Source organism: Halochromatium glycolicum, assembly GCF_016584085.1.
Taxonomy (GTDB): Bacteria; Pseudomonadota; Gammaproteobacteria; order Chromatiales; family Chromatiaceae; genus Lamprobacter; species Lamprobacter glycolicus.
Map to the genome: position 1 here is coordinate 172,269 of NZ_NRSJ01000003.1, position 42,701 is coordinate 214,969.

At 66.1% G+C, this 42,701-nt stretch carries 25 protein-coding genes and 2 pseudogenes (1 of these 27 only partly in view); 15 read left to right on the forward strand and 12 right to left on the reverse strand.

All coding sequences use genetic code 11. The annotated features are described in order from the left end of the window. On the reverse strand, positions 1-159 hold the start of the coding sequence (locus CKO40_RS03035) for a complex I subunit 5 family protein (protein ID WP_200344592.1). The gene continues 1,494 nt to the left of window position 1, outside the view; 159 of the gene's 1,653 nt are visible here — the first part of the coding sequence; its start codon is at positions 157-159; its stop codon lies off the left edge, out of view. Next, positions 156-893, reverse strand: coding sequence for a hydrogenase subunit MbhD domain-containing protein (locus CKO40_RS03040; protein WP_200344593.1), 738 nt, complete (start codon positions 891-893; stop codon positions 156-158). The genes CKO40_RS03035 and CKO40_RS03040 overlap by 4 nt, the downstream gene beginning before the upstream one ends. Positions 894-1,119: 226 nt before the next feature. On the opposite strand from CKO40_RS03040, the gene CKO40_RS03045 reads away from it, so the two are divergent. From CKO40_RS03045 to CKO40_RS03055, 3 genes are all read left to right on the forward strand, one after another. Beyond that, positions 1,120-2,754 (forward strand): tetratricopeptide repeat protein, encoded by a 1,635-nt coding sequence (locus tag CKO40_RS03045; RefSeq protein WP_200344594.1) that lies wholly within the window; start codon positions 1,120-1,122, stop codon positions 2,752-2,754. A 61-nt stretch (positions 2,755-2,815) separates the two neighbouring features. Then, positions 2,816-3,043 (forward strand): type II toxin-antitoxin system Phd/YefM family antitoxin, encoded by a 228-nt coding sequence (locus CKO40_RS03050; RefSeq protein ID WP_200344596.1) that lies wholly within the window; start codon positions 2,816-2,818, stop codon positions 3,041-3,043. Further along, complete coding sequence (locus CKO40_RS03055) at positions 3,033-3,473, forward strand: type II toxin-antitoxin system VapC family toxin (protein WP_200344598.1); 441 nt, start codon at positions 3,033-3,035, stop codon at positions 3,471-3,473. The genes CKO40_RS03050 and CKO40_RS03055 overlap by 11 nt, the downstream gene beginning before the upstream one ends. A 144-nt stretch (positions 3,474-3,617) precedes the next feature. Here the strand turns inward: CKO40_RS03055 and rlmKL are convergent, their stop codons facing one another. Both rlmKL and CKO40_RS03070 read right to left on the reverse strand, forming a co-directional pair. Next, positions 3,618-6,062 carry a bifunctional 23S rRNA (guanine(2069)-N(7))-methyltransferase RlmK/23S rRNA (guanine(2445)-N(2))-methyltransferase RlmL gene (rlmKL, locus tag CKO40_RS24065; RefSeq protein WP_242476755.1) on the reverse strand — a complete coding sequence of 815 codons (2,445 nt, stop codon included), beginning with the start codon at positions 6,060-6,062 and terminating at the stop codon, positions 3,618-3,620. Next, entirely contained in the window at positions 6,059-7,315 is a 1,257-nt protein-coding gene (locus CKO40_RS03070) for a LysR substrate-binding domain-containing protein (protein WP_200344599.1), read from the reverse strand. The genes rlmKL and CKO40_RS03070 overlap by 4 nt, the downstream gene beginning before the upstream one ends. A 452-nt stretch (positions 7,316-7,767) precedes the next feature. Between CKO40_RS03070 and CKO40_RS03075 the strand changes: the two genes are divergently transcribed. From CKO40_RS03075 to ileS, 5 genes and pseudogenes are all read left to right on the forward strand, one after another. After that, positions 7,768-9,567, forward strand: coding sequence for an ATP-binding protein (locus CKO40_RS03075; protein ID WP_242476756.1), 1,800 nt, complete (start codon positions 7,768-7,770; stop codon positions 9,565-9,567). Positions 9,568-9,844: 277 nt separating this feature from the next. Continuing rightward, a complete protein-coding gene (locus tag CKO40_RS03080) occupies positions 9,845-11,623 on the forward strand; it encodes an ATP-binding protein (protein ID WP_242476757.1) in 1,779 nt (592 codons plus the stop codon). 166 nt (positions 11,624-11,789) lie between these two features. Beyond that, positions 11,790-13,562 carry an ATP-binding protein gene (locus CKO40_RS03085; protein ID WP_242476759.1) on the forward strand — a complete coding sequence of 591 codons (1,773 nt, stop codon included), beginning with the start codon at positions 11,790-11,792 and terminating at the stop codon, positions 13,560-13,562. Between the two features lie 108 nt (positions 13,563-13,670). Next, a pseudogene (cas2e, locus tag CKO40_RS03090) lies at positions 13,671-13,856 on the forward strand (type I-E CRISPR-associated endoribonuclease Cas2e); the annotation flags it as partial. Positions 13,857-14,238: 382 nt separating this feature from the next. Continuing rightward, entirely contained in the window at positions 14,239-17,100 is a 2,862-nt protein-coding gene (gene ileS / locus CKO40_RS03095; protein ID WP_200344601.1) for an isoleucine--tRNA ligase, read from the forward strand. 128 nt (positions 17,101-17,228) lie between these two features. Here ileS and CKO40_RS03100 read toward each other — a convergent pair whose 3' ends face one another. The 5 genes from CKO40_RS03100 to CKO40_RS03115 form a co-directional block, all read right to left on the reverse strand. Next, positions 17,229-19,511 carry an EAL domain-containing protein gene (locus CKO40_RS03100; protein ID WP_200344603.1) on the reverse strand — a complete coding sequence of 761 codons (2,283 nt, stop codon included), beginning with the start codon at positions 19,509-19,511 and terminating at the stop codon, positions 17,229-17,231. A gap of 15 nt (positions 19,512-19,526) precedes the next feature. Continuing rightward, positions 19,527-20,753 (reverse strand): FIST signal transduction protein, encoded by a 1,227-nt coding sequence (locus CKO40_RS03105; protein ID WP_200344605.1) that lies wholly within the window; start codon positions 20,751-20,753, stop codon positions 19,527-19,529. Positions 20,754-21,137: 384 nt separating this feature from the next. After that, on the reverse strand, positions 21,138-22,499 hold the full coding sequence (locus CKO40_RS03110; protein ID WP_242476777.1) for a DEAD/DEAH box helicase: 1,362 nt from the start codon (positions 22,497-22,499) through the stop codon (positions 21,138-21,140). Beyond that, positions 22,381-23,841, reverse strand: a complete 1,461-nt coding sequence (locus CKO40_RS24070; protein ID WP_242476764.1) for a glycosyltransferase 87 family protein — start codon at positions 23,839-23,841, stop codon at positions 22,381-22,383. Before CKO40_RS24070 ends, CKO40_RS03110 begins: the two co-directional genes overlap by 119 nt. A 23-nt stretch (positions 23,842-23,864) precedes the next feature. Then, a complete protein-coding gene (locus tag CKO40_RS03115) occupies positions 23,865-28,889 on the reverse strand; it encodes an nSTAND1 domain-containing NTPase (protein WP_200344609.1) in 5,025 nt (1,674 codons plus the stop codon). A 126-nt stretch (positions 28,890-29,015) separates the two neighbouring features. On the opposite strand from CKO40_RS03115, the gene CKO40_RS03120 reads away from it, so the two are divergent. The 4 genes from CKO40_RS03120 (at position 29,016) to CKO40_RS03135 (ending at position 36,350) form a co-directional block, all read left to right on the forward strand. Continuing rightward, positions 29,016-30,950 carry an SEC-C metal-binding domain-containing protein gene (locus CKO40_RS03120; RefSeq protein WP_338074106.1) on the forward strand — a complete coding sequence of 645 codons (1,935 nt, stop codon included), beginning with the start codon at positions 29,016-29,018 and terminating at the stop codon, positions 30,948-30,950. Positions 30,951-30,963: 13 nt separating this feature from the next. Next, positions 30,964-32,175 carry a BPSS1780 family membrane protein gene (locus CKO40_RS03125; RefSeq protein WP_200344614.1) on the forward strand — a complete coding sequence of 404 codons (1,212 nt, stop codon included), beginning with the start codon at positions 30,964-30,966 and terminating at the stop codon, positions 32,173-32,175. Between the two features lie 83 nt (positions 32,176-32,258). Continuing rightward, positions 32,259-33,551, forward strand: a complete 1,293-nt coding sequence (locus CKO40_RS03130; RefSeq protein ID WP_200344616.1) for a cytochrome c — start codon at positions 32,259-32,261, stop codon at positions 33,549-33,551. Between the two features lie 153 nt (positions 33,552-33,704). After that, positions 33,705-36,350, forward strand: a complete 2,646-nt coding sequence (locus tag CKO40_RS03135; protein WP_200344618.1) for a penicillin acylase family protein — start codon at positions 33,705-33,707, stop codon at positions 36,348-36,350. On the opposite strand, the gene CKO40_RS03140 is transcribed toward CKO40_RS03135, so the two are convergent. From CKO40_RS03140 to CKO40_RS03150, 3 genes are all read right to left on the reverse strand, one after another. After that, positions 36,275-36,586, reverse strand: coding sequence for a FeoC-like transcriptional regulator (locus tag CKO40_RS03140; protein WP_200344620.1), 312 nt, complete (start codon positions 36,584-36,586; stop codon positions 36,275-36,277). The two genes, CKO40_RS03135 and CKO40_RS03140, sit on opposite strands and share 76 nt — an antisense overlap. Beyond that, complete coding sequence (gene feoB / locus CKO40_RS03145; protein WP_200344622.1) at positions 36,586-38,946, reverse strand: Fe(2+) transporter permease subunit FeoB; 2,361 nt, start codon at positions 38,944-38,946, stop codon at positions 36,586-36,588. The genes CKO40_RS03140 and feoB overlap by 1 nt, the downstream gene beginning before the upstream one ends. 447 nt (positions 38,947-39,393) lie before the next feature. Continuing rightward, positions 39,394-39,660 (reverse strand): FeoA family protein, encoded by a 267-nt coding sequence (locus tag CKO40_RS03150; protein ID WP_200344624.1) that lies wholly within the window; start codon positions 39,658-39,660, stop codon positions 39,394-39,396. A 930-nt stretch (positions 39,661-40,590) separates the two neighbouring features. Here CKO40_RS03150 and CKO40_RS24075 point away from each other — a divergent pair. The 3 genes and pseudogenes from CKO40_RS24075 to CKO40_RS24085 form a co-directional block, all read left to right on the forward strand. Then, positions 40,591-40,926 (forward strand): annotated as a pseudogene (locus CKO40_RS24075) (group II intron reverse transcriptase/maturase); the annotation flags it as partial. A gap of 29 nt (positions 40,927-40,955) precedes the next feature. Then, positions 40,956-41,621 carry a reverse transcriptase domain-containing protein gene (locus CKO40_RS24080; protein ID WP_242476778.1) on the forward strand — a complete coding sequence of 222 codons (666 nt, stop codon included), beginning with the start codon at positions 40,956-40,958 and terminating at the stop codon, positions 41,619-41,621. Positions 41,622-41,627: 6 nt separating this feature from the next. Further along, positions 41,628-41,759: a maturase gene (locus tag CKO40_RS24085; RefSeq protein ID WP_242476765.1), complete on the forward strand. Its 132-nt coding sequence runs from the start codon at positions 41,628-41,630 to the stop codon at positions 41,757-41,759. Positions 41,760-42,701 lie beyond the last annotated feature (942 nt).

The following is a 42,701-nucleotide window of genomic DNA, read 5'->3' on the forward strand; positions in this document are numbered from 1 at the left end:
CTTCTCGAGCCCGAGCAGCAGCCAGACGGCTACCAGCGGCAACGGCAGGCCGACCAGCAGCACCAAGCCGCTGTGCCGCGGCGGGCGCACCCAGGCCAGCAGCCCGAGCGCCAGCGGCGCGCCCAGCAGCCAGAGCAGGTGGAACGGTGTCGCGCTCATCGGGTTGAGATCATGCCTGAGCCCGGGGCCATGCCTGAGCCTGAACCGGCGTTCGAGCGAGCCTTGAAGAGGGGGTTCAGGGTGACCTGGCCCGCCTGCGCATGCAGGCGCAACAAGAGCGCTGCACCGAGCACCGAGCCGAGCAGCGCGATCATCAGGCCGATGAGGATCAATGCTCGGACCTCCGCGGTGGCAGCGGCAGCCGGCGCGGCGAGCCCGCCCAGCAGCAGGAACACCCCGGAACCGAGCAGGTTGAAGGCCAATAGTCGGCGCAGCAGATGGCGCTGGGCGGCGAAGGCCCAAAGCCCCAGGCCCATGATCGGCACGCCGGTCGCGGCCAACAGCGTGGAGGTCGAGCGCGGCGGTGTCAGCGCCTCGGGGCCGAGCAACCAGACCAGCGCGAGACCGGTCAGTCCCAGCCAGCCCAGGATCAGCAGCCAGCGCAGCGGTGCGCTGAAACGCGCGCGCCGCGCCGTCTCATCGACGGGCGCCAGGCGCGGCAGCGCCCCGCGTCCGCGCAGTGTCCACAGCAGGGAGCCGCCGGTCAGCAGCGCCCCGAGCAGCGTCTCAGCCAGCGCCAGCCAGGGCGCCCCGAGCAGCAGCCAGGCCAGCGCCATCAGCAGCGCGAAGGCGACGAAGGCCTCACAGGCGCGCCAAAGGTCGCGCTGGAACAGCGAGAGACCGGCCAGCAGGAGCAATAGGCCCGCCAGCCCCCACGCGGCTGCCAGCGCCATTAGCGAGCAACGCCGGGCATCATCGGGGAGGCGCCGAAGCCGGTCGAGCGAGAGCTGTCATCGAGGCTCATGGGAGGCGGTCGAGCTCCTGTGTAGAGAATGATGCCGGCGCTGCGTCGCGCGCTCGCCGAGCGACAGGTCTTGCGTCTCGCTGCTGCCGATTGACGCCTTGCGCGATAACGCAACAGAATCATGCCAGGGTCAACGCCAGAACAGGGGAGCCCTCATGGCGCAGCGTACCCCGTCGCGCGGCTCATCGCGTAATGGAGACAAGGCGCTCGCGGAGGCCGCGGGCCTCCATCGTGCCGGCAAGCTGGAAAAGGCCGAGAAGGCCTATCGCCGCATCCTGCGTCGGCGCCCGAGCGATGCGCGCGCGCTCTACTATCTGGGCATCGCCGTTCATCAGCGTCGCCGGCCCCGAGAGGCCGTGCGCCATTTCCGCGCCGCGCTCAAGGGCGATGCGGACAACCCGGATATCCATCGCCATCTGGGCTTGGCGCTCAAGGACCTGGGCCAGCCTGCCGCGGCCGAGCAAGCCTATCGGGACGCGCTCGCCGTGGCCCCGGACAGTCCTCAGATCCTCGCCAACCTGGCCACCGTGCTCAAGGCGCAGGGGCGTGACGACGAGGCCCTGCCGGCCTTGGAGCGCGCCGCCAGTCTGGCCCCGAGCTCGCCCGCGGTGCTCAGCGCCTGTGGCCATGCACTGCGCGAGGCCGGCCGTCTCGACGAGGCCGAGGCGCTGCACCGTCGCGCATTGGCCCAGCGCCCCGACCACGCCCCCTCGCTGACCGGTCTCTCCGCGGCACTGTGGCGCAAGGGGCGCGATGATGAAGCGGCCCAAGCGGCACGTGAGGCCATCGCGCAGGCGCCGCAACTGGCGCAGGCGCATCTGATGCTCGGCAACGCATTGCGGCGGCTGCAGCAGCCGCAGGAGGCGATCGCGGCCTTCCGCGCGGCCACCGAGGTCGCCCCCGAAGACCCAACCCCGCGCATCGGGCTGGCCGAGGCCGCCCAGGATGCCGGCGCGCTCGAGACCGCGCTGCACGCCGGTCAGCAGGCGCTGAGGCTCCAGCCCGACGCCGAGTCCGTCCACACGGTGCATGGCCAGACCCTCTATGCGCTGCGTGCCGCCGGCCACACCGAGCGGGCGCAACAAGAGGCGGCCGCCTGGCTGCGCAACCATCCCGAGAGCGCGACGGCGCAGCATTTGGCACCGCCGTTGATGGATGCCCCGCCACCTGAACGGGCCAGCGGGCCCTATGTGCGGGCGACCTTCGATGCCTTCGCTGAGAGCTTCGATGAGCGGCTCGGTGCGCTCGACTACAGCGGCCCGCAGCTCGTCACCGAGCGCTTGCGAGCGGTCCGCCCCGGGGGCGCCGGGAGCCTGCTCGACATCGGCTGCGGCACCGGGCTGGTCGGACCGATGGTGCGCCCGCTCGTTGAGCGGCTCGAGGGGCTGGACCTGTCGCCGGCGATGCTCGCGCGCGCCGCCGAGCGCAATGTCTATGATGCCTTGCATGAGGTCGATGCCCAGACCTTCCTGGACGCGAGCGAGGCGCGCTGGGACGTCGTGATTGCGGCCGATGTGCTGATCTATCTCGGCGCCCTCGAGCCGCTCGCCGCGGCGCTGGCGGGTGCGCTGCGGGCCGATGGCCTATTCATCGCGACGACCGAGGAGACCGATGACGAGACCTGGGAATTGCAGCCCTCCGGCCGCTATCGTCACAACCGGCACTATCTGACCGCCGTGCTCAGCAAGGCCGGGCTGGTCGTCGAGGAGCTCGATCAGGTCGTGCTGCGGCGGGAAGGCGATCGGCCTGTGGAGGCATTGGTTGCGGTCGCCCGGCATGCGTCAGGGTGACAGCTGCGCTGTCCAAGATGTGCTACATTTTCATTATTTGTAGCACAAATCAGGTCAAGCGATGAAAGCGCTCAACATCCGAGAGATGCGGGCCAATTTGGGCCGTTTGGATGAGCTGGTTGACGAGGCGGGTGAGCTGATCATTCATCGTCACGGTCAGCCGATTGCGCGGGTGTTGCCGGTGTCGCGGGATCGGCAACGCCCGAATCACGCGGATCTGCGCCAACGCACGGCACGGATAGCGACGCCTTCAGTCGATCTGATTCGCTCGGAGCGCGATGAGCGTTGAGCGCCGCGCCTATTTGGATACCAGTGCGCTCGCGAAGTGGTATCTGAATGAGCTCGGTTCCGACGCCTTTGTCGACTTTCTGCAGGCCTTGGATGTCGCGGTCATCAGCAGCCTCACGCGAACGGAAATGCGCTCGTTGTTCAGCCGCCGTCGCCGCATGGGCGAGTTGACGGCCGAGCTGGAATCCTTGGTCTTTGCGGCCTTTCTCGAGGACATCGATCGTGGCTGGCTGCAGCTCTACGCCTTGGATGATGCCCGTTTTGCCGAGGCGACGCATCTCATCAGCCGCTATCCGGAGCACCCGCTGCGCACACTCGATGCGTTGCACCTAGCACAGGCGAGGTACGCCGGTATTGGGATGCTCGCCACCGCGGATGCGGTGATGGCCGATGCGGGGGTGGCCATGGGCCTTGAGGTCGTGCGGTTCTAAGAGGTGCGATCAAAACGGCTGCTGGAATCGCACAAGCAACTGATTTAAAAGTCTGAAGGAGCGATTCTGTTAGTGCTCCCAAGCACGGGATGCGTTGCATCCGAGGGGGTCAGCACCCCTGACAGGATCTGTGGGGCGCCCTCGTCATCGCCAACGGATGCGCCAGCAGCGGTGGATATGCGGGTTGCGGCTGAAGTCCTTCGGGAGGGTCTGCGCGCTGATGTCGTCGATGACGAGCGTCGGATCGGCGTCACCGAGGGCCTGCTCATCGAACCGGAAGCGGCGCTTGTTGGTCGAGAAGACCAGCTCGCCGTCGGGTGCGAGCAGCGCGAGTGCGGCGCGGATCAACTCGACCTGGTCGCGCTCGACATCGAAGCTCTGGCGCATCCGCTTCGACGTCGAGAAGGTCGGCGGGTCGAGGAAGATCAGCCCAAAGTAGCCCTGGTACGCCCGTGCCTTGGCGAGCCAGTCGAGGCAGTCGGCCTGGATCATCTGATGCCGCTTGCCGCCAAAGCCGTTCAGCGACAGGTTGCGCTGCGCCCAGTCGAGATAGGTCTTCGAGAGATCGATGGTCGTGGTCGAGCGGGCGCCGCCGCTGGCCGCATAACAACTTGCGGTGCCGGTGTAGCCGAATAGGTTGAGCATGTGGCGGCCTTCGGCGAGCTGGCCGATCAGCCGGCGGGTGTCCCGATGATCGAGGAACAGGCCGGTGTCGAGGTAGTCCTCGAGGTTGACCCAGAAGCGCAGGCCGCCTTCGGCGACTGGGTGAAACTGGCCGCGCTGGCCGAGGCGCTCGTACTGTGCGTGGCCGCGCTGCGGTCGGCGTACCTTGAAGAACAGATCCGACTCGGGCACCGCCAGCTGCTCGGCGATCACGCCGGTCGCCTCGCGCAGCCGGCGGCGAGCGGCCTTGGGATCGATCCCGGCCGGGGCGGCGTATTCCTGGATCAGCACGAAGCGTCGCTCGAGTGTCGCCGGATCGGCGCTCTGATAGACATCGACCGCGACCGCATACTCGGGCAGATCGGCATCATAGAGCCGATAACAGCTGATGCCCTCGCGCTCGAGCCAGCGCCGCAGCTGCTTCTGATTCTTGCGCAGTCGGTTGGCGAGCATCTCGGCGCCTGGGCCGCGCTCGGCCGACGGCAACGGCCGTGGGCGATCCGAGACATGCGTCTCGGGCGCGACCCGGAAGTGCAGCAGCCGGCATTCGATCGGGCCGTTGTAGAGGGTATGGAAGCGTTCGGCGCGCAGCCCCATGCGCTTGCCGAGGTCCGGGTTGCCGGTCAGCACCGCGGCACGCCAGCCATCGAACTGCTCGCGCAGCAGGGCGCCGAGGTCCTGGTAGAGACCGGCGAGATCCTCGGCGCCGATGCGCTCGCCGTAGGGTGGGTTGGTGATCAGCAAGCCCGGTGGCGGGGGTGCCAAGTGCGGCTCGGCGGCTTCGCGGGCGCTGGGGCTGGGTGCCGCGGCGCGGCCGGGGCCTAGGTTCGGCGCTCGGCTGCTGCCGGCGTCCGCATCCGACATTGAGATGCTGCTGGCGCTGAGACCGCTCTCTTTGTCGGTCGCGGTATTGGCCGAGGCAGTGGTCGCTGATTTGGCACTGGCTTCTGTGCTGATGTTAGCCGTCGCAGTGGCCGTTGAGTTTGCCGATGACTGTTGAGGGACGCGCATCGGCCGACAGCTGTGCAACGGCTGGCGCTCGAAGCGGACATGCCCGGCGAGCCCCGCCTGCGCGGCGTTGGCCGTCGCGGCCTTGATCGCGGCCGGGTCGAGGTCACTGCCGCGCAGTCTGATCCCGCCGCGGGCGAGGCGGTGCAGGCCGTTGGCCCGGCGCTCCTTGGCCTCGGTCAGCAGGCTACCCCAGGCCGATGGGGCATGACCGCGCCAGCCGCTGAACCCCCAGTATTCGCGCTGCAGACCGGGCGCGATGTCAGCGGCGATGAGCGCGCCTTCGATCACCAGGGTGCCAATCCCGCACAGGGGGTCGAGCAGCTCGCCGCCGTTGGCTGCGATCTCGGGCCAACCGGCGCGCAGCAGCAGCGCCGCGGCCAGGGTCTCCTTCAGTGGCGCCGCACCGCCCTGGACGCGCCAGCCGCGCCGGTGCAGGGGCTCGCCGGAGAGGTCGAGGAAGAGGCGGGCCTGATCGCGGAACAGCCGGCAGCGAAGGGCGATATCGGGCCGGACCGGGCTGACGCTGGGCCGGCGGCCGGCGCGCTCGCGCCACTGATCGACGATCGCATCCTTGATCCGCTGGGCAGCGAATTGGCTGTGCTCGACGCGGGAGCGGGCACTGTCGACCTGCACCGCCAGCGTCTGCTCCGGCCCGAGGTGGGCCGACCAATCGAGCGCGCGCACGCCGGCGTAGAGCGCGTCCGGATCGGGCGCCTGGAACTCGGCGAGCGGCAGCAGCACCCGTCCCGCGACCCGCGACCAGAGGCAGACGCGGTAGGCATCGGCCAGGCTGCCGGAGAACTCGGCGCCGGCGCGGGTCTCCTTGGCGCTGGCGATGCCGAGCCCGCGCAGCTCCTCGGCGAGCAGGCCCTCGAGGTGGCGCGCGGCGCTGGCGAAGAAGCGCAATTCGCTCATCGGCGCGGCGTAGTGGCGGAGTCCCGGCCTGGCGCCGCCGTGCCGGATGGCTCGGGTGCGTCCGCTGGGTCGGGGGTGGCCGCTGGGTCGGGTGCCGCTGATGGGGCAGGTGCCGCCGCTGGATCAGGTGCCGCTGCTGGATCAGGTGCCGCCGCAGGTGCGGCACCACCAGTCCCGGCCGCGGCGGTCGGGGGCGGCGCAGCGGTGGTTGCCTGCCTGGCCGCTGCCGTGGAGTCCGCTGCTGACGGAGGGTCGGCCGCTGCCGGAGAGTCGGCGATGGCCGCGGGGTCGGCAGCATCTGCAGATTCGGTCGTTGCCGTAGGCCCGCTCACCGCTACAGTCACCGGTCGCACCGACGCCGGCAGCTGCGAGACCAGCACCTCGGCGAAGGCATCGAGCGCCTGCTGGCGTGGGAAGCTGCGGCGCGAGACCAGCGAGATCCGGCGGTAGGCGTCGGCCAGATGCAGGGGGCGTCGAACGATCGGGCTGTCGGCCGGGGTCTCGCCGTCGCAGGCGAGCGCCGGCAGCAGCGTGCAGCCGAAGCCGGCGCCGACCAGTTGCAGCAGGGTCTCGAGGCTGGAGGCGCGCAGATCGGCCATCTCCCCGCCGCGCGGGCGCTCGGCCATCCGGCACACCTCCATCACCTGATGGGTCAGGCAATGGCCGTCGCTCAGCAGCAGTAGCTCGGTCTCCTCCAGGTCCGCGTAGGTGATCGCGTCCTTGTTACCGAGCGGATGATTGCGCGGGTGGGCGAGCCAAAACGGCTCCTCGAACAGCGGCCGGGCGATCAGCTCCGGCTCGGCGACCGGGGTGGCCAGCAGCGCGGCGTCGACCTCATGATGCTCGAGCCGCTTGAGCAGGGTATCGGTGATCTCCTCGATCAGCACCAGCTTGATCTGCGGCAGCCGCTCGCGCAGCGGCAGCAGGATCAGCGGCAGCAGGTAGGGACTCAGCGTCGGGATGGCGCCGATGCGCAAGGGTCCAGCGAGCGGGTCCTGATGGGCGCGCGCGACCTGTTCGATCGCATCGGCCTGCTCCATCAGCAAGCGCGCATGCTGCAGGATCAACTGCCCGGTCGGCGTGATCTCGACCGAGCGGTTGGTGCGCTCGAAGATGGTCACGCCGAGCTGGTGCTCGAGCTTGCGGATCTGGCCGCTCAATGTCGGCTGGCTGACGAACGAGCGCTCGGCCGCGCGGCCGAAGTGCCGGGTCTCGGCGAGGGCGAGGATGTATTTGATGTCGCGGAGATTCATGAGCGGTTGATGCGCGCTGCCGCTGGGCGGCAGGCCAGGTTGGATCGAAATTGGATCGAGGTTGGGCGAGCCCCAAGCGCATCGCGTCGCGTGGTGGGTCGCAGGCGATGACCTAAGGCGATTTCTGTCAAAGCTCATACCGCCTTGCTGGTCTTTTCGCTCGCCTTCTTCGTCGCGCCGCCGGTCACATAGCCCGGCTATGCTCCCGGCGACGCTCCTCGAAGGCAAACGAACATCCTGCGCAATTCGGTACGAGCTTTTCCGGCAATTGCCTAAAGTCGTAAGCATACCCCGATGTTGCCAACAACCGTTCTTCCCGTTCTTCCTGACCGGGGTCTGACGCGCAACGACTGCGTGCGGCGCTGAACGAGAGGATCGCCCGCAGATCGACAGCAAGGCTGAGCGCATGCTATGACCCGCGCAATCAGCACGCGGTCATCACGCCAAGACTCATGTCTCAGCAAAAGCTCCCGATCGGCATCCAGACCTTCCGCAAGATTCGCGAAGGCGGCTTTACCTATGTCGACAAGACCGTCGAGGCCGAGAGGCTGGCAACACAAGCCGGGGTCTACTTCCTCTCGCGCCCGCGGCGCTTCGGCAAGAGCTTGTTCGTCGATACGCTAAAGGAGCTGTTCGAGGGCAACGAGGCGTTGTTTCGCGGCCTGCACATCCATGACCAATGGGATTGGAGCCAGCGCCATCCGGTGATCCTGCTCGACTTCGCTGCCGGGGTCGTACAGAACCGCGCGGAGCTGGACCGGCGCATCCGTCTGCTCATCGACAGCAACGGCCAACGACTCGGCATCGAGTGCGACTGGCAGGATCAGGACATCCCCGGTTGCTTCAGCGAGCTGATCCAGCGCGCGCACGAACGGCACGGCCAACGTGCCGTGGTGCTGATCGATGAATATGACAAGCCGATCCTCGACAACATCGAACATCCCGAACGCGCCGCCGCGCTGCGTGATGGGTTGAAGAACCTCTACTCGGTGCTCAAGGCCGAAGATGCCCATCTGCGCTTCGTGTTCCTGACCGGAGTCAGCAAATTCAGCCGCGTGAGCCTGTTCTCGGGACTCAATCAACTGCGCGACATCACGCTCAGCGCCCCCTTTGCGACCATCTGCGGCTACACCCAGCAGGATCTCGAGACCATCTTCGCCGAGCATCTGGCCGGGGTCGATTGGGACGAGCTACGCCGCTGGTACAACGGCTACGGTTTTCTCGGTGAGCCAGTCTATAACCCCTACGACATCCTGCTGTTCATCAGCGATGGCCACAGCTTCCGCAACTACTGGTTCGAGACCGGCAGCCCGAGCTTCCTGATCAAACTGTTCCAGCAGCGACGCTACTTCCTGCCCGATCTCGAACAGCTCGAGGTCGGCGAAGAGATCCTGGATTCGTTCGACATCGAGCGCATCAATCCCGTGACGCTGCTGTTTCAGGCGGGGTATTTGACCGTGGCCTCGACCACGCAGCAGTGGGGTGAGCTGACCTTTCGGTTGCGCATCCCGAACAACGAGGTGCGGCGCGCGCTGAACAACCAATTCATTGATGCCTATGCGGGCATTAGCGACACGCGCCTGAGCTATAAGCGTGGGCTCATCGAGGCCTTGACGCAGGCCGACCTGCCGGCCCTCGTCGCCACCATCAAGCGCCTGTTCGCCGGCATCCCCTGGCGTAACTTCACCGGCAACGACCTGCCCGAGGCTGAGGGCTACTACGCCAGCGTGCTCTATGCCTTCTTCGCCAGCCTGGATGCCGAGATCATTCCGGAAGACCTGACCAATCACGGTCAGGTCGATCTGACCCTCAAGCTCGGTGGCTACATCTACGTCATCGAGATCAAGTTGCTGCGTGATGCGCGCGGCAAGGATGATCGGGATCTAGAGCCGAACGCCATCACCGCAGCGTCAGTCCCAGCTCCGGCAACAGCCCCAACAACAGTTCCGGCAACAGCTCCGACAACTGTTGCCACCGCAACAAGCGAGGACTCGCCTGCTTTGCTTGGCAATCCGACCAGCGCGGCCCCAGCCTTCGGCGCTGGCGCTGGCGCTGGCGCTGGCACTGGCTCTGAGCTAGCGGCTAACGCTCCAGCAGCGCCTGCCATCAACCCAGCCCTGGCGCAGATCCAAGCGCGCGGTTACAGCCAGAAATACCGGCAAGCACCAGGCCAGGGTCTCTTTGAGGTCGGCCTCGTCTTCAGCAGTGCCGCGCGCAATTTGATCCAGGCCGATTGGCGGCGGCTGCACTGAGTCTACCGAGGGATCGCGACCTGCTAAGTGGCTGTCCATTTTTCTACTTCCCGATGATCGCCCAGCGCTGGCCCGTAAATCGGGAAGAAGTTGATGGACAGCTTCTAAGCGCTCAAGCAAGTGCCACTGTCGAACAACGGCTACGCGCAGCGCAGCAGGTCCTCGGTGGTGTCGTCAGTGCGATCGAGGTAGCAGCGCTCCTCGGTCTGGGTCGACATCCAGAGCGCTCTCATGCTATGACCCGCACAGTCAGCAAGCGGTCATCACGCCAAGACTCATGTCTCAGCAAAAGCTCCCGATCGGCATCCAGACCTTCCGCAAGATTCGCGAAGGCGGCTTTACCTATGTCGACAAGACCGTCGAGGCCGAGAGGCTGGCAACACAAGCCGGGGTCTACTTCCTCTCGCGCCCGCGGCGCTTCGGCAAGAGCCTGTTCGTCGATACGCTGAAGGAGCTGTTCGAGGGCAACGAGGCATTGTTTCGCGGCCTACACATCCATGACCAATGGGATTGGAGCCAGCGCCATCCGGTGATCCTGCTCGACTTCGCTGCCGGCGTGGTTCAGAGCCGCGCCGAGCTGGACCGGCGCATCCGTCTGCTCATCGACAGCAACGGCCAACGACTCGGCATCGAGTGCGACTGGCAGGATCAGGACATCCCCGGTTGCTTCAGCGAGCTGATCCAGCGCGCGCACGAACGGCACGGCCAGCGTGCCGTGGTGCTGATCGATGAATATGACAAACCGATCCTCGACAACATCGAACATCCCGAACGCGCCGCCGCGCTGCGTGATGGGCTGAAGAATCTCTACTCGGTGCTCAAGGCCGAAGACGCCCATCTGCGCTTCGTCTTTCTGACCGGAGTGAGCAAATTCAGCCGCGTGAGCCTATTCTCGGGACTCAATCAACTGCGCGACATCACGCTCAGCGCCCCCTTTGCGACCATCTGCGGCTACACCCAGCAGGATCTCGAGACCACCTTCGCCGAGCATCTTGCCGGTGTCGATTGGGCCGAGCTGCGCCGCTGGTACAACGGTTACGGCTTCTTGGGCGAGCAGGTCTACAACCCCTACGACATCCTGCTGTTCATCAGCGATGGCCACAGCTATCGCAACTACTGGTTCGAGACCGGCAGCCCGAGCTTCCTGATCAAGCTGTTTCAGCAACGACGCTACTTCCTGCCCGATCTCGAGCAGCTCGAGGTCAGCGAAGAGATCCTGGATTCGTTCGATATCGAGCGCATCAATCCGGTGACCCTGCTGTTCCAGGCGGGGTATTTGACCGTGGCCAGCACAGAGGTCCGTCGCGGTCGCCTGATGTTTAGACTCAAGGTGCCTAACCAAGAGGTCCGCCTCGCGCTCAACGATCAGTTCATCAGCGGCTACACCGGCCTCGAAGAGACGCGCATACGGCTGCAGGATGGCCTCTATGACAGCCTGGTCGCCGGCGATCTGCCGGCGCTGATCACCACCATCAAGCGCCTGTTCGCCGGCATCCCCTGGCGCAACTTCACCGGCAACGACCTGCCCGAGGCTGAGGGCTACTACGCCAGTGTGCTCTATGCCTTCTTCGCCAGCCTGGATGCCGAGATCATCCCCGAAGACCTGACCAATCACGGCCAGGTCGATCTGACCCTCAAGCTTGAAGGGTACATCTACGTCATCGAGATCAAGCTGGTGCGCGACGGGCGACGCCGCGACGATCGCGACGTCGGTGTGCCGGGAATCGCGCCCGCCTGGGCACCCGATTCGGCTGCGAGCGTGGCGTCCGCGCCTGCACGTCCAAAGGGCGAGGAGGTGTCGGCCTCGTTCGACCCGCCTGAGCGCGCGAATCCACCCCCTGATGCAGAGGCCGATGCGAGGCCTGACGCAGGCGCTGAACGCCCCGCTGACGCTTCAGCAATACCCGCCCACAACCCGGCCTTGGCCCAGATCCAGGCGAGCGGCTACAGCGAGAAATACCGCGCTGTGCCGGGCAAGGGGCTCTTCGAGGTCGGCCTCGTGTTCAGCAGCGCTGCGCGCAATCTCATCGAGGCCGATTGGCGGCGATTGCACTGAGTCTGCAGAGGTTTCGCTACCGACCGTCGGTGCGCTTGAGCAAGTGCCACCGACGCGCAACGACGGCTTGCGGCGCTAGACGACAGGGATCGCCTGCAGATCGACAGCAAGGCTGTGCCCATGCTATGACCCGCGCAGTCAGCAACAGGTCATCGTTCCAACCCTCATGTCCTGCCAACGGCTCCCCATCGGCATCCAGACCTTCCGCGAGATCCGCGAGGGTGATTATTGCTACGTCGACAAGACCGCCGCGGCCCAGGCACTGGCGGAGCAGGGCAAGGCCTACTTCCTCTCGCGCCCGCGGCGCTTCGGCAAGAGCCTGTTCGTCGACACCCTGAAGGAGCTGTTCGAGGGCAACGCGGCGCTGTTTCGCGGGCTGCATATCCATCCGCACTGGGACTGGGGGCAACGCCATCCGGTGATTTTGCTCGACTTCGCTGCCGGCGTGGTGCAGAGCCGCGCCGAGCTCGATGAGGCGATTCACGAACGCCTGCGCGCCAATCAACAGCGATTGGACGTCCGCTGCGAGAACCGCAGCATCGCTGGCGGCTTCAGCGAGCTGATCCAGCGCGCGCACGACCATCACGGCCAGCGCGTGGTGGTACTGATCGACGAATACGACAAGCCGATCCTCGACAACATCGAGCATCCCGAGCGCGCCGCCGCGCTGCGCGACGGGCTGAAGAATCTCTACTCAGTGCTCAAGGCCGAAGATGCCCACCTGCGCTTCGTCTTCCTGACCGGGGTCTCCAAGTTCAGTCGAGTCAGCCTGTTCTCGGGGCTCAATCAGCTCAACGACATCACCTTACACCCGCAGTACGCGACCGTTTGCGGCTACACCCAGCGCGATCTCGAGACCACCTTCGCCGCGCACCTCGCCGACGTCGACTGGGACCAACTGCGCCAGTGGTACAACGGCTACGGTTTTCTCGGTGAGCCAGTCTACAACCCCTACGACATCCTGCTGTTCATTGACACGGGCCACAGCTTCCGCAACTACTGGTTCGAGACCGGCAGCCCGAGCTTCCTGATCAAGCTGTTCCAGCAGCGCCGCTATTTTCTGCCCGATCTCGAGCGGCTCGAGGTCAGCGAGGAGATCCTGGATTCGTTTGACATCGAACGCATCAACCCTGTGACCCTGCTGTTCCAGGCCGGGTACCTGACCGTGGCCGGGACCACGCAGCAGTGGGGCGAGCTGACCTTCCAGCTGCGCGTGCCGAACAACGAGGTCCGCCGCGCGCTCAACAATCAGTTCATCGATGCCTATGCCGGCATCAGCGACACGCGCCTGAGCTACAAGCGCGGCCTTGGCGAGGCCTTGACGCAAGCCGACCTACCGGCGCTGATTGCCACCATCAAACGCCTGTTCGCCGGCATCCCCTGGCGCAACTTCACCGGCAACGACCTGCCCGAGGCTGAGGGCTACTACGCCAGTGTGCTCTATGCCTTCTTCGCCAGCCTGGATGCCGAGATCATCCCCGAAGACCTGACCAATCACGGCCAGGTCGATCTGACCCTCAAGCTTGAAGGGTACATCTACGTCATCGAGATCAAGCTGGTGCGCGACGGGCGACGCCGCGACGATCGCGACGTCGGTGTGCCGGGAATCGCGCCCGCCTGGGCACCCGATTCGGCGCCGAGCGTGGCGTCAGCTCCAGCAGACCCAACGGATGCGGATGCGCCGGCCTCACTCGACACGGCTGTGCGCGCGAATCCGCCCCCTGATGCGGAGGCGGATGCGAGGACTGATGCCGGCACTGAATGCCCCGCAGACGCTTCAGCAATACCCGCCCACAACCCGGCCTTGGCCCAGATCCAGGCGCGCGGCTACAGCGAGAAATACCGCGCCGCGCCGGGCAAGGGGCTCTTCGAGGTCGGCCTCGTCTTTAGCAGCACAGCGCGCAATCTCATCGAGGCCGATTGGCGGTGTCTCCGCTGAGGTGCGAGGCGGTGCGAGCCCTGCTCTGCGGCCGCTCAAGTTGGATCGGCGCGAGCCGAACGACCATATCGGGGTAGCGGCACGCCGGAAACTCAACGACCACTCGCTACAAGCTGGTGGCAGCAGATCGAAGAAGGGATCGAGTACGGCAACGTCGTCATGACCTGGAACAGCAACGCTGACTCCGGCTATGATTTCGTCACGCTCGGCAAGAATCGCCGCGTTCCCATCGACTTTGACGGCCTCAGACTTGTCAATTTCCTGCCACCCGATGAGCCACAACAATCTCCTTAACAATTCGGATCATGCGCCTTGCTCCAAGTACCGGATAAATTGTTAGATTCTGGGCGGTCGTTTTTGTTGAGGTAAAACAATAGCTTACTTGAAGGATGTTCCCCGCGCCTGCGGGGATGAACCGTTCAACTTCACCTTGCAGGGTGTTTGGCCACAATGTTCCCCGCGCCCGCGGGGATGAACCGCTATCGCAGTGATCGAGGATTGAATGGGCCAGGAAGGCGAGCGGAATCAGGGTCGCGAGCCGAGCCGCCAGATGCAGTTCGCCATGACCCTCGGTAGCAAGCGCCAGGGGATGGGCGAGTCTGGTAGTCTCTGCAGGAAATGACTCAGATCGGGTGCTCACCGGAAGCGCCCGCATGGACAACGGGTTTTTCCAGCAGTGACCGATTACAAGCACACCCTGAACCTGCCGAAGACCGGCTTCCCGATGAAGGCGAATCTGGCCCAGCGCGAGCCGGAGATGCTCAAGCGCTGGCAGGCGCTCGATGTCTATGGCCAGGTGCGCGCCGCGCGCGCCGAGGCGCGCTCGCGCGGCGAGACCTTCATCCTGCACGATGGCCCGCCGTACGCGAACGGCGAGATCCATATCGGCCATGCGGTCAACAAGGTGCTCAAGGACATCATCGTCAAGTCGCGCACATTGGACGGGCTGGATGCGCCCTATGTGCCCGGCTGGGACTGCCACGGGCTGCCGATCGAGCTGCAGGTCGAGCGCAAGCAGGGCAAGCCGGGGCAGAAGATCAGCGTCACCCAGTTCCGCCATGCGTGCCGCGACTATGCGTCGCGCCAGGTCGATGGCCAGCGCGCGGACTTCGAGCGCCTCGGCGTGCTCGGCGACTGGGCGCATCCCTATCTGACCATGGCGCCGCGCTTCGAGGCCGACATCGTCCGTTCCCTCGGGCGCATCATCGCCAATGGCCATCTGCACAAGGGCTCGAAGCCGGTGCACTGGTGCATCGACTGCGGCTCGGCGCTGGCCGAGGCCGAGGTCGAGTATGCCGACAAGGCGTCGAGCGCGATCGACGTGCGCTTCGCGGTCAGCGACCCCGACGCGCTGCTCGGCCGCTGCCATTCGGTGCCTGAAGGCCAGGGCCAGGGGCCGATGTCGGTCGTGATCTGGACCACCACGCCCTGGACCCTGCCGGCCAACCAGGCGGTCGCGCTGAACCCGGAGCTCGAGTACGCGCTGGTGCAGGTCGCCGCCGATGGGCCGCAGGGCGAGGAGCGGCTACTGGTCGCCGAAGGGCTGCTCAAGGACACGATGGACCGCTGGGGCGTCCCACACTATCGGGTCATCGCCTATGGCCGCGGCGATGCGTTCGAGGGCCTGGCGCTGCAGCATCCGTTCTACGACCGCCGCGTGCCGCTCATCCTCGGCGAGCATGTCACGCTCGAGGCCGGCACCGGCGCCGTGCACACCGCACCCGGGCACGGTCTCGACGACTATCTGGTCGGCAGCCGCTACCAGCTCGTGGTCGACAACCCGGTCGGCGGCGACGGCCGCTTTGTCGAGGGCACGCCGCTGTTCGCGGGCAAGAACGTCTTCGATGCCAACCAACAGGTCATCGAGACGCTGCAGGCGAACGGCGCGCTGGTGCGCGAGGAGCGCTTCACCCACAGCTACCCGCACTGCTGGCGCCACAAGACCCCGATCATCTTCCGCGCCACGCCGCAGTGGTTCATCAGCATGGACCAGCAGGGCCTGCGCGCGGCGGCCTTGCGCGAGATCGAGGCGGTGCGCTGGATGCCGGACTGGGGCCAGTCGCGCATCGACGGGATGGTGCGCAACCGCCCGGACTGGTGCATCTCGCGTCAGCGCACCTGGGGCGTGCCGATCCCGCTGTTCGTCGACAAGGACAGCGGCGCCCTGCACCCGCGCACCGAGTCGCTGATCGAGGAGGTCGCCGCGCGTATCGAGGCGAAGGGCATCGACGCCTGGTTTGAGCTGCGCGCCGAGGATCTGCTCGGCGCCGACGAGGGCGCGCGCTACGAGAAGGTGCACGACACCCTCGACGTCTGGTTCGACTCGGGCGTCACCCATGCCTGCGTGCTCGATCGCGGCGCGGGCGACTGGGCCGGCCTGCGCCGCCCGGCCGACCTCTACCTAGAAGGCTCGGACCAGCACCGCGGCTGGTTCCAGTCGTCGCTGCTGACCTCGGTCGCGATGGTCGGCGCCGCGCCGTACAAGCAGGTGCTGACGCACGGTTTCACCGTCGATCAGCACGGGCGCAAGATGTCCAAGTCGCTCGGCAACGTGGTCCAGCCGCAGCAGGTGATGAAGACCCTGGGCGCCGACATCATCCGGCTCTGGGTCGCGGCCACCGACTACCGCGCCGAGATGGCGGTCTCCGACGAGATCCTGAAGCGCACCGCCGATGCCTACCGGCGCATCCGCAACACCGCCCGCTTCCTGCTCTCGAACCTGAATGGCTTCGACCCGGCGCGGCATCAGGTGCCGGCGGCCGAGATGATCGAGCTCGACCGCTGGGCGGTCGACCGTGCGCTGCAGCTGCAAGAGGAGATCGTCGCCGCCTACCGCGACTACCAGTTCCACCTGATCTACCACCGACTGCACAATTTCTGTGTGGTCGACATGGGCGGCTTCTATCTGGACGTGATCAAGGACCGCCAGTACACCACCGGCGCCGACAGCCTGCCGCGGCGCTCGTGCCAGACCGCGATGTACCACATCATCGAGGCGATGAGCCGCTGGCTGGCGCCGATCCTGAGCTTCACCGCCGACGAGATCTGGCAGCACCTGCCCGGCGAGCGCGACGAGACCGTGTTCACGGCCGTCTGGTATCCGGGCCTGTTCGCGCTCGACGCCGGTGACCTCTACGACCGTGATTTTTGGAGCCAGGTGCTGGCGGTGCGCACCGCGGTCGGCCGCCGGCTCGAGGCCGCCCGGAGCCAGGGCCTGATCCGCGCCGGGCTCGATGCCGAGGTCGATCTCTATTGCGCGCCCGATCTCGAGGGCCTGCTGCGCCGGCTCGGCGACGAATTGCGCTTCGTGCTGATCACCTCCGAGGCCAGTGTCTACCCGCTCGCCGAACGCGAGGCCGAGGCCGAGGACACCGATCTGGACGGCTTAGCAGTGCGAATTCGGCCGAGCGAGCACACCAAATGCGTGCGCTGCTGGCACCATCGCAGTGATGTCGGGAGCCATGATGCCCACCCCGAGCTCTGCGGCCGCTGCGTGGTGAACGTCGATGGTGAGGGCGAGCGGCGGCGTTACGCATGACGGTTGACGCTGCCAGGGAGCTTGCGCCGGGCGAAGCCGCAAAGGGCCGTCAACGCCGGACGCAGGCGAACTCTGCTTCGGGTGGCGAGCGCTCCGAGCCAAACCACGCGGATGCGTTGACCAGCCCGCTACCAGGGCGACTTGGTCAACATCTCCTCGGCGGTTGACGCGTCGACCGGGCGCGAGAACAGATAGCCCTGGCCGTAGGTGCAGCCGAGCTGCTGGAGCACCGTCAGATGCTCAGGCGTCTCGATACCCTCGGCGACGACCTTCTTATTGAGGATCTCGGCGAGCCGGATGATCGCGGTGACGATCGCTGCGGTGCGCGGCTCTCGAACCAGCGGTTCGACAAAGGAGCGGTCGATCTTGATGTTGTCGAACGGGAATTGGTGCAGGTAGCTGAGTGATGAGTAGCCGGTCCCGAAGTCGTCCATGCTCAATTCGAAGCCCTGGGCGTGCAGCTTCTCGAGTCCTGCGAGCGCCTGGTCGGTGTCGGTCAGGATGGCGCTCTCGGTGATCTCAAGGTTGATCAGCGAGGTTGGGCACGCGAACTGGCGTACCAATTCGCTGGTGTCCTCGGCCATGCGGCTGTTGACGAACTGCCGGCCCGATAGATTCACGTTGATCTTGGGCGGGTTCGGAAAACGCTCGGCCCATTTGATGGCCTGGCTGCAGGCCTCGCCCATGACGAAGCGGCCGATCTCGAGGATCAGCATGGTGTCTTCGGCCAGCGGGATGAAGTGGTCCGGAGGAACCAGGCCGCGCTCCGGATGCTGCCAGCGAACCAGCGCCTCGAAGCCGGTGATGCGCGCATCGGCCAACGAGACGATGGGCTGGTAGTAGAGCAGGAACTCATTGCGCTCGAGTGCGCGCCGCAGGTCCCGCTCGAGCTCCATCTCAGCGAGGGCGCGAGCATGCATCGCCGGGTCGAAGACAGCGAAACGGCGTTCGCGGCTCGGTTGGCGCTTGGCCTGATACATTGCGATATCGGCGTCGCGCAGCATTGCCTCCGGGTGGTTGTAACGGCCGTTCCCGAGCACGATGCCGATGCTGGCGCTGGTGAAGATCTCGTGTCCGTTGACGGTGATCGGGGTACTGAGGGCCTCCTCCAAACGCTGCGCCATCGCTTGCGCCGCCCTCGGCCGGGCGAGCCGGTCGAGTAGGATCAGGAATTCGTCACCGCCGAGCCGGGCGATGCTATCGTCCTTGCCGAGGCAGCCCAGCAGACGCTGGCCGATAGCGACCAAGAGCCGATCGCCGAGGCTATGGCCGAGGCTGTCGTTGACGGTCTTGAAGCGGTCGAGGTCCAGGAACAACAGCGCGAACCATTGCGTCGGGTCCTTTCGCTGCCGCTCGAGCGCGTGCTCGATGCGCTGATACATCAATGCACGATTCGGCAGCTGCGTCAGCTCGTCACGAAACGCGTAATGGCGCAGCCGTTCCTCGACGCGTTTGCGCTTACTGATGTCGCGGCCCACGAGCAGTACGCGGCCACGGCTTTGGTCACCGATGCGGATCAGCCTGAGCTCAACCCAGAAGATCTCCCCGTGCGCATTCCGGAGTCGGCATTCGTGCTGTTCCATCCGCCCGGCCAGCGCGCGCCGCCAGCGCCTGCGCCACTTCGGCGGGTCCGGCTCCGCGAGCCAGCCGAGCAGCGGTCGCTGCTCGAGCATCTCTAGATCGGCACCGAGCAGCTCTTGCGCCTGACGGTTGGCGTCGACCAGACGCAGATTCTCCCCGTCGATGACCACGAAGGCATCTTGGGCGCTCTCAAAGAGTGTCCGGTAATCGATCTTCGCCCGTTGCAGAGCATTCTGCGCGGCGCGCTGTTCCTGCAACGCGAGATAGAAGCCGAGTACGGTCTCGGCGACGTCTTGGTCCGCCGGCTCGAAGGTCAGCTCTGAGCCGATCGGGCGTTCGTGGCGGTGCCCAAGCAGCAACAGGGTGTCCTGATCTGACGAGCTTGCCCATAACCAACGCCGCAGGCCCTCGGCTTGCAATGCTGCGACGAGTGGGGCCGGGGCCTGCTCGGCGGCGGAGTCGATCCCCCTCGCGGGCAAGGCCTCGAGCGCCGGCAACAGCTGGAAGTCGATATGGATGCCCAGGCCGTGCTCGATGCTCAAGCTTCCAAGGCTTCTTTGGGTCAGCAAGGCGGCACAGTCGATCTGAAGGGCCTCCACCAGCAGTGCGACCAGATGGTCGCCGAGCCGGGCATCTGCGCTCGACCCCGGTGCCTCTTGGCCGGCGATCATGTACAAGCGCCGAACGATCCGCGCGATGACCCGCTGACGTTGGGCGTCGCGTCGCGCCGCGCGCAGCGCATGCTGGGTCTGCAGCAGACGCGCGCCGATGGCGTCGTATTGCTCGCGGTAGTAGTCGATCGCCTGTTGTGCTTTCAGGGAATCATCCACCACGATAGTCCGTGATTAGTCGTCGGCGGCGGTGAAGACAGCCAGGACTCCGGTCCAATCGAGGGGCCGCGGATGATTGGCGACCGGTGCGATCTCGACCCCGGAGAAGAACCCGAGCAATGGACAGCGCTCACCGATAAGACGGCGTACCGGTGCGGACTCGTCCTCTTCGGTCCCGCTGTATGCCATCGAGCGTCCGGCGCAGTCGATATAGAGGGCGAACAGCGGCTCCCGGCCCCCGAGGCTGGCAAGCAGTCGCTCCGTCTGTTCCTGTGCCGAGTCGATCATGCGCTGGGGCTCGATACCCATCAGCTGCACCCGCGCACCGACCGCGAAATCGGCTTCGGTCAGGATCAGTGCGCCGGCGTCTGGGTCGGCAGCGACGACAAGCCGGTTGTTGTAGTTGAGGTCTGAGAAGGGCGCGAAGAGGTCACCCTGCTTCTCGCCGAGGGTCAGCGGCAAGGTGGCAGGGTTGACCGCCGCCAGCTCCTCGTCCGAGAGGCCAAGGTGCTCCGCCGCCACCGCCAGCGCCGGCTGTCCGTCGAGCTCTAAGACCCGGGCGCCCTCGATCGCAGTGATGGTCATGAAATCACTCGCGGGGAAGCAGCCGTGCGTGATGCCAACATGGCATTGAAGGGTCGACGGCATCGCGACAGCGACCGCGGAATGCTGGCAGGCCTCGTGCCCGTTGAAGACGGTGCTGTGCTGCATTGCCATATCGCCGAGCGTCCCGCACCCGATCAACTGTCGAGCGTCCCCATCGAGGCCGGCGAGCAAGCCATCGACCAGATGACTGCCGGTGTGCAGCTCGACTGGCTCGCTCGAGTGGATCGAGTCATATAGGAGCAGCACCGTCGAGCCGCTGGCGCTGATCGTCTGCAGGCTTCGGCCGAGCCGTTCACCCGTCACGAACGCGTCCTCGAGACCGCCTTCGGTTGCGATACCCTCGAGCAGGAACGGCTCGGCGAACAGCAAGACACCGCACTCAAACCCGGTCAAGGTTGTGCCATCGCGGGTGATCAGCCCGACGGCGCTGCCGCCGATGATCGGGATGTCCCCCAGCTCCTCGCGCAAGCCGGCAAGCAACGACTCGGGCTCATGCCGGCCGCCGCCAAAGGCCAGCGCCCAAATCGGGGCGCCGGCAAGCTGCTGCTTGGCTTGCCGGGCGGCGTCACGGGCCGCGAGTGCGGCCTCGTTGTGTCGCGCGATACCTAGCGCGGGATTTCTGGTCTTGCCTTTCAATTGCGGCTCCTTGCGAACTGAATCGGGTGGCCCTGCACTGCCGTCCGCTCCGGGCATCTAGCCCCTAATCTTAGTCGGCCTGGGTTTGCTCGCCTCGTCCGCTTGAGGCTATCAACCCGAGCGCAGCTCGGGGGTGCCGAGCTGCGAGGGGCTACGGTCCCATCTTTTCAAGGCGCTAGCAACCCCTGCCGCCTGCTGCGTTCATGGCCGGGTGGTCTGTTACGACGACTGCTTGACCGGCGACCACGGCCTGTTGCTCATCCCCATGCAAGGTGAGCCTTGGAGGCCCTAGCAGAATGTCCCTTGCGGCTCTTGTGCTAGCCGCTGCAGCTGGCCCAAGGCAGGATCACGGCACCCTTGTCGACGCCGCGTTAGGGATTCCGCTCAATGGCCTCGATGGCGTCGGCGCGGGGGTGTGAAGCCCGCCTCGATGGTCTCGGTGTCCTGGTTGTTGGTTTGGTTGTTGGTCTGGTTGCTTGACTGGTTGCTGGACTGGCGCCGTTTGCCGATGTTCTTGCGGTCACGCTCACGCTGTTTGGGGCGTTGCTTTGCCTTCGCCTTGGCATCCTGAGCGGGCGGGCGTTGGCCATTCGATTTGCTGGATGCCTTCTTCGCTCGGCGCGCGGATCGGTTCGGCCCCTGGAAACGGGCCTCAAGCCCTGCGATCTGTCGGAGCTCCGGCGTGATGTCCAGCCAGCGCAGAATTGCGTCCATCTTATTCCATTCCGGGCCACTGACAAGGGTGATCGCGACGCCGGCTCGGCCTGCCCGGCCGGTGCGGCCGCTGCGGTGGAGATAGTCTGTACCGCTCCGCGGGACGTCGAGGTTGATCACGCGCTCGACCCCGATGAGATCGAGTCCGCGTGCGGCGACGTCGGAGGCAACGAGCACCCGGATCGCATCGCGCTCGAAGAGGCCGGTCACCCGCCGGCGCTCGCGTTGATCGAACTCGCCGTGCAGCGCTGCCGCGCGCACCTGAGCGGCGCTGAGTCCGTCTGCGACGGCCTCAGCGCGGGCGCGGGTGTTCGTGAACACCAGCGCCTTCTCGTAGTCCTCCTGCTCGAGCAGCCAGCGCAGTTGTGTCTGTTTGTGTGGCAGGTCGTCGCTGAGGATGAGCTGATGCCGGATATCGGGGTGCGGCGCGCGAATCGGGTCGACCTCGATGACCTGCGGCGCATTGAGCAGGCGGTCGGTAATCGGTCGCAGCCCACCGTGCCTGAGGCTGGCCGAGAGTAGCAGCGATTGGCGCCCAGGATTGCTGGCGCCGATGATCGCGAGCACGTCGACGGCGAAGCCGAGGTCGAGCATGCGGTCGGCCTCGTCCAGCACCAGGTAACCGAGCTCGGAGAGGTCGGCCTCGCCGGTCTCGAGATGCTCGCGCAGCCGTCCGGGCGTGGCGATGACCAGGTCTGGATTCTTGCGCAGTGCCGAGACCTGCCGTCCGCGGCCCTCGCCGCCGATGATGACCGCGGCGGTCAGCCGGGTGCGCCGGCCCAGCGCCAGGAACTCGGCCTGGGACTGATGGGCGAGCTCGCGGGTCGGCACCAGGACCAGGGCGCGGATGCCGCCGTCCGGGGCCGGCTCCTCGCTGAGGCGCTGCAGGATCGGTAGCAGGAAAGCGCCGGTCTTACCGGAGCCGGTCGCGGCCGAGACGAGTAGGTCCCGTCCCTCGAGCGCGGCCGGAATCACCCGTTGCTGGACCGGTGTCGGTTGCTGCCAGCCGGCATGGGCGATGGCGCGCTGCAGTGGCTCGTCGAGATCGAAGGCGGCGAAGGATGCGGTCATGGCGGTGATGGGCGTTCGGGGTAAGGCGGGTGCTGCGGCGCCAGAGCCGCTCGGTCAGGAGCAGCCAGAGCGCGAGGACACCGACGGTCATCAGTGTCATCAGCGGCAGCGAGACGGTGCGCAGCTCGCGCGGGATCAGGTCGTCCAGCGTCAGGGCGAGCACGGCAAGGACCAGTCCAGCCGTCAGTCGGCTGCTCAGCGGGACCCCGAAGGCCAGCACGCGTTCGCGCAGCAGCACCAGCGCGGCCGGGAGCAGCATCACCAGATGATGCGTCCAGCTTGCCGGCGCGATCAAGAAGACCGTGATCGCGATGATGGAGAGCTCGAGGTCCCGGTCGACCGGGCCGCGTGCCTGATACTGAGACGCTGTTGGCCTGAGGCTGCGGCGCATCGAGCGCCAGAGGACCGCTGCGCTGATGGCAAGAACGAGCAGGATCGCGAGGCTGCTCAGGTGTGCCGCCAGGGCCGGGTCGTCGGCGAGGATGCGGCTGAACTGATTCGGGACCAGGAAACGCGCCACGGCGCCGGCGAGGCTGCGGTTCCAGGGCGCGGCGATCGAGCTGTGGCCTGGCGGCAGCTCGGTCAGGCTGGTGGTGGCGACGATCTCCCGCCACCAGGACAGCCAGCTCCCGCTCGGCGCGACCCAAAGGCTCAGCGCGAGCAGGAGTCCGCCGCCGAGCAGTCCGCCCGCGATCAGGCGCAGGCCGGGGCGTGGACCGGCGCCGAGCGCGAGCAGCGCATAGTGCGGCTTGGCGATGCAGCCGAGCGCGAGCAGGGCGCCCGCAGCGGGTGACTGCCGATCCTCGCGCAGGCGCCGCCAGTAGCCCCAGAGCAACAGCAGTAGCAACAGATTGATCTGCCCGAACTGCAGATTGAGATAGAGGCCGCCGAACGTAGCGATGTAGAGCGGCCCCCAGAACAGCAGACGGCGGGTCGGATCGTCGCGCGCGAGATCGCCGACGACGATCACCATCACGGCCAGCGTCAGCAGCAGGTTCAGCGCTCGCATGACCTCGCCGAGCTGCGGCGCGCTCAAGGCTGCGATCGGCCACAGCAGCGGCAGTGCGGTCGGCGGGTAGGTGAACGGCAGTACGTTCCCGTCACGCCGCGGATAGGGGTCTTCCCCGCCGGTGAACACCCGCTCGGCCGCCTTCGCATAGACCGCGATATCGGTCTCCCGGAGCGGGACTTGACTGACGATCACCGCGAACAGCGCCAAGGCGATGACGAGGCCGAGCAGGCGCGCGCCGTCGCTGCCCGCGCTCGTCCAGCTGGTATCGGTTGGTCCCTGCGCCGGTCTCATGGCGGCTCGATCGCGGTGATCGCTCATTCTCTCGGGTGTAGCCTGTTCTGGTCTTGGTCCGGCACGGCATTGTCCTGGGCGAACCGATACGCCTCTTGGACAAGGGCCAGGTGCGAGCGGTCGCCGCCCCAGTCCGCGCGCTCGCGATCGGGCAGGTCCGCCTCTTCGGCCCAGAGCCGCCAGAGGATGGCCGCGTCCTCCCAATAGGCGCCGGCCACATAGTGCCCGTCGGGACTGAACACGGCGTTGGCGACGCCGCCGGCATCGGCCTCCAACGGCAGGAAGGTCGAGATCACCTGGACCTTGGCGCCGGCCGTGCGCGCTCGTCTCCAGATGCGGATGCTGCGATCGCGTGAGCCGGTCAGGACCCAGTCACCGTCGGGGCTGAACTCGGCACGGTAGATGCGATCCTGATGGCCTTCGAGGATCGCGACCGGCTCACCCTCGCGGCTCCAGAGCCGGGCGGTCTTGTCGAGCGAGGCGGTGACGAGCTGTTGGGCGTCGGGCGCGAATGCAATGCTGTAGAGGCGCCCGCTATGGCCGCGCAACTCGGTGATCGGGCCGCAGCCCGTTTTCGCGTTCTCGAGGAGGGGCGGTGCGGTCTCGCGTTGCGGCTTGGTAGGCGCGGGCTGATCCAAGCGGATCAGGGCGGCATGATCCGCCTCGCCGGCGATGGCGAGCTGACGCCCGTCCGGGCTCAACGCGAGGTCGCCGATGGCGCCGACCCCGGCCTCGGCGCGGCAGCGCTGATGCCAGCGGCCGTCGGCACTGCGCTCGATGAGCCGGATGATGCCGGCCTGATCGCCGGTGGCGATCAGCGTGCGATCATCCAGCCCGAGGACGGTCGCGGCCTCGACGGTGCCGTCTTCGTGGTGCAGCGCCTGGCCGGTGGCAAGCCGTGCACAGGTCGCCGTCGAGAACAGGCGTACCGGCTCCGAGGGGTCATCAGAGGTGGTCAGGACCCAGTCACCATCGGGCCCGAAGAGGGCGTTGTAGACCTCGCCCTTACTGGATTCGCTCGCCTCGAGGACGCAGTCGGTGCGTTTGTCGATCAGGTCGAACAGGCGGGCGGTCCCGTCGTACTGCGCCGAGGCGAGACGGCTTCCGGAGGGTGAGAAACGCACCTGCCGAACCGGGCGCTGCGTTTGCTCGTTCTCGTCTCGATCAGTCAGGAAGGAGGCCCAAGGCTGCGGGCTGGTCGACGAGTCGCCGCGGCCGTAGCGCCAGACCCGGACACCGCCGTCGTAGCCGGCTGTTGCCAGCAGCAGCGCATCGTCGCTGCGGGCGATCGCCGGGGGCGCGATCGCGGTCTCCACGTACCAGACATGATTGGGATGACTGAGTCTATAGGCGAGGCGTGAGACCGGTTCGACGCTCCAGAGGCGCGCGCTTCCGTCTCGGACTGACAGGGTTGCAACCCGATGACCACCGTCGTGGAAGCCGGCCGAAGAGACCGCGGCATCATGTCCGAGCACGGCCAGACCCTTGCCGGTCTGGAGTCCGGCGAGCCGGGCCGTGCCGTCCAATGAAGCGCTGAGCACCAGGTCATCGCTGAGCTTGCTGTCGGCAGGCGCCTCGATGATCGCCACCGTCCCAGCGCTGAGGCGATGATTGTTCAGCACGACCGCCTGATCGAGCGCCGGCCCCTGACTCGGTTCGCTGCGCGGCGTCTCCATCAGGGTCCAGCGGACGACCTGGCCTTCATCATCGGCGGCGACCAGAAAGGTACCGGACGGGTCGAAGGCGATGTCGCGCACCGCGCTGCGATGGATCTGATAGCGCTGCCCGCCGATTCGCGCTGACGAGAGCTCGGCGATGGGCACGCCGGTTCGGGTGTAGAGGCGGATGCGCTCATCGGCGGCGGCGATCGCGATGCGCTCGCCATCGGCGTCGAAGATCGCGCGGTTGAACGGCCGACCGAGGGGGCCGTCACTCGGCAGCGACAGGCTGATCTCGCCTGCGGTGAGGTCGATCAACCGGCTGCGGCCCTGCGCGGAAGCGGTCAGCAGCGCATCGCCATTGGGGGAGAAACCGAGGCCGCGGATCGCGCCGTCCTCTAGAGGTGCTTCGAACAGGACACGGCCGGGCGTTGTCAGGTCGAGCACGCAGACCCCTTGACTGCCGTGGTCGTCGGCGCGATTGAAGGCCAGGCGGTGGCGCTGCGGGTCGAGCGCGAAGCTGGGGCCGGCCGGCGCGCCGCAAGGATAGTCTGGTTCGGCTGCAGCGGCCGCCGGTAGGCGCCAGACCCCGGTGGCACCGATGCCGAAGACCTGCTTGCCAGCACCGAAGACCAGCGTGTGCACGCCGAGCTCGGGATCGGCCAGGGCCTGGATCGGTGCGAAGCGCCCCTGCTTGAGCTCGAGCAGGGTCGCTCCGCGCCCTGGAAGGAAGCTCGCCAGCAGCCCGCCGTCGGCACTGAAGCCCGGGGTGCGAGGGGCATCGGCGGATGGGCTGACCAGCGGCGCCATCGCGATCAGACGATTGTTGCTGAAGGCCAGCCCGAGCGTCTGCACGGCGCGCTGCGGCAGATCGGCGCCGGCGCTGAGGGTCAGCGCGACCGCCTGCGGGCTGTTGCCGCGGGTGATCGCCAGGTTCGCCTCGTTGAGCTTGCTGTGGCTTAGGTTGGCTTGAGCCTCGGTGTAGGCATGGTAGGCGAGGCCGGCGGAAAGGGCGGATAGCAACATCAGCGCGGCGAGCACCGCGCCGACCATCCGGACCAGACGGCTGCGGCGTTGCAGGAAGGCAAGGTGTGCCTTCGATTGCTCGATGAATTCGAGCTCGAGCGGCTCGAGCTCGTCGGCATAGGCGGCGAGCAGCGCGTCGGCGTCGGCGCAGCCGGCCTCGCGCAGCAGGTACTCGCGGTTGCAGTTGGTGCGCTTCCAGAGCTGCGCCTGACGGTCGAGCTGGAAGCGCTGCGCGAGCAGGCGGCGGTTATCCGGGTTGGCCAGCCAATCGCGCACCGGCGCCCAAGCGCCCATGAGGATGGGATGGCTGAAGCTGACGACCGGCCGATAGGTGCGCCAGTGTCCGGCCTCGGCCCGGTCTGTGCCGGATGGCTGCTCGGATGCATTGGAGAGGTCGGCTGGCGCAGGCGGGCTGTGCTGGGATGAGGCCGGTGAGGATGCGGAGGATGATACCGGAGCGATGACTCGCGGCATGCTCGATCGCCCTGCCGAGCTGGGATCGAGCGGCCTTCTCAGCAGCCTGCGCCAGCGCTGACGCCAATCCGAGCGCGTCTGGCGCCAGATCGCGCTGATCTCGGTGCGCAGACGGTATTCCGGCGGCGGGCAACGGCTCGTCAGCGCCGGCTCAGGCCGCCCTTCAGCGATGACGAGGCGTGCCGCGATGAGTTGGTCCAGCAGGCGCGAGCAGGCGGCATCCCGGCGCAGGGTGCTCAGGCTGCCGAAACGGTTGGCGGGTCGGCCGTCGGGACCGCCTTCGACGGTGATCAGGGCGCGGCATAGCTGAGGTAGCGCGGCCCGAGCCGCGGCGTCGAGCGCACCCCAAAGGGCGCTGGCACGTGCGAGCACCTGCGCATCGATCCGGCCGCCGGCATGATAGTCGGCAGCGGTCAAGCGGAGTTCACCGGCGTCGTTGGTGGCGGCTCGCTGCACGGCGATCTGGTAGGCGCTGGCCAGTGCCTGCTGCACCAGTGGCGGCCAGACCGACAGGAGGCTGGCGTCGGCTTCCAGTTCTTCGATCAGGTCGCGCTCGCTGGTCGCATCGGCATCGAGGTCGATGCCGGCGACGCGCGCCGGGATCTCGACGATCTGGCGCAGGCGTGAGTCCGCCGGCGCGGCGACCTCGATCCAGCCATGCGCCTCGATCAGGGGCTGCAGCGCGGGCAGCTGGGCGAGGTCCGGCAAGGCATCGCTGCGCAGCACACCAAGGACCCAGACCGCTGGGGCTCTTGCGAGCGCATCGAGCGCGGCGCCGAAACGGTGGAGGTGGTCCTGATCGCCGTGTTGCAGCAGGCTCTCGAGCGGGTCTAGGGCGATCAGCAGCCGGGCTGCACCGCCTGCAGCCGGGCTGCGTGTCGCAATGGCGGTGCCGATCTGCTGCGCTGCGAGTGGTGCGTCTGTGCTCAGCAGGCGGGCGAGCGCGGCTGCATCGAGTCCAAAGCCGGCAAGCGGCTCGCCGAGCATGGCCTGGTCGCAGAGGGCGTCGGCGAGGGCCGCGATCGGGCCTGCCGGGTGTGCGGCCGGCTCGATCAGGCAGCTGCGGACCCTGGCAATCTCCTCGAACTGGAACGGTCGGGTGATGCGTGGTAGCAGCCCGGCACGCAGCAGCGAGGTCTTGCCACTGCCGCTCGGTCCCGTGATGAGCAGAAAACCGGCGTCCGCATCGGCCAGCTGCTGAACCCGCAGGAGCAGCTGCCTGACCTCCTGCTCACGGCCGGTAAAGATGCGTTCATCGCTGCTGTCGAAAGGGCGGTCGGCCCGAAAGGGGCTGCCGTGCCAGTGCAATGACCCGGCCAAGGCCCGGCGCTCGGCACTGATTCGCCGGTTGAGCAGCTTTCGCAGCTGGGTCTCGACCAGCTCGCGAAAGGCCGAGCTCGTGTCGAAGGTCCGGAAGGCGCGCCGAAAACTGTTGTCCTCGAAGAAGAAGTGGGAGCGAAAGAACTCTTCGAGCCGGCGCCGGTCCTCGACGGCCTCGCGGGCGGCGGCTGCATCGGTGATGTCCACCAGCCTGGGCGCGGTCTTCTTATAGACCAAGACCTCTGGGGTGCCGGATGCGGCCGAGGCCTCGACGGCATTGATGAACTCCCACTCGGTCCCGGTCATGCCGCGGTAGGGTTCCTGCGGCAGCGGTGACCCGAGCCGGGTCCAGAGGATGACGAGCACGATGTCGCAATCCTCGGGCTGGGTCAGACCGGCCTGGAAGGTTCGGTCCGCGGTCAGCGCCTCTTCCTCCCAGAGGATCGCGCGCAAGGTGAAGTAGGGCAGGTATTCGCCCGCGAGTCGTTCGATGATGTCCTTGACCACTGCGCGCTCATGATCGACATCGGCCGGTGACGAAACGAATATCCTGACTGGCTTGTCGGTCATGGGCGCGTCTTGGTGCGGAACGGGCTGGCGTGTCAAGGTGCGGACAGCGTTGAGACGCGCCGGACCTGTCGCGGTACAATGCCACGCGGGCAGCGGGTTGGCACCATCTCAGTCGGAGGCCCCATGATGCAGACCGAGACGACGGACCCGCAGCGCATGGAGCAGGTGCTGCGCGATGCGGTGCGGCAGATCGCTGACGACGGGGATCTCGGCCGCTTTCTCGACTGGTCTCGAACCCAGATCCCTGCCGCGCTGGATGTCGAGTCCGACCTGATGGACGGCGAGGCGCAGCGTCTCGGGGCGATGCTCGGCCTCGCGATCTGGAACGCCACGCCGCGCGCCGAACATGACTGGCGTCCGCCCCCGCTGGCGACCCCACGGGATGATGATCCCTGTTTTTGCGGCTCCGGTCTCAGTTATCGCGATTGCTGCGAGCCACTGGGGCCCTTGCCGGATCTGCCGATCGAGCTGATTTGGGATCTGCTGATCGACGAGCTGCCGGATGAGCCGGTACAGGATGCGCTGCGCCGGCGGGCGGTGCCGGAGACGCTATTGGCTAAGGTCGCCGAGCGTTGGCTCGAGCGGGAACGACCCGGACGCGCCGCGGCGCTGCTGGAGCCGCTGTTTCGCGGCGATCTCGCGGCGCTGGACAGCCGCTACGAGCCGGCGCTCGATATCCTCTGCGATGCGCTCGATGCGCTCGATCACTGGAAGAAGAAGCAAGCCTTCCTGTTGCGCGTGACCGATGAAGGCAGTCGCGAGCTGAAGGCTGTCGCCTGGCAACGCTTCACGATGATGTTCATGGACGATGGCGAGCTCGACTACGCCGATGAGGCCTTCGAGCAGGCGCTGCGCCACGGGCCGGACAATCCTTCCACCGCGCTGCTCGAGATCACGCTGCTCGCGGCCCGCCATGATGACGAGCGGGCGCGCTCGCGGGCGCAGTTCTGGTGCCATCGTCTGCGGCGCGCCGGCGGTGCCGAGCCAGGGCTGATCGCCTTCCTCGAGGAGGCGATGGTCGATCCGCAGGAGGCGTTGGTCTGGAGCCATTCGGCGGCGATGGACCCGAAGCTCTTAACACTTTGCCAGTGGGTGCGGAGCTGCTCGACGCAGCCGCCGGTCAGCTATCAGGTCGAGCCGCTCGATGACCCGATGCAGGCCGGTGCCGGTATCCAGCTCTCGCTATTCCCAGACGACAACGAGACACCGGCGGGTCAGGGCTCGGTTCCAAGTGGTGCGGCCGCCGCATTGCTGCCGACGACCGAGCTGCGCCAGGTCGAGCGTGAATGGCATCGCATCTTCCCGGCCTCGAAGCCCTATTCGACGCAGCTCTCGGCACTCGATGACGGCGGTGTCTGGGAGACCGATGACTGGCTGCGTTTCCTGGCCGCACAGCCGGTGGCAGCGAACAGCCTGGATATCCTCGATGATCTGGCGACCGCGCTCTACGAGCACCCCGAGAGCAGCCTGCCCTGGGTTGCCCATACACTGCTCGGGCCGCTCTATGCGCGTGCGATCGCGATCCTCGACAGGACGCTCGCGGCGCATGATCTAAGCTGCCTGCCTTGGAGTGCCGAGCGCAACCGCCCGGCGCTGCGGTTGCTGTTTCGGGCCTATCTCCATGAAGCGGAGGCCGGTCGCGATCAGGCCGCGGCGGCCCTGATCGAGCGCCTGTTGATGCTCAATCCGCAGGATAACCATGGTGCACGCGCAGAGCTGATGAATCACTACCTGCGGGCGCACTCGGATCAACAGGCGCTGGAGCTCGCGCGGCGCTTTCCGAACGACGTGCTCGCCGACCTGGCCTATGGCGAGGTGCTCGCCCTCTATCGGCTCGGTCAGCAGGAGCATGCGGCCCGCGCCCTAAGCCGCGCAGTCCATCGGCTGCCGCGTATCCCGCGGTTCTTGCTGCGCAAGCGCATCAAGCGCCCGGCGCTCGATCATACTGGCTTCACACCGGGTGCTGAGGATCAGGCCTGGCTCTATCGCGAGGCGATGCGCGACGTCTGGGAGGCGGAGCCTGGCCTGCTGAATTGGATGAAGAAGCGCTTGACCGCGTGAGGGGAACCAAGATATGTCGCACTCCTTCCAGGTGGTGTTTACCGGCCGTCTGAGCGCGGCCGCGCAGATCGATGACGCGGTGCGCGACTTCGCATCGGTCTTCAAGGTCGACGAGGCCAAGGCGCGGTCGCTGATCGGCGCCGGGCAGGAGCGCGTGCTCAAGGCCGATGTCGACGAGCAGGTGGCTCGACGCTACCTGGATGTGCTCGGTGAGATCGGGCTCGAGGCGCGGCTCGAGCAGATGGAGGGCTCGCCCCCGGAAGACTCGCCCCCGGAAGGCTCGTCCCCGAGTGAGGCGGGTGGGGACGGTGACCTGCAGCCAGTCCTCGCGGAGACGGCGTCGACGCCGTCCTCTGCGCCTCCTCCTCCGCCGCCATCTGACCCTGCGGCAACGAGCGGGCTGTCGCTGACCGCGGGTCCGGTCGCGCGTCCTGCGAGCCACGGTTGGGACTGGATCAAGCAGGCCTGGGGCCAATTCAAGCAGCAGCCGCGGGGTTGGCTGTTAGCGGTCGCGCTGGTCTATCTGGTCACCCTAGCGCTCAGTATGGTGCCTGTCGTCGGATCATTGGCGACGATGATCCTCGGACCAGTCTTCGCTGGTGGGCTGATGCTTGGCGCGCAGACCCAGCAGCGCGGCGGAACACTGCGAGTGAGCGCCGGATTTGACGGGTTTTCCCGCCATGGTGGCCAACTTGCGCTTGTGGGCGTGCTGTACTTTGTGGGTTTGATCCTGGTCTTCATCATCGCCGGTGTGCTGGGGTTCACACTGGGTGGTCTATCAGCGGGCTCGCTTGAGACCCTGAACACCGGTGATCCCGAGGCGATGGCGGCGATGGGCCCCGGGCTGGCGTTGTTGATCCTGTTCGCAACCCTGCTCTTTGTCCCGCTGCTGATGGCCTATTGGTTTGCACCCGCTTTGGTCGCATTGGACGGCGTGCCGGCATTGGACGCGATGCGCATGAGCTTTCGTGGCTGTTGGAAGAACATCGTCCCTTTCATTGTCTACGGCTTGACGCTGTTCTTCATCCTGGTCGGCTTCAGTGTCCTGTTCGGGCTCCTGACCGCTATCTTGTCGGGGCTAGGCGAGACCTTGGCGATCGTGGCGATGCTGCTGCTCGTTCCGTTAATGCTGGTCTTTGCGGTCGTCGTGGTGCTGTCGATCTACAGTGGCTATCGCGATGTCTTTCATCGTGAGGAACCGGTCTCCGGGCGTTTAGCCCTCTAGGTGGAACCCGTCGCAGCCTTTCTGACTCGCTTCCCCAATCCCATCTGAACTGAAACGTCTTCTCGGCACTCACGGAGATCCCTATGCGCTCTCGCTCCCTCACCCTGACCGCCTGCCTGCTCGCCGGCGCCAGCTTGGCCTGCGCCGATGATGAGCCGGCGGCCGCCGCCGACACGGCAGATGTCCCCGAGGGCAGGCTGGTCTATGGCCAGTATATGGCGACCGTCGGTGATTGCGTGGCCTGCCATACGCGTCCGGACGGTGAGCCCTTCGAAGGCGGCCTGCCGATCGAAACCCCCTTCGGGACCCTCTACACACCGAATATCACGCCCTCGAAGGGTTATGGGATCGGTTCGTTCAGCGATGAGGATTTCCTGCATGCGCTGCAGGATGGGATCGCGCCGAGCGGGCTCCCGTACTATCCGGCATTGCCTTATCCCTCCTACACCAAGGTCAAGGATGATGATCTGCTGGCGATCAAGGACTATCTGATGTCGCTGGAGCCCTCCGATTACCAACCGCCGGAGACCGATCTGCGCTGGCCGTTCTCGGTCCGTGATCTGATGTTCGGCTGGCAGGAGCTCTATCTTGACCGGGGCCGCTTCGAGCCCGATCCGACGCGCAGTGATGAATGGAATCGCGGGGCCTATCTGGTCGAGGGTCTGGGCCACTGCGGGTCCTGCCACACGCCGCGCAACCTCGCCGGCGCGACCGAGCCGTCGAAGGCGATGACCGGTGCGATCGTCGATGGCTGGTATGCGCCGAACCTGACCTCGGATCTCGATGAAGGCATCGGCCGTTGGAGCGTCGACGAGCTCGCAACCTTCCTTCGGACCGGTCTGGCCAAGCCCGATGCGGAGGCCGCCGGCAACGCTGATCCGAGCGACGCGCCGACAACGGCCGCACTTGGGCCAATGGCCGAGGTGGTGCATGACAGCCTGTCGAAGCTCGCGCTGTCGGACCTGCGCGCGATCGCCGTCTACCTGAAAGACCTGCCGCCCCGGGAGGCGCCGAGCCACGAGGCAAAGGTGCCGGAGGTCCTGAGCGAGCAGGACTATGTGCAGGGCCGCGAACTCTATGTGAAGAACTGCAGCGCCTGCCATCAGGATCATGGCCAAGGCCTCCAGCCCTATTTCCCGGCCCTGCGCGGGAATCCAGTGGTCAATGCCGAAGAACCGAACGATGTGCTCAAGACCCTGCTGCTCGGCGCACCGACAGACCCGACGGAGGCCTTCTCGCCGCACGTTGTGATGCCGTCTTTTGGCTCGGTGCTGACCGATGAGCAGATCGCGACCGTCGCAAGCTATATCCGCGCCAACTGGGGTAACGACGCGCCGCCGGTGACTGCCGACGCGGTCAAGGCGTTGCGCGAGTAACGAACGGCCGAGACCAGTTGGCCGCGCCGCTCAGCCCAGCTATTTGGCTGGGCCGGCGGCATGGGCCGGCGGCATGGGTGGCCGGCATGGACGGGCAAGTCAGGGCGTCAGGCATGGCCGGCAAAGGGCAAAGGGCAAAGGGCGGAGGGATCGTTGGCGACGCTGCATCCGCGCTTCAGGATTGCGCTACTGGTGCTCGCGGCGCTGATCGCCATTGCGGTCACGCTGTCGGCCTGGTGGCTGTACCGGCCCAATCCGCGCTATGCGGGCACCCTGGCGTTGGCCGGCCTGGAGCAGCCGGCCAGCGTGCGCTTCGGGGCGCACGCGGTGCCGAGCATCGATGCCAAATCGATCAGGGACATGGTCTTCGCACAGGGTTTCGTCGTCGCCCGCGAACGGCTCTGGCAGATGGACCTATTGCGACGCCTCGCCGGCGGACGGCTTGCGGAGCTCTTTGGCGAGGGGGCGTTGCGTGCGGATCGTTTCTATCGAACGATCGGTCTTGCCCGCGCCGCTGATCACACCTTCGAAGCCCTGGAGCCGCGCTGGCGTGATCTGCTCGCGCGTTATGCCGAGGGTGTCAACGCCTACCGAGACCGGGCGATCGCTGCGATGCGTCTGCCCCTCGAGTATCAGCTGCTCGGACTCGCGCCCGCGCCCTGGCGGCCGCAGGACAGTCTTCTGGTCGGGGCCTATATGGCCTGGGTCAATGCGTCCAATCTGCGCGAAGAGCTCGTCTTTCTGCGCCTCGCACAGCGACTCGGCACCCAACGCGCGTTGGAACTGTTTCCGACCGGGCCGGGTCAACCGGCGCCGGAAGCGGCTCGTGCGCTGCCTGAGTATCGACTCAAGACCTCGCGCTCGGACGCGCCGTCCTCGCCCGAGCGACTCGATGCTGATCCGGCATCGACGTCGCTGCGTGAGCCTGATGATCGACGGCAGCCTGATGCATTCGCGCGATCGACGCCCCAGGCCGCAAGCAATGCCTGGGCCGTCACTGGACGCTGGAGCGAAGGCGGTGCCCTGCTCGCGAACGACCCGCACCTGCCGGCGCAACTGCCGGCCCCGTTCTTCGAGCTGGAGATGCAGGCGCCAGGCTACCACGCCGCTGGCGTGGCGTTGCCTGGGGTGCCCTTTGTCTTGATCGGGCATAACCGGCAGCTGGCTTGGGGGGTGACCGCCAGCGCTGCTGACACCCAGGATCTGTTCCTCGAACGGATGAGCGAGGACGGCCTCGCCGTGCTGCGCCCGGGGGGTGGCACCGAACCGATCAGCGTCCGGACCGAGCGGATCGCCGTCCTCGGCCGCGAGTCGCCGGTTCAGCTCGATGTCCGCTCGACGAGCCATGGCGTCTTCATCGATGAGCTGGTTGCCGCGCCGAATGCGAATCCGGCGGGTCTGATCTCGGTTCAACGACCGGAGCGGCTGGCGTTGAAACAGACGCTGGTCGAGGCAGACCGCTCGTTGGTTGCGCTCTTCCGCCTCAACCAGGCGCAAACGCTCGATGAGGCGCGCGCAGCGACCCGCGATCTTCGTCAGGTCTCGCTCAACCTCCTCTTCGCTCACCGCAACGGGCGCATCGCCTGGCAGGTGAGTGGACTGTTGCCCGTGCGCGGTCGAGGCAGCGGTGCCTTTCCGGTCCCTGGCTGGGAGGCGGGCTACGGCTGGACCGGTTTTCGGCCCTTTTCCGAGAATCCGGGCCTCAGCGACCCGCCGGCTGAACGGCTCGTAAACGCCAACAACGCGATGAGCGAGTCAGAGGCGTCACCGCCGATCGGTTACTCCTGGCTGGCGCCATTTCGGGCGCAGCGGATCGAGGCGCTTCTGGATGCGCGAGGAGGTGATGCGCGGTTGGGCGATGCGCGGCTGGGCGATGCGCGGTTGGACGACGCGCAGTGGGGCGACCCTCAACTGGAGCATGCTCGGCTTGGGGATACCGACCCAGGGACGCAGCCGGGGGATACGGAGCTGGTGGATACGGGGTTGGGGCTGGATGCCGCCGATATGGCGCGGATGCAATCGGATCGTGTCAGCGAGGAGGCGCGGCTCTATCTTGCAGCGCTGGAGCGGCAGTTGCCCGAGCTCCGGCAGATCGACCCGGAGGCAGCGGCGATCGCGGAGTCGGAATTGCTGTCCTGGTCCGGGCGCTTCGATCAGGACAGCCGGTCGGCGGCCTTGTTCGTGATGCTGCGTCCGGCGCTCTATCGCGCGCTCTATGCCGACGAGCTGGGGCCCGACCTCGAGGCATTGATGGGCCTAGAGCATGAGGCCTACGGGCCACTCGCCGAAACGATGCGCGCCGACCGCTCCAGTTTTTGGGACGATGTCCGAACACCCGAGAAGCGAGAGGGGCCTGCGCTGGTCTGGGCGCGGGCGCTGCACGCAGCGAAACGCTCGCTGCACGAGGCGCTGAGCGACGAAGATGAGCCGACACTCGCGCAACTGCGCCAGTTGACCTTCAGGCATGCCTTTGCAGGCCAGCCGCTGCTCGGTCGACTGTTCAACCTCGGCCCCTTGGGTCATGGGGGTGATAACGGGACCATCGATGTGGCGATTGCGCCGCTAGGCCGACCGCGAGACATCGGCAATGTCCCGGCGCTGCGCGTCGTCTATACGCCGAACGAGTGGTCACAGACGCGCGGCACATTGCCGCTTGGTCAGTCTGGCCATCGTTTCTCCCGGTTTCGTGCCGACCAGCTCGACGACTGGCTCGCGGGCGAGCTTCACCGCTGGGCTTGGGGTGGGCCGCCTGCAGGACAGTCACTCGGGACCTTGGTGCTGCGTCCCGGCTCCGGCTGATCCGGGTTCTCGGGCGGTTGCGAGCCGGTCCAGCGGTAGAGCGACGTCGGCGCGCCGGCGCAGAGGTCGCAAGCGCTGCATTTCGGTCGGGTCGCAACGCGCTCGATCCGGCCCTTCTCGAGCCACTTCTGCATCAGGGCGTCGGCGACCTCCTCGCTCACGCCGAGATGCATCGCGACCTCATGCAGCGAGGTCACGCCTTGTGCGCGGACGAAGTCACGGGCTGCGGTGAGCATTAGGCGCGCCCCCTTGCCGGGGCGAGCGCATCGCCGAGCCCTCTTCGGCTCCAGACACGCAGCGCGACGAACACGACGACCAGCAGTGCGATCAGGCTGCCGATCCAGATGCTCGAGCTCAGCGGGTGCTGCTGGAAGGTCGTGCCCTGATAGAACAGCGTCGCGGTTACATAGGCGATGCCGGTCGTCCAGATGGCGACGAAGGCGGCCCAAGGCGCACCGGCCTCACGGACGATCGCCCCGATCGTTGCGACGCAGGGGAAGTACAACAGCACGAATAGGAGGTAGGCGAAGGCGCCGGCGCGGCCGTCGAAACGCGCCTCCATCGCGCCGAAGGTCCCGGTCGCGACCGCCTGCTCGGCAGCGACCGCCTCGCGATCGACCTCGTTGCCGATGCCGAGCCCGAGCGGATCGGTAAGACTGCGCACGACCTCAGCGAGATTTGCCGGCACGGTGGCAGCCGCCGCAGTGAGCGCCGGGCCGAGCTGGAACGGCTCTTCATCAGCCACGGACGGCTCCGATTCGACGGCGAGGCGGCTGTAGAGGCTGTCGAGCGTGCCGACGATGACCTCCTTGGCGAGCACGCCGGAGACGATCCCGAGGACGGCCGGCCAGTTGTCTTCGCCGATCCCGATGGGTGCGAACAGCGGTGTGGCGACGCGGCTTGCCGCGGACAGGACCGACTCGTCGCTGTTGGTCTCGCCGATGCTGCCGTCGGTGCCGATCGAGCTGAGCAGATTCAGGATCACGACCATGACGATGATCACGCGGCCGGCCTCGCGCAGGAACAGCTTGACGCGGTCCCAGGTGCGCAGCAGGACGCCGCGCAGCGTTGGCATGTGATAAGGCGGCAGCTCCATCACGAAGCCGCTGCTCGAGCCGCTGAGCAGTGTCCGTTTCATCACCAGGCCGGTCAGCAGTGCGACGATGATCCCGGTCAGATAGAGGGCGAAGACGACGTTCTGGCCCGAATGCGGAAAGAAGGCTGCTGCGAACAGCACATAGACCGGCAGCCGTGCGCCGCAGGACATGAACGGGTTCATCAGGATCGCCAGCTTGCGCTCGCGCTCGTTCTCGAGTGTGCGTGTTGCCATCACTGCGGGCACGTTGCAGCCGAAGCCGACGATCAGCGGGACGAATGCCTTGCCGGGCAGCCCGATCGAGCGCATGAAACGGTCCATCACGAAGGCGGCGCGCGCCATGTAGCCGGAGTCTTCGAGCGCCGATAGGAAGATATAGAGCGAGGCGATGATCGGGATGAAGGTGGCCACCACGCTCAGGCCGGCGCCGACGCCTTCGGCAAGGAGCAACCGCAGCAGCTCCGGCGCCCCGAAGCGACTGAGTAGGGCGCCGAGGCCGTCGACGAAGAGCGCGTTGGCCACGCCATCGAAGAAGTCGATAAAGGCGCCGCCGATGTTGATCGTAAAGACGAACATCAGATACATCATCGCCAGGAACAGCGGGATGCCCCAGCGCCGGCTGAGCACGACGCGATCGATGGCATCGGAGAGGTGTCCTGCGGCGGCGCCGCGCTGGTGTTGGACCGTCTTAGCCAGCGCATGCGCATGCGCGAAGCGGGTATCGGCGATATGGATATCGGCGTCTTCGCCGGAGCGAGCAGCGATCGCCTCTCGCCAATGCTCGACGCGGTTGGCGAGGGCGGGCCCCTGCCATGCCTTCGTCGCCTGGGCGTCCCCTTCGATCAGCTTCAGCGCGAGCCAGCGGCCATTGCTGTCCGAGGCCTGGCTCAAGCCAGGAGCAAGCTCGGCAAGCGCCTGTTCGACGCAGTCCTCGTGGCCCAGCGCATAGCCGCCGCTCTCGCGGCCATCAGCCACGGCGAGCGCTCGGGCGCTCAGCTCTGTGATGCCCTCCTTCGAGACTGCGACGACCGGCACCACCGGGCATCCGAGTCTTTCGGAGAGGGTGGCGAGATCGATCTCGATGCCGCGCCGGCGCGCCACGTCCATCATGTTCAACGCGAGCAGGACCGGGACCTGGAGCTCCAGAAGCTGTACGGTTAGGTAGAGGTTGCGCTCTAGGTTGGTCGCATCGATGACGTTGATGACCAGGTCGGCCTCACGGCTCAGCAGGTAATCTCGGGTGATCTGCTCATCGAGCGAATCGGCATCGAGCGAGTAGATGCCTGGGAGGTCGATCACGCGCACCGGGTGCCCGTCGAGCTCGCAGCGGCCCTCGCGGCGTTCGACCGTGACGCCGGGCCAGTTACCAGTGGTTTGACGGATACCGGTCAGCGCGTTGAACAGGGCGGATTTGCCGCAGTTCGGGTTGCCGGCGAGGGCGATGGTCAGTTTGTCCCTGGTGGCCAGGTTCTCAGGGCTCTCTCGAGACTGGCGGTTCATCGCGACAAGGCTCCTGGCACGGTCGGTTCGGGTGGGGTCTCGGTTGGGATCAATGGGGGTCCTGAGGTTTGGCGGCTTGGGCCGTCAATGAGGCGGGTCTGGACTGACCCTAAGGCGATTTCTGTCAAGGCTCATACCGCCTTGCTGGTCTTTTCGCTCGCCTTCTTCGTCGCGCCGCCGGTCACATAGCCCGGCTATGCTCCCGGCGACGCTCCTCGAAGGCAAACGACAATCCTGCGCAATTCGGTACGAGCTTTTCCGGCAATCGCCTAAGGTGTCTCCGCGACCAACCTGAACAGCCTTCTCGGGCGCGACTAAACCGCGTCCAGAGACAGAAACGTCATTTTTCCGCAGTAGGCGCGGTCACAATTGCACATCCCAAACTGGACGCAGTGTAGCAAGGCCAGGTCGGCCAAAAACGACCGGGGCGGGTGCAGGCCTTGGCGATCAATGCTGCTCTGGCGGGTCGGGCTCGACCGGTGTCACGAGGAGCTTGTCGACGATGCCGCCGCCGAGCGCGACTCGGACGCTGCCGGATGAGACGACCAGCCCGGAGCCCCGCCGGTGCTCGATCCGAATGCGGCTCCCCAGCCGGATGCCGAGCCCGCGCAGCTTGCGGCGCAGCTCGCGCCCGCCTGCGATCTGGGAAACCATCGCCGCGGTGCCGGCCGGGAGCTCAGTGAGTTGGACAGGGTTGGAGACCCGTTGATCCATGTTTAGGAGTCGCCGTCAGAGGGTTGAGAATGCGATTGCAGCGTCTGCGCTCAGGGCTAGATAGGTGCCGAGAGGGCCGTGGGGAAGGCCGGCCTAAGGCTCGAATCGAAGCGGCGTAGCCTGTTCGCCCGTCGCCGTTCGGCCAGGCACCGGTTTGGGGCGATGCAGCGGGTCGAGCACTTGGGCTCAGAGGCCCTCGAGCGGTCGCGCCAGCGCAGCTCTTGCTCTGATATGCCCCTCTGATACGCCCACCTCTGTTACACCCAGGATTGTGATGTGATTGTATCGTGTACGCCCGGCATGGGCATGAACTGATGGGGTGAAAGTCCCCTGTAGGAGTACCTGTAGTGTCCTCTTGGACCAATAGAACTACTAGCCGACGGCAAGGGCAAACCCGCGAGGGGATGTCTGGAGGAAGCCCGAGCGCAAAGGTGCGAGCCGACGGACAGAAATCGCATAGAAGGCTCAGTCCCTGGGTGAGTCAGCACGAGGTGACGAAACCCATCAGGTGCAGGGGATAGGGTAAATGCGGCGGTTGTGCACTGAAAGTTCATGCTCTTATCCGGGGAGATCTGTCTCGCGAGCGGTTCGTGCGCCTACGGGAGTCGAACTGAGGCCCAGTCCGAAAGGGCTGGAATCGCCATCGAACCCTACGGGTGCTGTGGTCGCCATGGGAGTCGGACTGAGGGCCAGTGCGAAAGCACTGGAATCGCCACCGGACCCTACCGTGACTCGGGCAGCGCGTCTTGCGGCAACGCTCGGCGTGACGGGACAGAAGTCAGCAGAGGCCATAGTAGCCGAACGAGCGTGGAGCGCTCGTCCGACGAAGGGCCGAACATGAGAAGCCAAGGCGGAGCCGTGGATTGCTCGCGCGCATCGTTGAACCCGTCCGGGGGAGAGGCGTCGCGGCGTGATGCCACACAGCCAGCCTTGCATGACGACCTGATGGAGCGGGTGCTGGAGAGCGAGAACATGCGACAGGCATGGAGGCGCGTGAAGTCCAATCAGGGTGCGCCCGGAATCGATGGGATGCGCATCGAGGACTTTCCCGCGTTCGCACGCTCGAACTTGCCAGTGATCCGCCAAGCCCTGCGTGATGGCACCTACCGGCCACAGCCGGTCAAACGGGTGACGCTTCCCAAGCCGACCGGGGGCGAGCGTCTGCTCGGCATCCCGACGGTGATGGATCGCGTCATCCAACAAGCCATCGCGCAAGTCCTGGGGCCGATCTTCGATCCAGGGTTCTCGGATGCGAGTTTCGGCTTTNCTTCGACACGGTCCAGCACGACGTCCTGATGGCCCGCGTGGGCCGGAAGGTGCGCGACAAGCGGCTGTTGGCACTGATCGGTGCGTACCTGCGGGCGGGTGTCTTGGTTGGGGAAACCCTCGAAGCGACGGCGATTGGCACGCCGCAAGGCGGGCCGCTGTCGCCGTTGCTGGCCAATATCCTCTTGGATGACCTGGACAAGGAGCTGGAGAGTCGGGGACACCGGTTCGTCCGCTACGCGGACGACCTGCTGATCCTCGTGCGCAGCCACCGCGCCGGTGAGCGGGTCATGGCAAGCGTGTCTCGCTATCTGACCAAAACGCTCAAGCTGGTGGTCAACACGCACAAGAGCCGTGTGGTTAAGACCGATGACTGCGAGTTCCTGGGATTCACCTTCCGGGGCAAGAAGCTGCGTTGGTCCGAGCGCGCCTACCAAGACTTCCGCCACCGGCTGCGCAAGCTGACCGGACGGAGCTGGGGCGTGTCGATGGCGTACCGGCTCAAGAAACTCTCCGAATACGTCCGTGGTTGGATGGGCTACTTCGGCATCTCGGACTACTACCGGCCGATTCCCGAGCTGGACCACTGGCTGCGGCGGCGCATCCGCCTGTGCGACTGGAAACAGTGGCGCGGGGTGCGCAATCGCATTCGCCAGTTGCTGGCCCTGGGGTCGTCGAAGCGTGCCGCGATCTGAACGGGCATGAGCTCCAAGAGCGACTGGCATCTGTCCCGCTCGCTGGGCACGCAAACCGGGATGACCAATGACTGGCTGAAAGGCCAGGGCTTGATCAGCATTCGCGATCAGTGGATGAAAGCGCATGGCTATGCCTAAAGCGTCGTGTGCTCCCTTCTTGTGAATCGCCTAGTGCGGACCCGCATGCTAGGCGGTGTGGGGAGGGCGGGTTAAACACCCGTCCTTACCCGATTAGGCGTACGGCCAGAGCATGAGCTATTGAACAACCTCGAAGTTCTCTCGATCATAATTCCCAGGAACAATAGCCATATCGGAGCTGGAGATGGAATCGGGACACTTGGAATGAAACGATTCCTGTTTACTCCGACAGTGACAGTGTAAAAACCTGAGTGTCGTAGCGTATTCTCGCCGAAAATGTGAAGACGATAACGCCCGCTCAATGGAGATACGTAATCATGCGGATACTCCAATCGCAGTTCATCCTTTAGTAGGAATGAGGCGACAGAACAACTACCGAACGCGCAGAGGTCGACTTCCGATATCAGACTGTCATCTCGATACAAGCGTAAGCTGTCTAAGACTCCCAATCGAGATGGCCTTACTCTAATGAACAGCTCGAATGCATTGGAGGGAACTGAGAAAAATAGATCGTCATGGACGGGTAAGCCTCGAACCAATGCACCTGATTCGTATGCGGGGCCACCGAATTCTCGATATTCTAGGGTGCCGAAGTCATCAATGAGTGCCGCCATCCCTAAGGTAGGATTCATGCATAGCGCAAGCGCGATTAGAAAAAGCCGCAAGTGAGGGCGTAAAAGCACGGTTGTTACAGCGTTTCTTCGCAAATGCTCAAAGTACATCACGTACGCCTCGCGTCAAGACTGGCCCGCCGCCCGTTGCCGCGCCGGAAGCGAAGCGACGGCGCGGCAACGGGCGGTCGGGCCGAGCCGCTAGTGTACGCCCGGCATGGGCATGAACTGATGGGGTGAAAGTCCCCTGTAGGAGTACCTGTAGTGTCCTCTTGGACCAATAGAACTACTAGCCGACGGCAAGGGCAAACCCGCGAGGGGATGTCTGGAG

Excerpts from the sequence above, each read along its gene's own strand:
- CKO40_RS03040 (WP_200344593.1), bottom strand. The coding sequence starts at position 893 with ATGGCGCTGGCAGCCGCGTGGGGGCTGGCGGGCCTATTGCTCCTGCTG.
- CKO40_RS03045 (WP_200344594.1), top strand. The coding sequence starts at position 1,120 with ATGGCGCAGCGTACCCCGTCGCGCGGCTCATCGCGTAATGGAGACAAG.
- CKO40_RS03050 (WP_200344596.1), top strand. The coding sequence starts at position 2,816 with ATGAAAGCGCTCAACATCCGAGAGATGCGGGCCAATTTGGGCCGTTTG.
- CKO40_RS03055 (WP_200344598.1), top strand. The coding sequence starts at position 3,033 with ATGAGCGTTGAGCGCCGCGCCTATTTGGATACCAGTGCGCTCGCGAAG.
- rlmKL (WP_242476755.1), bottom strand. The coding sequence starts at position 6,062 with ATGAGCGAATTGCGCTTCTTCGCCAGCGCCGCGCGCCACCTCGAGGGC.
- CKO40_RS03070 (WP_200344599.1), bottom strand. The coding sequence starts at position 7,315 with ATGAATCTCCGCGACATCAAATACATCCTCGCCCTCGCCGAGACCCGG.
- CKO40_RS03075 (WP_242476756.1), top strand. The coding sequence starts at position 7,768 with ATGTCTCAGCAAAAGCTCCCGATCGGCATCCAGACCTTCCGCAAGATT.
- CKO40_RS03080 (WP_242476757.1), top strand. The coding sequence starts at position 9,845 with ATGTCTCAGCAAAAGCTCCCGATCGGCATCCAGACCTTCCGCAAGATT.
- CKO40_RS03085 (WP_242476759.1), top strand. The coding sequence starts at position 11,790 with ATGTCCTGCCAACGGCTCCCCATCGGCATCCAGACCTTCCGCGAGATC.
- CKO40_RS24070 (WP_242476764.1), bottom strand. The coding sequence starts at position 23,841 with ATGAGACCGGCGCAGGGACCAACCGATACCAGCTGGACGAGCGCGGGC.
- CKO40_RS03115 (WP_200344609.1), bottom strand. The coding sequence starts at position 28,889 with ATGACCGACAAGCCAGTCAGGATATTCGTTTCGTCACCGGCCGATGTC.
- CKO40_RS03120 (WP_338074106.1), top strand. The coding sequence starts at position 29,016 with ATGCAGACCGAGACGACGGACCCGCAGCGCATGGAGCAGGTGCTGCGC.
- CKO40_RS03125 (WP_200344614.1), top strand. The coding sequence starts at position 30,964 with ATGTCGCACTCCTTCCAGGTGGTGTTTACCGGCCGTCTGAGCGCGGCC.
- CKO40_RS03130 (WP_200344616.1), top strand. The coding sequence starts at position 32,259 with ATGCGCTCTCGCTCCCTCACCCTGACCGCCTGCCTGCTCGCCGGCGCC.
- CKO40_RS03140 (WP_200344620.1), bottom strand. The coding sequence starts at position 36,586 with ATGCTCACCGCAGCCCGTGACTTCGTCCGCGCACAAGGCGTGACCTCG.
- feoB (WP_200344622.1), bottom strand. The coding sequence starts at position 38,946 with ATGAACCGCCAGTCTCGAGAGAGCCCTGAGAACCTGGCCACCAGGGAC.
- CKO40_RS03150 (WP_200344624.1), bottom strand. The coding sequence starts at position 39,660 with ATGGATCAACGGGTCTCCAACCCTGTCCAACTCACTGAGCTCCCGGCC.
- CKO40_RS24080 (WP_242476778.1), top strand. The coding sequence starts at position 40,956 with ATGGCCCGCGTGGGCCGGAAGGTGCGCGACAAGCGGCTGTTGGCACTG.
- CKO40_RS24085 (WP_242476765.1), top strand. The coding sequence starts at position 41,628 with ATGAGCTCCAAGAGCGACTGGCATCTGTCCCGCTCGCTGGGCACGCAA.